The sequence below is a fragment of the Streptomyces sp. NPDC107454 genome, from assembly GCF_055582885.1.
Genome location: NZ_JBVJPA010000001.1, coordinates 614,555 through 669,735 on the forward strand (window position 1 = coordinate 614,555; position 55,181 = coordinate 669,735).

General features: G+C 70.5%; 52 protein-coding genes and 1 tRNA gene (2 of these 53 running past the window's edge). 25 read left to right on the plus strand and 28 right to left on the minus strand.

Going from position 1 to position 55,181, the window contains the following annotated elements; translation table 11 throughout:
- The 5 genes from fabF to fasR all read right to left on the minus strand — a co-directional run.
- Nucleotides 1-1,017: the 5' portion of a beta-ketoacyl-ACP synthase II gene (gene fabF / locus ACZ69M_RS02685; protein WP_054231011.1), read on the minus strand. The gene continues 255 nt to the left of window position 1, outside the view; only the first 1,017 of its 1,272 coding nucleotides appear in the window; it begins with the start codon at nt 1,015-1,017; its stop codon lies beyond the left edge, outside the window.
- Between the two features lie 106 nt (nt 1,018-1,123).
- A complete protein-coding gene (locus tag ACZ69M_RS02690) occupies nt 1,124-1,372 on the minus strand; it encodes an acyl carrier protein (RefSeq protein ID WP_028800941.1) in 249 nt (82 codons plus the stop codon).
- A gap of 77 nt (nt 1,373-1,449) precedes the next feature.
- Nucleotides 1,450-2,481, minus strand: a complete 1,032-nt coding sequence (locus ACZ69M_RS02695; RefSeq protein WP_054231010.1) for a ketoacyl-ACP synthase III — start codon at nt 2,479-2,481, stop codon at nt 1,450-1,452.
- A 14-nt stretch (nt 2,482-2,495) separates the two neighbouring features.
- Nucleotides 2,496-3,422, minus strand: coding sequence for an ACP S-malonyltransferase (locus ACZ69M_RS02700; RefSeq protein ID WP_470046092.1), 927 nt, complete (start codon nt 3,420-3,422; stop codon nt 2,496-2,498).
- A gap of 89 nt (nt 3,423-3,511) precedes the next feature.
- Nucleotides 3,512-4,717, minus strand: a complete 1,206-nt coding sequence (gene fasR, locus ACZ69M_RS02705) for a fatty acid biosynthesis transcriptional regulator FasR (RefSeq protein ID WP_168491093.1) — start codon at nt 4,715-4,717, stop codon at nt 3,512-3,514.
- A gap of 129 nt (nt 4,718-4,846) precedes the next feature.
- Here fasR and ACZ69M_RS02710 point away from each other — a divergent pair, with 129 nt between their 5' ends.
- A complete protein-coding gene (locus ACZ69M_RS02710) occupies nt 4,847-5,509 on the plus strand; it encodes a pirin family protein (protein WP_470046373.1) in 663 nt (220 codons plus the stop codon).
- A gap of 59 nt (nt 5,510-5,568) precedes the next feature.
- On the opposite strand, the gene ACZ69M_RS02715 is transcribed toward ACZ69M_RS02710, so the two are convergent.
- Both ACZ69M_RS02715 and ACZ69M_RS02720 read right to left on the minus strand, forming a co-directional pair.
- Entirely contained in the window at nt 5,569-6,393 is an 825-nt protein-coding gene (locus ACZ69M_RS02715; protein ID WP_470046093.1) for a serine hydrolase domain-containing protein, read from the minus strand.
- 19 nt (nt 6,394-6,412) lie between these two features.
- The gene (locus ACZ69M_RS02720; protein WP_470046094.1) at nt 6,413-6,898 is read right to left on the minus strand and encodes a GNAT family N-acetyltransferase; all 486 of its coding nucleotides are present in this window, start codon (nt 6,896-6,898) and stop codon (nt 6,413-6,415) included.
- A 132-nt stretch (nt 6,899-7,030) separates the two neighbouring features.
- Here ACZ69M_RS02720 and ACZ69M_RS02725 point away from each other — a divergent pair, with 132 nt between their 5' ends.
- A complete protein-coding gene (locus ACZ69M_RS02725) occupies nt 7,031-7,519 on the plus strand; it encodes a MerR family transcriptional regulator (protein ID WP_470046095.1) in 489 nt (162 codons plus the stop codon).
- Nucleotides 7,516-8,532, plus strand: coding sequence for an aldo/keto reductase (locus ACZ69M_RS02730; RefSeq protein WP_470046096.1), 1,017 nt, complete (start codon nt 7,516-7,518; stop codon nt 8,530-8,532). The genes ACZ69M_RS02725 and ACZ69M_RS02730 overlap by 4 nt, the downstream gene beginning before the upstream one ends.
- A gap of 95 nt (nt 8,533-8,627) precedes the next feature.
- On the opposite strand, the gene ACZ69M_RS02735 is transcribed toward ACZ69M_RS02730, so the two are convergent.
- The 3 genes from ACZ69M_RS02735 to ACZ69M_RS02745 all read right to left on the minus strand — a co-directional run bounded on the left by ACZ69M_RS02735 (nt 8,628) and on the right by ACZ69M_RS02745 (nt 11,608).
- The gene (locus ACZ69M_RS02735; RefSeq protein WP_470046097.1) at nt 8,628-9,476 is read right to left on the minus strand and encodes a DUF4429 domain-containing protein; all 849 of its coding nucleotides are present in this window, start codon (nt 9,474-9,476) and stop codon (nt 8,628-8,630) included.
- Nucleotides 9,477-9,542: 66 nt separating this feature from the next.
- Entirely contained in the window at nt 9,543-10,760 is a 1,218-nt protein-coding gene (locus ACZ69M_RS02740) for an alpha/beta hydrolase (protein ID WP_470046098.1), read from the minus strand.
- A gap of 191 nt (nt 10,761-10,951) precedes the next feature.
- Complete coding sequence (locus tag ACZ69M_RS02745; protein ID WP_470046099.1) at nt 10,952-11,608, minus strand: TetR family transcriptional regulator; 657 nt, start codon at nt 11,606-11,608, stop codon at nt 10,952-10,954.
- A gap of 113 nt (nt 11,609-11,721) precedes the next feature.
- Between ACZ69M_RS02745 and ACZ69M_RS02750 the strand changes: the two genes are divergently transcribed.
- Nucleotides 11,722-13,344 (plus strand): MFS transporter, encoded by a 1,623-nt coding sequence (locus ACZ69M_RS02750; protein ID WP_470046100.1) that lies wholly within the window; start codon nt 11,722-11,724, stop codon nt 13,342-13,344.
- A gap of 268 nt (nt 13,345-13,612) precedes the next feature.
- Here the strand turns inward: ACZ69M_RS02750 and ACZ69M_RS02755 are convergent, their stop codons facing one another.
- Both ACZ69M_RS02755 and aceE read right to left on the minus strand, forming a co-directional pair.
- Entirely contained in the window at nt 13,613-14,380 is a 768-nt protein-coding gene (locus ACZ69M_RS02755; RefSeq protein WP_470046101.1) for a potassium channel family protein, read from the minus strand.
- A 111-nt stretch (nt 14,381-14,491) separates the two neighbouring features.
- Nucleotides 14,492-17,239 (minus strand): pyruvate dehydrogenase (acetyl-transferring), homodimeric type, encoded by a 2,748-nt coding sequence (aceE, locus tag ACZ69M_RS02760; protein ID WP_470046102.1) that lies wholly within the window; start codon nt 17,237-17,239, stop codon nt 14,492-14,494.
- Nucleotides 17,240-17,708: 469 nt separating this feature from the next.
- Here aceE and ACZ69M_RS02765 point away from each other — a divergent pair, with 469 nt between their 5' ends.
- The 6 genes from ACZ69M_RS02765 (at nt 17,709) to ACZ69M_RS02790 (ending at nt 23,123) form a co-directional block, all read left to right on the plus strand.
- Nucleotides 17,709-18,137, plus strand: a complete 429-nt coding sequence (locus ACZ69M_RS02765; RefSeq protein WP_054231000.1) for a DUF3052 domain-containing protein — start codon at nt 17,709-17,711, stop codon at nt 18,135-18,137.
- Between the two features lie 920 nt (nt 18,138-19,057).
- Nucleotides 19,058-19,516, plus strand: a complete 459-nt coding sequence (locus tag ACZ69M_RS02770) for a peroxiredoxin (protein WP_067369436.1) — start codon at nt 19,058-19,060, stop codon at nt 19,514-19,516.
- 129 nt (nt 19,517-19,645) lie between these two features.
- Entirely contained in the window at nt 19,646-20,221 is a 576-nt protein-coding gene (locus ACZ69M_RS02775; protein WP_054230998.1) for a TerD family protein, read from the plus strand.
- A gap of 204 nt (nt 20,222-20,425) precedes the next feature.
- Entirely contained in the window at nt 20,426-21,001 is a 576-nt protein-coding gene (locus ACZ69M_RS02780; protein ID WP_054230997.1) for a TerD family protein, read from the plus strand.
- Between the two features lie 111 nt (nt 21,002-21,112).
- The gene (locus tag ACZ69M_RS02785; RefSeq protein ID WP_470046103.1) at nt 21,113-22,261 is read left to right on the plus strand and encodes a DUF475 domain-containing protein; all 1,149 of its coding nucleotides are present in this window, start codon (nt 21,113-21,115) and stop codon (nt 22,259-22,261) included.
- Between the two features lie 121 nt (nt 22,262-22,382).
- Entirely contained in the window at nt 22,383-23,123 is a 741-nt protein-coding gene (locus ACZ69M_RS02790; RefSeq protein WP_060896039.1) for a TerD family protein, read from the plus strand.
- A 39-nt stretch (nt 23,124-23,162) separates the two neighbouring features.
- Here ACZ69M_RS02790 and ACZ69M_RS02795 read toward each other — a convergent pair whose 3' ends face one another.
- Nucleotides 23,163-24,059, minus strand: coding sequence for a TerD family protein (locus tag ACZ69M_RS02795; protein ID WP_470046104.1), 897 nt, complete (start codon nt 24,057-24,059; stop codon nt 23,163-23,165).
- Nucleotides 24,060-24,248: 189 nt separating this feature from the next.
- Between ACZ69M_RS02795 and ACZ69M_RS02800 the strand changes: the two genes are divergently transcribed.
- From ACZ69M_RS02800 to ACZ69M_RS02810, 3 genes are read left to right on the plus strand one after another with little or no spacing between them, the layout of a single operon-like run.
- Nucleotides 24,249-25,418 carry an HpcH/HpaI aldolase/citrate lyase family protein gene (locus ACZ69M_RS02800; RefSeq protein WP_470046105.1) on the plus strand — a complete coding sequence of 390 codons (1,170 nt, stop codon included), beginning with the start codon at nt 24,249-24,251 and terminating at the stop codon, nt 25,416-25,418.
- A gap of 37 nt (nt 25,419-25,455) precedes the next feature.
- A complete protein-coding gene (locus tag ACZ69M_RS02805) occupies nt 25,456-27,948 on the plus strand; it encodes a phosphoribosyltransferase (protein ID WP_470046106.1) in 2,493 nt (830 codons plus the stop codon).
- On the plus strand, nt 27,948-28,775 hold the full coding sequence (locus ACZ69M_RS02810; RefSeq protein WP_470046107.1) for an HAD family hydrolase: 828 nt from the start codon (nt 27,948-27,950) through the stop codon (nt 28,773-28,775). The genes ACZ69M_RS02805 and ACZ69M_RS02810 overlap by 1 nt, the downstream gene beginning before the upstream one ends.
- 75 nt (nt 28,776-28,850) lie before the next feature.
- Here ACZ69M_RS02810 and ACZ69M_RS02815 read toward each other — a convergent pair whose 3' ends face one another.
- A complete protein-coding gene (locus ACZ69M_RS02815) occupies nt 28,851-29,075 on the minus strand; it encodes an FmdB family zinc ribbon protein (RefSeq protein ID WP_470046108.1) in 225 nt (74 codons plus the stop codon).
- Nucleotides 29,076-29,409: 334 nt separating this feature from the next.
- On the opposite strand from ACZ69M_RS02815, the gene ACZ69M_RS02820 reads away from it, so the two are divergent.
- The 3 genes from ACZ69M_RS02820 to ACZ69M_RS02830 all read left to right on the plus strand — a co-directional run bounded on the left by ACZ69M_RS02820 (nt 29,410) and on the right by ACZ69M_RS02830 (nt 34,550).
- Entirely contained in the window at nt 29,410-31,845 is a 2,436-nt protein-coding gene (locus ACZ69M_RS02820) for a transglycosylase domain-containing protein (RefSeq protein ID WP_470046109.1), read from the plus strand.
- 111 nt (nt 31,846-31,956) lie between these two features.
- Entirely contained in the window at nt 31,957-33,252 is a 1,296-nt protein-coding gene (locus ACZ69M_RS02825) for a polysaccharide deacetylase family protein (RefSeq protein ID WP_470046110.1), read from the plus strand.
- Between the two features lie 167 nt (nt 33,253-33,419).
- On the plus strand, nt 33,420-34,550 hold the full coding sequence (locus ACZ69M_RS02830; protein ID WP_470046375.1) for an amidase domain-containing protein: 1,131 nt from the start codon (nt 33,420-33,422) through the stop codon (nt 34,548-34,550).
- Nucleotides 34,551-34,572: 22 nt separating this feature from the next.
- Here the strand turns inward: ACZ69M_RS02830 and ACZ69M_RS02835 are convergent, their stop codons facing one another.
- The 3 genes from ACZ69M_RS02835 to ACZ69M_RS02845 form a co-directional block, all read right to left on the minus strand.
- Nucleotides 34,573-35,298: a DUF4383 domain-containing protein gene (locus ACZ69M_RS02835; RefSeq protein WP_470046111.1), complete on the minus strand. Its 726-nt coding sequence runs from the start codon at nt 35,296-35,298 to the stop codon at nt 34,573-34,575.
- Between the two features lie 96 nt (nt 35,299-35,394).
- Entirely contained in the window at nt 35,395-36,783 is a 1,389-nt protein-coding gene (locus tag ACZ69M_RS02840) for a hypothetical protein (protein ID WP_470046112.1), read from the minus strand.
- 73 nt (nt 36,784-36,856) lie between these two features.
- Nucleotides 36,857-37,639 carry a DUF4097 family beta strand repeat-containing protein gene (locus tag ACZ69M_RS02845; RefSeq protein ID WP_470046113.1) on the minus strand — a complete coding sequence of 261 codons (783 nt, stop codon included), beginning with the start codon at nt 37,637-37,639 and terminating at the stop codon, nt 36,857-36,859.
- Between the two features lie 178 nt (nt 37,640-37,817).
- Here ACZ69M_RS02845 and ACZ69M_RS02850 point away from each other — a divergent pair.
- Nucleotides 37,818-37,892 (plus strand) — tRNA-Val (locus ACZ69M_RS02850).
- 174 nt (nt 37,893-38,066) lie between these two features.
- On the opposite strand, the gene ACZ69M_RS02855 is transcribed toward ACZ69M_RS02850, so the two are convergent.
- Nucleotides 38,067-38,690: a DUF4360 domain-containing protein gene (locus ACZ69M_RS02855; protein WP_470046114.1), complete on the minus strand. Its 624-nt coding sequence runs from the start codon at nt 38,688-38,690 to the stop codon at nt 38,067-38,069.
- Between the two features lie 295 nt (nt 38,691-38,985).
- On the opposite strand from ACZ69M_RS02855, the gene ACZ69M_RS02860 reads away from it, so the two are divergent.
- Together ACZ69M_RS02860 and ACZ69M_RS02865 are read left to right on the plus strand one after the other, a co-directional pair.
- Nucleotides 38,986-39,210, plus strand: a complete 225-nt coding sequence (locus ACZ69M_RS02860; protein WP_470046115.1) for a hypothetical protein — start codon at nt 38,986-38,988, stop codon at nt 39,208-39,210.
- 61 nt (nt 39,211-39,271) lie between these two features.
- Complete coding sequence (locus ACZ69M_RS02865) at nt 39,272-39,799, plus strand: GNAT family N-acetyltransferase (RefSeq protein ID WP_470046116.1); 528 nt, start codon at nt 39,272-39,274, stop codon at nt 39,797-39,799.
- Nucleotides 39,800-39,835: 36 nt separating this feature from the next.
- Here ACZ69M_RS02865 and ACZ69M_RS02870 read toward each other — a convergent pair whose 3' ends face one another.
- From ACZ69M_RS02870 to ACZ69M_RS02880, 3 genes are all read right to left on the minus strand, one after another.
- The gene (locus ACZ69M_RS02870) at nt 39,836-40,723 is read right to left on the minus strand and encodes a nuclease (protein ID WP_470046117.1); all 888 of its coding nucleotides are present in this window, start codon (nt 40,721-40,723) and stop codon (nt 39,836-39,838) included.
- 74 nt (nt 40,724-40,797) lie between these two features.
- The gene (locus ACZ69M_RS02875; RefSeq protein ID WP_470046118.1) at nt 40,798-41,139 is read right to left on the minus strand and encodes a hypothetical protein; all 342 of its coding nucleotides are present in this window, start codon (nt 41,137-41,139) and stop codon (nt 40,798-40,800) included.
- Between the two features lie 110 nt (nt 41,140-41,249).
- Complete coding sequence (locus ACZ69M_RS02880) at nt 41,250-41,657, minus strand: winged helix-turn-helix transcriptional regulator (RefSeq protein ID WP_470046119.1); 408 nt, start codon at nt 41,655-41,657, stop codon at nt 41,250-41,252.
- Nucleotides 41,658-41,779: 122 nt separating this feature from the next.
- Here ACZ69M_RS02880 and ACZ69M_RS02885 point away from each other — a divergent pair, with 122 nt between their 5' ends.
- Nucleotides 41,780-42,655 carry an alpha/beta fold hydrolase gene (locus tag ACZ69M_RS02885; protein ID WP_470046120.1) on the plus strand — a complete coding sequence of 292 codons (876 nt, stop codon included), beginning with the start codon at nt 41,780-41,782 and terminating at the stop codon, nt 42,653-42,655.
- Here ACZ69M_RS02885 and ACZ69M_RS02890 read toward each other — a convergent pair.
- Nucleotides 42,617-44,158, minus strand: a complete 1,542-nt coding sequence (locus tag ACZ69M_RS02890) for a hypothetical protein (protein WP_470046121.1) — start codon at nt 44,156-44,158, stop codon at nt 42,617-42,619. The genes ACZ69M_RS02885 and ACZ69M_RS02890 overlap by 39 nt on opposite strands.
- 169 nt (nt 44,159-44,327) lie before the next feature.
- Between ACZ69M_RS02890 and ACZ69M_RS02895 the strand changes: the two genes are divergently transcribed.
- From ACZ69M_RS02895 to ACZ69M_RS02905, 3 genes are read left to right on the plus strand one after another with little or no spacing between them, the layout of a single operon-like run.
- On the plus strand, nt 44,328-44,804 hold the full coding sequence (locus tag ACZ69M_RS02895) for a MarR family winged helix-turn-helix transcriptional regulator (protein ID WP_470046122.1): 477 nt from the start codon (nt 44,328-44,330) through the stop codon (nt 44,802-44,804).
- Nucleotides 44,804-46,216, plus strand: a complete 1,413-nt coding sequence (locus ACZ69M_RS02900; protein ID WP_470046123.1) for an MFS transporter — start codon at nt 44,804-44,806, stop codon at nt 46,214-46,216. Before ACZ69M_RS02895 ends, ACZ69M_RS02900 begins: the two co-directional genes overlap by 1 nt.
- A gap of 2 nt (nt 46,217-46,218) precedes the next feature.
- Nucleotides 46,219-46,809 carry a hydrolase gene (locus tag ACZ69M_RS02905; protein WP_470046124.1) on the plus strand — a complete coding sequence of 197 codons (591 nt, stop codon included), beginning with the start codon at nt 46,219-46,221 and terminating at the stop codon, nt 46,807-46,809.
- Nucleotides 46,810-46,869: 60 nt separating this feature from the next.
- On the opposite strand, the gene ACZ69M_RS02910 is transcribed toward ACZ69M_RS02905, so the two are convergent.
- Entirely contained in the window at nt 46,870-47,829 is a 960-nt protein-coding gene (locus ACZ69M_RS02910; RefSeq protein WP_470046125.1) for a ketopantoate reductase family protein, read from the minus strand.
- Nucleotides 47,830-47,947: 118 nt separating this feature from the next.
- On the opposite strand from ACZ69M_RS02910, the gene ACZ69M_RS02915 reads away from it, so the two are divergent.
- Entirely contained in the window at nt 47,948-48,181 is a 234-nt protein-coding gene (locus ACZ69M_RS02915; RefSeq protein ID WP_470046126.1) for a DUF2277 domain-containing protein, read from the plus strand.
- Between the two features lie 25 nt (nt 48,182-48,206).
- On the opposite strand, the gene ACZ69M_RS02920 is transcribed toward ACZ69M_RS02915, so the two are convergent.
- The 5 genes from ACZ69M_RS02920 to ACZ69M_RS02940 form a co-directional block, all read right to left on the minus strand.
- Nucleotides 48,207-48,842, minus strand: a complete 636-nt coding sequence (locus tag ACZ69M_RS02920) for a DedA family protein (RefSeq protein WP_470046127.1) — start codon at nt 48,840-48,842, stop codon at nt 48,207-48,209.
- A 461-nt stretch (nt 48,843-49,303) separates the two neighbouring features.
- Nucleotides 49,304-49,759, minus strand: coding sequence for a DoxX family protein (locus ACZ69M_RS02925; RefSeq protein ID WP_470046128.1), 456 nt, complete (start codon nt 49,757-49,759; stop codon nt 49,304-49,306).
- Between the two features lie 86 nt (nt 49,760-49,845).
- On the minus strand, nt 49,846-51,810 hold the full coding sequence (locus tag ACZ69M_RS02930) for an FAD/NAD(P)-binding protein (protein WP_470046129.1): 1,965 nt from the start codon (nt 51,808-51,810) through the stop codon (nt 49,846-49,848).
- Between the two features lie 225 nt (nt 51,811-52,035).
- Complete coding sequence (locus tag ACZ69M_RS02935) at nt 52,036-53,703, minus strand: alkaline phosphatase D family protein (protein WP_470046377.1); 1,668 nt, start codon at nt 53,701-53,703, stop codon at nt 52,036-52,038.
- Nucleotides 53,704-53,833: 130 nt separating this feature from the next.
- Nucleotides 53,834-54,478, minus strand: a complete 645-nt coding sequence (locus tag ACZ69M_RS02940; RefSeq protein ID WP_470046130.1) for an HNH endonuclease family protein — start codon at nt 54,476-54,478, stop codon at nt 53,834-53,836.
- Nucleotides 54,479-54,948: 470 nt separating this feature from the next.
- Between ACZ69M_RS02940 and ACZ69M_RS02945 the strand changes: the two genes are divergently transcribed.
- Nucleotides 54,949-55,181 carry the beginning of a TMEM165/GDT1 family protein gene (locus tag ACZ69M_RS02945; protein ID WP_470046131.1) on the plus strand. It continues 349 nt past the right edge of the window, so the window shows 233 of its 582 coding nt (coding positions 1-233); the start codon lies at nt 54,949-54,951; the stop codon falls past the right edge of the window.

Sequence of the window (55,181 nt, forward strand, 5' to 3'; positions counted from 1 at the left end):
GGAGACCGCCATGTGGTCGGCGTCGTCACCGAAGACCTTGCGCAGCGCCTTCAGTTCCGCCACGTCACCGGCGGGCGTCGACGTCGCGTGCGCGTTCACGTGCACGATCTCTGCCGGGTCCAGGTCGGTGTTGTCGAGCAGGTTCTGCAGGGCGTGGGAGATGCCACGACCCTCCGGCTCCGGCTGCACGATGTCGTGGCCGTCGGCGGAGATGCCCTGGCCGACCGCTTCCGCGTACACCCGGGCCCCGCGCTTGGCGGCGTGCTCGGCGGACTCCAGGACGAGGACGCCGGCGCCCTCACCGAGGACGAAGCCGTCACGGGCGACGTCGTAGGGGCGCGAGGCGCCCTGCGGGTCGTCGTTGTTCTTGGACATCGCCATCATGTTGCCGAACGCGGCGATGGGCAGCGGGTGGATCGCCGCCTCCGTACCACCGGCGACGACGACGTCGGCGCGCCCGGTGCGGATCATCTCGATGGCGTAGCCGATGGCCTCGGCGCCCGAGGCGCAGGCGGAGACGGGGGTGTGCACGCCGGCGCGGGCGCCGACGAGCAGGCCCACGTTGGCGGACGGGCCGTTCGGCATGAGCATGGGAACGGTGTGCGGGGAGACGCGGCGGACGCCCTTCTCCTTCAGCACGTCGTACTGGTCGAGCAGCGTCGTCACGCCACCGATGCCGGAGGCGATGACGGTGCCGAGCCGGTCCGGGTCGACGGAGGCGTCGTCGCCGGCCTTGTCGGTGAAACCGGCGTCGGCCCAGGCTTCCTTGGCGGCGATCAGGGCGAACTGCGCCGAGCGGTCGAGACGGCGGGCCTGCGGGCGGGGGATGACCTCGCCCGGCTCCACGGCGATCTGCGCCGCGATACGGACCGCCTGGTCGGCGGCCCAGTCCTGCTCCAGGGCGCGGACACCGGACTTGCCGGCGACGAGGCCCTCCCAGGTAGAGGCTGCGTCGCCACCCAGCGGTGTGGTTGCGCCGATACCGGTGACGACCACGGTGCGATTGGTCGAGCTCACGGGAATTCTTTCTCCAAATACGAGGATTCAGCGGCGCCACCGCCGGGTGGCGGGGCAACGGACTGATCGGTGGACCGGGCCGGGCGAACCGGGCCCGATCGCTGGATCAGGCCTGGTGCTTGAGGATGTAGTCGGTCGCGTCGCCGACGGTCTTGAGGTTCTTGACGTCGTCGTCCGGGATCTTGACGTCGAAGCGCTCTTCGGCGGCGACGACGACCTCGACCATGGACAGCGAGTCGACGTCCAGGTCGTCGGTGAAGGACTTGTCCAGCTGGACGTCCTCGGTGGGGATCCCGGCGATCTCGTTCACGATCTCGGCGAGACCTTCGACGATCTCTTCCTGAGTGGCGGCCATGTCAGGCGCTCCTTCGGTGTGTATCCAGAGAGGGTTGGCGGTAGTCCGTACGGACCGGATGATCCGGCACGGAGTGCCTAGGGGAGGGTAACGACCGTCGCGGCGTACACGAGACCCGCCCCGAAGCCGATGACGAGCGCGGTGTCGCCGCTCTTCGCCTCGCCGGTCGCCAGAAGCCGCTCCATCGCGAGCGGGATCGAGGCGGCCGAGGTGTTGCCGGTGGTGCGTACGTCACGCGCGACCGTGACGTGCTGCGGCAGTTTCAACGTCTTCACCATCGAGTCGATGATCCGCTCGTTGGCCTGGTGGGGAATGAAGACGTCCAGGTCGTCCGCGGTGATTCCGGCCGCGTCCAGCGCCTGCTGAGCGACCTTCGCCATCTCGAACACGGCCCAGCGGAACACCGCCTGGCCCTCCTGCGTGATCGCAGGGAACTTGATCTCGCCCTTGGAGTCGAGCGGAAGCTCCGACACGTCGCCGATGCGGAAACGGTCCCACGGCACGGTCTGCTTGATGGTGCCGGCCTTGTCGCCCTCGCTGCCCCACACGGTCGGGCCGATGTGCGGCTCCTCGGAGGGGCCCACGACGACCGCGCCCGCGCCGTCACCGAACAGGAAGGCCGTCGCACGGTCCTCCAGGTCGGTCAGGTCGGACAGCCGCTCCACGCCGATGACGAGGACGTACTCCGCCGAACCCTCGACGATCATGCCCTTGGCGAGCGTGAGGCCGTAGCCGAAGCCCGCGCAGCCGGCCGAGATGTCGAAGGCGGCGGCCTTCTGCGTGCCGAGCTTGTCGGCGATCTCCGTCGCGACGGCCGGAGTCTGGCTGAAGTGCGAGACGGTCGAGACGACCACGGCGCCGATCTGGTCGGCGTTGATCCCGGCGTCGGCGATGGCCTTGCCGGACGCCTCGATCGACATCGCGGCGACGGTCTCCTCGTCGGAGGCCCAGTGCCGGGTCTCGATGCCGGAGCGCGAGCGGATCCACTCGTCGGAGGAGTCGATCGTCTCGAGGATCACCTCGTTCGGCACGACCCGGACGGGACGGTAGCCGCCCACACCCAGGATCCGCGCGTACGGGGCGCCCTTGCTGGGCCTGATCTTCGACATGCTCTGTCGGCTCCTTAGGCGGAGGCGTGCTCGGCGATGAGCTCGCGAGCCGCGTCGAGGTCGTCGGGGGTCTTCAGCGCCAGGGTCTTCACACCCGGCAGCGCGCGCTTGGCGAGCCCGGTCAGGGTGCCGCCCGGGCAGACCTCGATCAGCGCGGTCGCGCCGAGCTCCTGGAAGGTCTCCATGCACAGGTCCCAGCGGACCGGGTTCGCGACCTGGCCGACCAGTCGCTGCACGACCTCGGCGCCGGTCGTGACGGCCTTGCCGTCCTTGTTCGAGACGTACGCGATCTTCGGGTCCACGGGGCTCAGGGCCTCGGCGGCTCGTGCCAGCGTCTCGACCGCGGGTGCCATGTGGTGCGTGTGGAACGCGCCGGCGACCTTCAGGGCCACCACGCGGCGGACGCCCTCGGGCTTGTCCGCCTCCAGGGCGGCCAGCTGCTCCAGCGTGCCGGCGGCCACGATCTGGCCCCCGCCGTTCACGTTCGCCGGGGTCAGGCCGAGCTTCTCCAGGTGCGGGACCGTGGTCTCGGGGTCCCCGCCGAGCAGCGCCGACATACCGGTCTCGGTGATCGTGGCGGCCTCGGCCATCGCCAGGCCCCGGGTGCGCACGAGCTTCAGCGCGGCCGTGGCGTCGAGCACGCCCGCGAACACGGCGGCGGTGATCTCACCGACGCTGTGACCGGCGACTGCACCGGGGCCGAGTTCGGCGACGTCACCGAGCGCGGCGGCGGAGAGGAGAGCGGCGGCGACCAGGAGCGGCTGCGCGACAGCCGTGTCCCGGATCTCGTCCGCGTCTGCCTGCGTGCCGTAGCGGGCAAGGTCGAGCCCGATGGCGTCCGACCACGCGGCGAGGCGGTCGGCGGCACCGGGGAGATCGAGCCAAGGGGTCAGGAAGCCAGGCGTCTGAGCGCCCTGGCCGGGAGCGACGAGTACGAGCACTCTCACACTCTCTCTTGTGGACGGCCACGGCCGCCCGTGGGGACAGGGACGAAGAACACGAAGGGGAATTGTAGAGCCCCGACAAAAGCCTAGGCTTGAGGATCCCCATCGGCCAGACGCCCCAGGATCAGCGCGATCCGCAGTGTGAACGCGGATCGTACATCCGAAGGCGACCAACCGGTGACGTCAGTCACACGTCGGAGCCGGTAGCGCACGGTGTTGGGGTGAACGAAGAGCATCCGGGCCGCGCCTTCGAGACTGCTCGCCTGTTCCAGATAGACACTGAGCGTTTCCAGCAGCGCCGAGCCGGCTTCTTCCAGCGGTCTGTAGATCTCCTCCACCAGTTGCTCGCGGGCCGAGGGGTCCGAGGCGATCGCGCGCTCCGGCAGCAGATCGTCCGCCAGAACCGGGCGCGGGGCGTCCTGCCAGGCGAAACACGCCTTCAGTCCGGCGGCGGCGGCCTGCGCGGAGCGGGTCGCGGCGAGCAGATCGGGCACGATCGGACCCGCGACGACGGGCCCGGCGGCATACGGCCCGATCAACGACTTCGCGACCCCGAGCGGATTGTCGTTGCCCCCCGCGATGACCACGAGCCGGTCCCCGAGCACACCGGTGAGCACCTGCAGCTTGGCGTGCCGGGCGGCCCGCCGGATCGCCTCGACCGTCAGTTCGCTGTCACCGTCGGGCGCCGTACCCAGCACCACGCAGACATGTTCGGGCGAGTTCCACCCGAGGGCGGCGGCCCGGCTGACGGCACCCTCGTCGGCCTCGCCGGAGAGCACGGCGTTCACGACGAGCGATTCGAGGCGGGCGTCCCAGGCGCCCCGGGCCTCGGCGGCCTGCGCGTACACCTGGGCGGTGGCGAAGGCGATCTCCCGGGCGTACACGAGCAGCGCCTCGCGCAGTACGGACTCGTCGCCCGGGGCGGCGACCTCGTCGATCGCGCTCTCCATGACCTCGATGGTCGTCCGCACCATCTCCACGGTCTGCCGCAGGGTGATCGCCCTGGTCAGCTCGCGTGGCGCGGTCCCGAACACATCGGTGGAGATGGCCTGCGGGGCGTTCGGGTGCCGGAACCACTCGGTGAAGGCCGCGATACCGGCCTGAGCGACGAGCCCGATCCAGGAGCGGTTCTCCGGTGGCATGGCCCGGTACCACGGCAGCGTCTCGTCCATCCGCGCGATGGCCTGGGCGGCGAGACTGCCGGAGGACTTCTCCAGCCGCTTCAGGGTCGCGGAGTGCGCGTGGATGTCGTGCGCTGGGCGCTCGGTGTTGCTGGATTCGGGTTCGGGCACGGGACAAGACTGCCTTATCAGGACGGAGGCGTGCGGCGGCGGGTCGCGAGAAGGCGGGGGGAGGGCCTGGGGCGGGGCTACGGTGTCCGTTGTGACGGACGTACGGCGACGACGGCGGAACGAGCGGATCTGATGGACGTACGGCGCGCGGACGAGCGCTACCAGGGAGGTGACCCGGACGCCGGGATCACCTCCTTCCACGCCTTCTCCTTCGGACCGCACTACGACCCCGACAACCTCCGCTTCGGTGCGGTGATCGCCTGCAACGAGGAGTGGCTCGCGCCCGGCGCCGGTTTCGACGAGCACCCGCACAGCCACACCGAGATCGTCACGTGGGTGGTGGAGGGGGAGCTGACCCATCGCGACTCGGCGGGCCACGAGTCGGTGGTCCGCCCCGGAGACGTCCAGCGCCTCAGCTCCGCGGGCGGCGTCCGCCACGTGGAGCGCAACGACGGCCCGGTCCCCGTCGTCTTCGTCCAGATGTGGCTGGCCCCGCTGTCACCCGGCGGCGAACCGTCCTACGAAGTCGTCCACGGCATCGCCGACTCCACGCCGTACGCCGTCCCCGAGGCCGGGGCGATGCTTCATGTGCGGCGGCTGGCGGCGGGGGAGCGGACGGCGGTGCCGGACGCCGGGTTCGTGTACGTCCATGTCGTCCGCGGCGAAGTGCTCCTGGACGGCGAGGAGTTGGGCCCCGGCGACGCGGCCCGCATCACCGACTCCAAGGACCTGGAAGTGGTGGCGGGCGCTCCGGCGGAGCTGCTCCTGTGGGAGATGACCCCCGCCCCGTGAGGGGCACGGGGAACCGCGCGACCAGCCCATGCCCGCAGACGATGAAAAAATCGGTGGGATCAGCCTCGTAGGGCTGTCAGGACGCCGTCCGTGAACGGCGTCCACGCTTCCGCCGCCCAGGGGCCGAACGCGCGGTCCGTGAGGGCGACGCACGCCGCGCCCGCCACCGGGTCGATCCACAGGAACGTACCGGACTGCCCGAAGTGACCGAAGGTCCGCGGGGAGGAGGAAACCCCCGTCCAGTGGGGGGACTTGGAGTCGCGGATCTCGAAGCCGAGCCCCCAGTCGTTGGGGTTCTGGTGGCCGTACCCGGGCAGCACCCCCTTCGTGCCGGGGTACTGGACGGTCATGGCCTCCAGGACCGTACGCGGATCGAGCAGCCGCGGCGCCTGGACCTCGGCCGCGAAACGCACCAGGTCCGCCACCGTCGACACCCCGTCCCGCGCGGGCGAGCCGTCCAGCGACGTCCTCGTCATCCCCAGCGGCGCCAGCACCGCCTGCCGCAGATACTCCCCGAAGGGGATGTCGGTCGCCTTGGAGACATGGTCCCCGAGGACCTCGAACCCGGCGTTGGAGTACAACCGCCGCTCCCCGGGCGCGCCCGTCACCCGGTGCTCGTCGAAGGCGAGCCCGGAGGTGTGCGCCAGGAGATGACGAACCGTCGACCCGGCCGGCCCGGCAGGCTCGTCGAGTTCGATCGCCCCCTCCTCGTACGCGACGAGCGCGGCGTACGCGGCCAGCGGCTTGGTGACCGAGGCGAGGGCGAAACGCTGGTCGACGGGACCGTGCGACCCGAGCACCGCCCCGTCCGCGCGGACGACGGCCGCGGCCGCCGTGGGAACGGGCCAGTTATCGATCGACGCCAGGCTGTTCTGCAAAGACATGCCTACGAGCCTAAGCGGCTCACAGCTGCAGTCGCATCGACGGGTCGGGCTTGCGGACGAATCCGAGCGAGGCGTACAGCGGCTCGGCCGCGGCGGACGCGTTGAGGTCGACCTGGCGGACGCCGCGTTCGCGGAACCAGTCGAGGAGCGTCTCCATGCACGCCCGCGCGTACCCCCGCCGCCGCGCGTCCGGGTCGGTCGCGACGCTGAAGACGTGCCCGACCGCGCCGTGCGGATTGCCCGCGCGCCCGATCCGGTACTCGACCGTCCCCGCGACGAGCGCCGCGAGAGCGCCGGGCCGGTCGGGGCGGTCCGGGTGGTCCACGACGAAGGCCACGAAGTCCCCGTCGGGGTCGGCGAGCCTGCCGCGTACGGTCGGGAGGGACTGGGCGTGCCACTCGGTGGACGAGGGTCCGGCGGAGGCGAAGACCGAGTCGATCATCACCTGGCGCAGTCGCAGCACTTCCTCGGCGTCCTCGGGCACGGCACGGCGTACGAGACTCATGATCCGTACGGTAGTCAGGGTGCCCCGCGCACGTCTCCGTATTTCCGGCGGGCGTCCGTCGGACGGTGCCGGTCGGGTTCTCACCCGAATCCGCTTGCTTCGAGTGCACTCGAAGGTTTTAGCGTGGAGGTCATGACGGTGATGGAGACCACGGCCGAGGCCGCCGAGACCGGCACCAGTACGCGTACCGGGGACTGCGCCGCCCCGCCCCACCGGCACCGGCGCCCGGACGGCCGGGACAACTACACGATCAGCGAGGTCGTCGCCTTCACCGGCCTCACCGCGCACACCCTGCGCTGGTACGAGCGGATCGGGCTGATGCCGCACATCGACCGCTCGCACACCGGCCAGCGCCGCTACAGCAACCGCGACCTGGACTGGCTCGACCTCGTCGGCAAGCTCCGGCTGACCGGTATGCCGGTCGCCGACATGGTCCGGTACGCGGAGCTGGTGCGCGAGGGGGACGACACCTACATCGCGCGCTTCGAGCTCCTGGAGGCGACCCGCCGCGACGTCAAGGCGCGGATCGCCGAGCTCCAGGACACCCTGGCGGTTCTCGACCACAAGATCAGTTTCTACGCGGACGCCGGGCGTGCCCTGGCGTCGGAGAGGTCCCGATGACGGACGGCAAGATCGCAAAGGTGGAACTGGGCACCGGCGGCCCCGAGGTCGGCGTACAGGGCCTCGGCTGCATGGCCATGACCGCCGCGTACGGGCCCACGGACGCCGACGAGGCGCGGGCCACCCTGGAACGGGCGCTGGAACTCGGCGTCACGCTCTTCGACACGGCCGACGTGTACGGCCTGGGGGAGAACGAGAGGTTCATCTCGTCCTTCGTCAAGGCGCACCGCGACGAAGTCGTCCTCGCCACGAAGTTCGGCATCTTCCGTGATCCCGCCGAGCCGGCGAAGCGGGCCATCCGCAACGACGCGGCATACATACGCCGGGCCGTCGAGGGGAGCCTGCGGCGGCTGGACGTCGAGGTGATCGACCTCTACTACATGCACCGCCGTGACGTGAACATCCCCATCGAGGAGACCGTCGGCACGATGGCCGAGCTGGTGCGCGAGGGCAAGGTCAAGCACCTCGGGCTGAGCGAGGTCACCGGCGGGGAGCTGCGCGCCGCGCACGCCGTGCACCCGATCGCGGCGGTGCAGTCGGAGTGGTCGCTGTTCAGCCGGGACATCGAGGCGGGCGTGGTGCCGGCGGTCCGTGAGCTGGGCGTCGCTCTGGTGCCGTACTCGCCGCTCGGGCGCGGTTTCCTCACCGGTTCGTTCGTCAACGCCGACCAGGAACTGACCTCGGACGACTTCCGCCGTACGATGCCGCGTTTCACCGGCGACAACGCGGCCGCCAACGCCGCGCTGCTGGAGCCGGTGCGTGCGGTCGCCGAGGCGCGCGGGGCGTCGCCGGGGCAGATCGCGCTGGCCTGGGTGCAGCAGCAGGCGTCGTTGCTCGGGTTGCCGGTGGTGCCGATTCCGGGCACGCGCAGGCGCTCGCGGGTCGAGGAGAACACGGCGGCGACGCGGATCGTCCTGACGCAGGACGAGTGGGCGGTGCTGGAGCCGATCGCCTCGAAGGTGGCCGGCGAGCGGTACGCGGACATGTCCTTCTCGTCGGCGGGGCGGGAGTAGGAGCAGGTCGTTCGTCGACCGCGGGTCGTGGGGGCTGGTCGCGCGGTTCCCCGCGCCCCTGAAAGAGGGCCTGCGGCCCCTTTCACGGGCGCGCCCTACAGCTCGGCCAGCAGTTCCGCCTTCTTCGTCGTGAACTCCTCGTCCGTGACCAGACCCGCCTGGTGGAGTTCGCCGAGGTGGCGGATGCGGTCGGCGATGTCGGCCGGGTCGCGGCGGGGAGCCGCGGTCACCGCGGTGGGACCCGAGGCCCGTACGGCCGCGAGGACCGAGGCGGCGAAGGGGAGGGACTCGTGGACGGGGCCGTAACCGAGGCCGAAGACGACAGCCGCCGGGTCCTGGTCCGCCTGGGCGGGCTGCGCGGTGGCGGGCTCGCGCCGCAGGAGCCGCAGATGGCCCTCGAAGACCTCGGGGGAGCGCCACTCGACCCCGCTGAGGCCGGTGACCGGGAAGCTCTGGTCGCCGGCCTTCCACTTGGCGGAGGACGCGCCCGTCCAGAACCAGCGGAAGGACACCGCCCTGCCGTCGAAGGAGGCCTTCCCGTCGTACGCCTTGAAGTGGAGCGGCGCCTCGGGCGGCGCGACGAGGTAGCGCTCGGGCGGTTCGGCGTCCTCGGTGAGCGCGGCGCGCAGTTCGTCCGCGTAGTACTCGGCGAGGGTCTCCCGGTCGGCCGGCAGCACCAGCCGATAGGGGTCGCCCCCTTCCTTCAGCTGTCCCGCGGCCGCCTCCATCAGCGGATCCGCGCCCGCTCGCGGCACGGCGTGCAGGACGACCGTTCCGCGCTTGCCCGGCGTCAGTGTGACCCCCGCTATCGCCTCCAGGGGGATACGCCGTTCGCCGAGCGTCTGGAACAGCTTCGGCGTACGGATCCCCCGTTCGAAGCGGATGAGCACGGAGTCGGACTCGAACTCCCAGGCGGCATGAAATCCGGCCAGTACATCACCCATGCGGGCCATCGTAAGCGGCTCGCACGTCTGCGTCGCCTCCCTGGGCGAACCGCAGTTTTTCGTCCTCTACGCGCGTCCCGCCGCCGGGGCGCCGGACAAACCCTCTCGGCACGCGTCATCCTCGTGTGCGCACTGCACCGCCTGGTACGCGCCAATGCCGATCTCGGCGAAGTTGCGCAGGCTCTCGGTGCCCGGCGTGAAATAGCCTGCGTGGCCGTTCGCGCCCCGCGCGGACAGCACCCGGGCTCCGAACGCCTTCGACACCGGGTCGGCGCCGTGTCCGAGCCCGCCGAATTCGAGGTAGGGCACGTCCTGGATCCAGTCGCCGGAGTCCCGCATCGCCCAGACCCGGGCGGTGGTGTGCAGCGAGGACGCCTTCTGGGCCCGCATGCCGGGGCTGCCGGCGACCGCTATGTCGGAGACCCGGGAGGGCATGGTGCGGGCGGCGAGGCCGCACAGCACGGAGCCGTAGCTGTGGCAGTAGAGCGCGACGGGCGCACCGCCGGGCAGGGCGCGCAGCAGCGCGTTCAGCCGGATCGCGCCCTCCTCGGCGCGGCTGCCGGTGGCGGCGTCCATGCCGAGTCCGCTGGGCGTGGTGTAGTCGGCCCAGGCGATCACGGCCGTACGGGCCTGGGGGGCGGCGGCGTGCTCGGCCCCGTAGAGGGCCTGCGCCATGCCGACCGGCGCCGAGTACTTCTTGTTGGTGCGCTGGAACGTGAGCAGATCGGTGTCGACGCCCGGCACCACGATGGAGATCCGCTCGGCCCGGTCGAGGTTTCCGAAGACCTCGGCGACCCGGCCCGAACCCATGGGGTCGAAGGCGAGGAAGTCGCGCCCCTTCTGCAGCATCGCCTCGTAGCGGTGCATACGGCGCCCGGCCTGCTGCTGTCCCAGGGACGAGAGCCGGTTGTCGTGCATGCGCTTCTTCTCGACCTCGCGCTGCTGGTCGAGGGCGACGCGGTTGGCCTCGTAGCGCAGGGTCACGGGCGCGCCGTTCATGTTGCCCACCGCGAGCGGATAGCGGTGGGCGAGACGGCTGCGCTCGTGGACGTCGAGGGACGCGAAGAAGCGGGCGAGGCGGCTCGGCGTGGTGTCCGGGTCAGGCAGTCGCTGTCCGGCGACGCTGCCGTGCTCCCACGCGGAGCGGGACGCCTGGAGAGGGGTTGCCCCTCGATGGCCCTGGAGTGCGGTCCAGCCACTGGTGGCCAGCATCACGAACACCACGGCCAGCGCGAGCAGTGCGCGCCAGACGTTCAGTTGGGGGGATGAGTCGAAGGAAGTCACTGAGAGGACACCCTAGGAGAAGGTTGGCGCCTCCCGTTAAACGAGTGACTGGTATCACGTTTCTCGCAGGGTAATTGGGGCAAACCGGGTTCAGTTTCAGATAAATAGTGACGCTGGGTGCCCGGAGTTGATCGTTCCGTGCGTCGATCCAGACCTCATTCCGCACGCCGTTGCGTGCGTCACTCCGTACGTCACTCCGTGCGCCACTTCTCCGCCAACGCGGGCCCCACCTGGTCGAGGTAAGCGGTGGTCAGCTCGCGGATCGCCGGGACGCTGTGGTCGGCCCCCTCGCTCCACAGACGGCCCGTGATCCGTATCACTCCGCCGAACACGGCCACCGCGACGCGCGGTCTCGGGTCCGCGTCCACGTCGAGTCCCTCGCGCTCGGCGATGACCCGCGCGATCTCCTCCTCCAGCTCCGCCGAGCGGCGCAGATACGCGGCGAGGAGGGCGGGAGTCGACTCGATCAACTGGTAGGCGCGCATGTGCAGTTCGAGCGGCACGACGGACTCGATCGACTCGCCGATGGTGTCCCAGCCCTCCAGGACGGCGCGGCGCAGCGCCTCCAACGGGGCTTCCTGGGGCGGGCGTTCGCGCACGGCGGCGAGGAAGCGCGCCTCCGCGACCCCCTGGGTGAACAGGGCGACCTCCTCCTTGCCCGCGAAGTACCGGAAGAAGGTGCGCTGCGAGACGTCGACGGCCTCGGCGATCTCGTCGACGGTCGTCCGCTCGTAACCCTGAGTGGTGAACAGTTCGAGGGCGGCCCGCAGGAGCGCCTCGCGGGTGCGCTGCTTCTTGCGCTCGCGCAGACCCGCCCGAGGTGACGTCTGAGCGGCTGTCGTCTCCATGAGGTCCTCTTCTGTTCTTTCAGCCCAGCTCAGCGTACGGGTGGGTGACGTGACAGTTACCGACTTGTGAATTGGTTTGTCAACTGTCAGTGGCTGTCACTAGCCTCGAAGGTATGACTAGTCAGACCACCATCGACACGACGGGTTCGGGGGACAAGGCTCCGGTCACTCCGTCGGACAAGGCGCCGTCCGACGGACTGCGCGGCCATCCGTGGTTCACCCTGTTCACCGTTGCCGTCGGCGTCATGATGGTCGCCCTGGACGGCACCATCGTGGCCATCGCCAACCCGGCCATCCAGAAGGACCTGGACGCGAGCTTCGCCGACGTCCAGTGGATCACCAACGGCTACTTCCTCGCGCTCGCGGTCACCCTGATCACCGCGGGCAAGCTCGGTGACCGCTTCGGCCACCGGCAGACCTTCCTCATAGGCGTGGTCGGTTTCGCCGCGGCCTCCGGCGCGATCGGCTTCTCCAGCAGCATCGCCCTGGTCGTCACCTTCCGCGTCTTCCAGGGCCTGTTCGGCGCGCTGCTGATGCCGGCCGCGCTCGGCCTGCTGCGGGCCACCTTCCCCGCCGAGAAGCTGAACATGGCGATCGGCATCTGGGGCATGGTCATCGGCGCCTCCACCGCGGGTGGCCCGATCCTCGGCGGTCTGCTGGTCCAGCACGTCAGCTGGCAGTCGGTGTTCTTCATCAACGTGCCGGTGGGCGTCATCGCGCTGGTCCTCGGCCTGGTGATCCTCCTCGACCACCGCGCCGAGAACGCCCCCCGCTCCTTCGACGTCCTGGGCATCGCGCTGCTCTCCGGCGCCATGTTCTGCCTGGTCTGGGCGCTCATCAAGGCCCCGGCCTGGGGCTGGGGCGACGGTCTGACCTGGGCGTTCCTGGGTGCCTCGGTGCTCGGCTTCGTGCTCTTCGCCCTGTGGGAGAAGCGGGTCGAGGAGCCGCTGATCCCGCTGGGGCTGTTCCGCTCCGTACCGCTGTCGGCCGGTGTGGTCCTCATGGTGCTGATGGCCATCGCCTTCCTGGGTGGCCTTTTCTTCGTCACGTTCTACTTGCAGAACGTGCACGGCATGAGCCCGGTCGACGCCGGTCTGCACCTCCTCCCGCTCACCGGAATGATGATCGTGGGCTCACCGCTGGCCGGCGCCCTGATCACCAAGACGGGCCCGCGCATCCCGCTGGCGGGCGGCATGGCCCTCACCGCGATCTCCATGTACGGCATGTCCACGCTGGACACGGGCACCAGCGGCGCCGTCATGTCGCTCTGGTTCGCCGGTCTCGGTCTCGGCCTCGCGCCGGTCATGGTCGGTGCCACCGAGGTCATCGTGGGCAACGCGCCGATGGAGCTCTCCGGTGTGGCCGGCGGCCTCCAGCAGGCCGCGATGCAGATCGGCGGCAGCCTCGGTACGGCCGTGCTGGGCGCCGTGATGGCCTCCAAGGTCGACGGCGACCTCGCGGGCAACTGGGCCGACGCCAAGCTGCCGCCGCTCACCCCGGCCCAGCTCGACCAGGCCTCCGAGGCCGTCCAGGTCGGCGCGGCACCGGTCGCCCCGGGCACTCCGGCCGCACTCGCCGAGAAGATCACGACCGTCGCCCACGACACGTTCATCTCCGGCATGAGCCTGGCCTGCCTGGTCGCCGCCGGGGTCGCCGTCGTGGCGGTCTTCGTCGCGCTCCTCACCAAGCGGGGCGACAACGCCGAGGCGGCGGGGGCGGGCGCAGGCCATATCTGAGTCCGCGCGTCTGACCAGCCCTGTTTTGCGCAGGTTTCACCTATCCGGGTGACAGCGCTGAAGATCCCTCCCACCCGGCAGCCGTCGCACGTCACAGTGGGTCAACTCCTCCGCACGACATGGGAGGACCACCGGAACTGCGGCGCGCTGCCGGAGGGGGGCAGCGCGCCCGCAGTCCGAAGGGGGCGGGAGCGCCCCAAAGGGGCGCGGGGAACTGCGCGCCCAGCCCCCGCTCACCCGCACCCGCACCCGAAGAACAGCCCCCCCGCTAGCGCGAACGCTCCTCCGCACCCCCCGGCACCGGGTGCCGAACCCCACCAGCCAGCGCAGCCACCTCCGCACGGAGTGCCCGCACTTCCTCCGTGAGCGACTCGATCGCCGCCGTCTGCCGTCGCTCCTCCACGTCGTCCTTCTCGAACCGCGAGATGAACCACGCGGCGATGTTCGCGGTCACGACACCGAGCAGCGCGATCCCGGAGAGCATCAGCCCGACCGCGATCATCCGCCCGAGACCGGTGGTCGGCGCGTGATCCCCGTACCCCACCGTCGTCATCGTGGTGAACGACCACCACACGGCGTCACCCAGCGTCTTGATGTTCCCGTTCGGCGACTCCCGCTCCACCGACAGCACCGCGAGCGAGCCGAACATCAGCAGTCCGACGACCGCGCCCCCGACGTAGGTCGTCAGCCGGATCTGCTGGTCCATCCGGGCCCGCCGCCCGACCAGCGTGAGCGTCGCGACGAGCCGCAGCAGCCGCAGCGGCTGGAGAATCGGCAGGATCACCGCGCACAGGTCCATCCAGTGCGTACGGACGAAGTCCCTGCGGTCCCGGACGAGTATGAGGCGCACGAGATAGTCGGCGGCGAACGCGCCCCACACCGTCCACTCCACGGCCGTGCACGCGCCCGTCAGGCCACGGCTCGCGTCGCTGTCCACGATCGGCACGGCGTAGGCGACGGCGAAGGCCACCGCGAGTCCCAGCAGGGGCCGCTGCGTGCGCTGCTCCCAACGGACCTGCACCGATTGCTCGTTCATGTCCGCATCGTAGGTGCACACAGCACACGCAAGAGGCGCGGGAAACCGGCTGGCCGGCTCCCCGCGCCTCTATGGCCCGTCGTCTGTCTCTCCGGCGCTCGCGCGGAGCGCCTACGCGTCGCCGCCCGCGGCTCCCGGGTCGGCCGATGCCACGTCGAGCAGCTGATAGCGGTCGATCGCCTGCTTCAGCACCGACCGGTCGACCTTGCCCTCACGGGCCAGTTCGGTCAGCACCGCGACCACGATCGACTGCGCGTCGATGTGGAAGAAGCGCCGGGCCGCGCCGCGCGTGTCCGCGAAGCCGAAGCCGTCCGCGCCCAGCGACTGGTACGTGCCCGGCACCCACCGCGAGATCTGGTCCGGAACCGATCGCATCCAGTCGGAGACGGCCACGAACGGACCCTCGGCACCGCTCAGCTTCTGCGTCACGTACGGGACGCGCTGCTCCTCCTCGGGGTGCAGCAGATTGTGCCGCTCCACCTCGACGGCCTCGCGCCGCAGCTCGTTCCAGGAGGTCGCCGACCAGACGTCGGCGCGCACGTTCCACTCCTCGGCGAGGATCCGCTGCGCCTCGACCGCCCACGGCACGGCGACACCGGACGCCAGGATCTGCGCCGGGACGGAACCCGAAGTTCCCTCCGCGTAGCGGTGGATGCCCTTGAGGATGCCGTCCACGTCGACGTCCGCGGGCTCTGCCGGGTGCTGGATCGGCTCGTTGTAGACGGTGAGGTAGTAGAAGACGTCCTCGCCGTGCGGGTGTTCGTCGGACGAGCCGTACATCCGGCGCAGACCGTCCTTGACGATGTGCGCGATCTCGAACCCGAACGCCGGGTCGTACGCGACACAGCCCGGGTTGGTCGAGGCGAGCAGCTGCGAGTGGCCGTCCGCGTGCTGAAGGCCCTCACCGGTCAGAGTCGTACGCCCGGCGGTCGCACCCAGAACGAAACCGCGCGCCAACTGGTCGGCCATCTGCCAGAACTGGTCACCGGTGCGCTGGAAACCGAACATCGAGTAGAAGACGTAGACCGGGATCAGCGGCTCGCCGTGCGTGGCGTACGCCGAACCCGCGGCGATCAGCGAGGCCGTGCAGCCCGCCTCGGAGATGCCGTCGTGCAGCATCTGACCGGTCGGCGACTCCTTGTAGGCCAGGAGCAGATCGCGGTCCACGGATTCGTACTGCTGACCGAGCGGGTTGTAGATCTTCGCGCTCGGGAAGAACGAGTCCATGCCGAACGTGCGGTACTCGTCCGGCGCGATCAGCACGAACCGCTTGCCGATCTCCTTGTCCCGCATGAGGTCCTTCAGCAGTCGCACGAACGCCATGGTCGTGGCGATCGACTGCTGACCGGAGCCCTTCTTCACACTCGCGTACGCCTTGTCGTCCGGCAGGGCCAGCGGCTTCGACCGGACGACGCGCGTGGGGACGTATCCGCCGAGTCCCTTGCGGCGGTCGTGCATGTACTGGATCTCTTCCGAGTTCCGGCCCGGGTGGTAGTACGGCGGCGCGCCGGACTCCAGCTCCTTGTCGGAGATCGGCAGGTGCAGACGGTCCCGGAAGCCCTTGAGGTCGGCGACCGTCAGCTTCTTCATCTGGTGCGTGGCGTTGCGGCCCTCGAAGTTCGGGCCGAGCGTCCAGCCCTTGACCGTCTGCGCCAGGATCACCGTCGGCTGGCCCTTGTGCGCCTTAGCCGCCGAGAACGCCGCGAAGATCTTCTTGTGGTCGTGACCGCCGCGCCCCAGGTGCAGGATCTGGTCGTCGGTCATGTTCTCGACCATCGCCCGCAGCCGGTGGTCGTCACCGAAGAAGTGCCGGCGGATGTAGTCGCCCGTCTCGGTGGCGTACGTCTGGAACTGGCCGTCCGGGGTGGTGTTCAGCTTGTTGACCAGCACGCCGTCGCGGTCCTGCGCGAGCAGCGGGTCCCAGGTGCGGTCCCAGACCAGCTTGATGACGTTCCAGCCGGCGCCCCGGAACTGGGACTCCAGCTCCTGGATGATCTTTCCGTTGCCGCGTACCGGGCCGTCGAGGCGCTGGAGGTTGCAGTTGACGACGAAGGTCAGGTTGTCCAGGCCCTCTCGAGCGGCGATGGACAGCTGTCCGAGCGATTCCGGCTCGTCCATCTCGCCGTCCCCGAGGAACGCCCAGACGTGTGACTTGGAGGTGTCCGCGATGCCGCGCGCCTCCATGTAGCGGTTCATCCGCGCCTGGAAGATCGCGCCGAGCGGACCAAGGCCCATGGAGACGGTCGGGAACTCCCAGAAGCCCGGCATGAGGCGGGGGTGCGGGTACGACGACAGACCGTACGGAGCCTTCGACTTCTCCTGCCGGAACGCGTCGAGCTGCTGCTCGGAGAGCCGGTCGAGGAGGAACGCGCGGGCGTAGATACCGGGGGAGGCGTGCCCCTGGAAGAAGACCTGGTCGCCGCCGTCGCCCTCGTCCTTGCCACGGAAGAAGTGGTTGAAGCCGACGTCGTAGAGCGAGGCGGAGGAGGCGAAGGTGGCGATGTGACCGCCGACGCCGATGCCGGGACGCTGGGCGCGCGAGACCATCACGGCGGCGTTCCAGCGGGTGGCGTTGAGGACCTTGCGCTCGATCTCCTCGTTGCCGGGGAAGAAGGGCTCGTTCTTGGTGGCGATCGTGTTGACGTAGTCCGTGCTGCGCATCTCGGGCACGGCCACGCGCTTCTCGCGGGCCCTTTCGATCAGCCGCAGCATCAGATAGCGGGCGCGCTCACGGCCGCGCTCGTCGACGGCGGCGTCGAGGGAGTCGAGCCACTCCTGGGTCTCTTCGGGGTCGAAGTCCGGGACCTGACTGGGAAGGCCGCCAATGATGATCGGATTGCGATCGGATCCGGAAGCCACGCTGTTCCTTCACTGTCAGAGGGGCGTGTGAGGGCTGCCCGAGGGGTTGTCTGGGGGGCTGTCTGGGGCGATTTTTCGGTCTGTCTGCACCGTTCCCCATCGTGTACCTCGGGAACGGAATCGTCATCTCTACCGAGAGGTAACCAGCACATTCCTGCAGTTCGTTGGGACGTGCCCGACCAAAACGCAACGATACGCTCACTCCGTGACGCGTTCCGCAAAGTCGTTCGGGTCTCGTACGCTCCAAGGGTTCCGAAATTCGCAAATGGGGCAGAAGGGTGTGGTGTGCGTCACTTGTGGCCTTGAATCCGCGCCTGAGGTTGCGCCGACACCGCCGGGATCGTCACCGTTTCGGCGGTCTCGACGGCCGGGTACTTGCGCGATCCGCCCCGCCCGTGTGGACTACGGCCAATGCTTCGCGTACGCGCGTGGCTGAGACATCTACCGAAACATGATCAGGAGGCAAGCCGTGAGCGCGACCGCGGACCACGCGGAGGAGCGGACCAACCCGGCCGGCAGGCTGGGGTTCGAGCCCGGACAGGTGGTCCAGGAGATCGGCTTCGACGACGACGTTGACCACGAGCTCCGTGAAGGTATCGAATCGTTGATCGGCCAGGACCTGGTCGACGAGGACTACGACGACGTCGCTGACGTCGTGTTGCTGTGGTTCCGCGACGAGGACGGCGACCTTACGGACGCTCTGGTGGACGCCATCGGTCTCCTTGAGGACGGCGGCATGATCTGGCTGCTGACCCCGAAGACCGGCCGGGACGGCTACGTCGAGCCCAGCGACATCAGTGACGCCGCCCAGACTGCCGGCCTCTCCCAGACGAAGAGCATCTCGGTCGGGAAGGAGTGGTCGGGCACGCGTCTGGCCACGCCCAAGTCGAAGCGCTGAGCTCTCGCTCCGTCTGCCGCACCAAACCACCCAAGAGGCCCCCGTCGGCGTCCCGCCGTCGGGGGCCTCCCCCATGCCCCGGCCGCCCCACGCGGCCCCCGAGGACTCCACGACCGGTCCTGCGCCGCACCCCCGGTCCCGGCCCCCGACCCAGCCCGCCACCCACCCGAACGGCGGCAGCCCCCACGATCCGTTGCGCCCCGGGCGAGCGCCGCGTCGGGATGGCGAGGGGCGCGGTGGGCCCCGTGCCGGGGCAACGGGGGGCCAGATCGAGCAGTGCCTGCGTGGCGCTCGCCCCTCCGTGGGGCGGCGCGCCCGCATGGCGGAGTGGTCCGGTTCGGGCCGCGCCCGCTGGGCGCGGTTGACCGGGTGGGACTGTCCGCGTGGCGGCGCCGTCCCATCCAGATGGCGGCAGTCCTCACCGGTCGATGCGCCCGGGGTGAGCGCCGCGTCGGGATGGCGAGGGGCGCGGTGGGCCCCGTGCCGGGGCAACGGGGGGCCAGGTCGAGCAGTGCCTGCGTGGCGCCGCCCCTCCGTGGGGCGGCGCGCCCGCATGGCGGAGTGGTCCGGTTCGGGCCGCGCCCGCTGGGCGCGCTTGACCGGGTGGGACTGTCCGCGTGGCGGCGCCGTCCCATCCAGATGGCGGCAGTCCTCACCGGTCGATGCGCCCGGGGCGAGCGCCGCGTCGGGATGGCGAGGGGCGCGGTGGGCCCCGTGCCTGCGTGGTGGGGTTGGCCGGGGCGGGGCGCTCGCGGGTGGGGGTGTCGGTGTGAGGGCCGTCGGTGTTGTTGGTGCGGCGTGCGGAACGGGCTCGGGCGCGTCGGTGCGAGGTGCGTGGGCGGGGTGTGGCCGGTGGGGTGGGGGGTGCTGCGTAGGGTGGGGTTCACCCGAACAGGCCCTTGGAAGGGGAGCGTGTGACTATGGCGATCGAGGTCGGCACCGAGGCACCGGACTTCGAGCTCAAGGACAACCACGGCGCCACCGTGAAGCTGTCCGACTTCCGCGGTGAGAAGAACGTGGTGCTGCTCTTCTACCCGTTCGCCTTCACCGGCGTGTGCACCGGCGAGCTGTGTGCCCTGCGCGACGAACTGCCGAAGTTCGTCAACGACGACGTCCAGCTGCTGGCCGTCTCCAACGACTCCATCCACACCCTGCGCGTCTTCGGCGAGCAGGAGGGCCTGGAATACCCGCTGCTCTCCGATTTCTGGCCGCATGGCAACACTTCGCGCGCGTACGGCGTCTTCGACGAGGACAAGGGTTGTGCCGTGCGCGGCACCTTCATCATCGACAAGGCGGGCGTCGTCCGCTGGACCGTCGTCAACGGTCTGCCGGACGCGCGTGACCTGAACGAGTACGTGAAGGCGCTCGACACTCTGTGACCCCGACACCCTGTGATTGTTCGGTCGCAGGGCCTGCAGGGTCCGGGAACCCGTCACTAGGATCGACACGTTGATCCGATACCAACGCACGACGGGGCTCCCCGCCCCTGGACACCATTGGGAGGACTCGTGGGAGTCAGCCTCAGCAAGGGCGGCAACGTATCGCTGACCAAGGAGGCCCCGGGACTGACCGCGGTCATCGTCGGTCTGGGATGGGACGCCCGAACCACCACCGGCGTCGACTTCGACCTCGACGCCAGCGCCATCCTCACGAACGCGGACGGCAAGGTGAGCACCGACCAGAACTTCGTGTTCTTCAACAACCTGAAGAGCCCGGACGGTTCGGTCGAGCACACCGGGGACAACATCACCGGTGAGGGTGAGGGCGACGACGAGCAGATCAAGGTCAACCTCGCCGCCGTGCCCGCCGACGTCCAGAAGATCGTGTTCCCGGTCTCCATCTACGACGCCGAGAACCGCCAGCAGTCCTTCGGCCAGGTCCGCAACGCGTTCATCCGCGTGGTGAACCAGGCCGGCGAGGCGGAGATCGCGCGCTACGACCTCTCCGAGGACGCCTCGACGGAGACCGCCATGGTCTTCGGCGAGCTGTACCGCAACGGCCCGGAGTGGAAGTTCCGCGCCATCGGCCAGGGCTACGCCTCGGGCCTGCGCGGCATCGCGCAGGACTTCGGCGTCAACGTCTGACACGACCGTCGGACGGACCCGCGTCGGACGCGAACATCTGATCTGAACGTTTGACGCGACCGTCCGACGTGAACGTCTGAGCCGTACGGCCTTCGGCTCCAAGCCCGGCGCCGCACGCTTCCTGTGCGGCGCCGGACCCGCTGTACCACCGCGCGCAGGCCGCGCGGTACAACTCAGAGTTTGACCTCGGGGAGGACCAGCATCATGGGCGTCACGCTCGCCAAGGGAGGCAATGTCTCCCTCTCCAAGGCCGCACCCAACCTCACGCACGTGATGATCGGGCTCGGCTGGGACGCGCGCTCCACCACCGGAGCCGACTTCGACCTCGACGCCAGCGCCCTGCTGTGCAATTCCGGCCGGGTGCTCGGCGACGAGTGGTTCATCTTCTACAACCAGCTCAAGAGCCCGGACGGCTCCGTGGAGCACACCGGTGACAACCTCACGGGTGAGGGCGAGGGCGACGACGAGTCGATCCTGATCGACCTCTCCAAGGTGCCGGCCAACGTCGACAAGATCGTGTTCCCGGTCTCCATCCACGACGCCGACAACCGCGGTCAGACCTTCGGCCAGGTCAGCAACGCGTTCATCCGCGTGGTCAACCAGGCCGACGGTCAGGAGCTCGCGCGCTACGACCTCTCCGAGGACGCCTCGACGGAAACGGCGATGATCTTCGGCGAGGTCTACCGCTACAACCAGGAGTGGAAGTTCCGGGCGGTCGGACAGGGGTACGCGTCCGGTCTGCGCGGCATCGCGCTCGACTTCGGAGTCAATGTTTCCTAGGGCCCGCCCGAGTCAGCCGAAGGGGCGGCCCTCTAGACTTCGTGGTCAATAGTAGGTAAAGCCGAGTACGGCGCGGGGGAGACCCGTACATACACGATGATTGGGTAGCCAGTGCTTCTGAAAACCTTCGGCTGGTCGTTTGCGGTCACCGCGCTCGGCTTGGTCGCAGCGGTGATCTACGGGGGGTGGACCGCCTTTGGCATCGTGGCGATCCTGGCCATCCTGGAGATCTCGCTGTCCTTCGACAACGCGGTGGTCAACGCCGGGATCCTGAAGAAGATGAATGCCTTCTGGCAGAAGATCTTCCTCACGGTGGGTGTGCTGATCGCCGTCTTCGGTATGCGACTGGTCTTCCCTGTCGTGATCGTGGCGGTCACGGCCAAGAAGGGTCCGATCGAGGCGGTCAACCTCGCGCTGACCGACAAGGACCAGTACCAGCAGCTGGTCACGGACGCTCACCCGGCGATCGCCGCCTTCGGTGGCATGTTCCTTCTGATGATCTTCCTCGACTTCATCTTCGAGGACCGTGACATCCAGTGGCTGCGCTGGATCGAGCGCCCGCTCGCCAAGCTCGGCAAGGTCGACATGCTGTCGGTCTGCATCGCCCTGGTCGTGCTGCTGGTCTCCTCCATGACCTTCGCGGCCCACGCCCACCAGCACGGCGGCGCGCACATCGACAAGGCGCAGACGGTGCTGATCGCAGGCATCGCGGGCCTGATCACGTACATGGTCGTCGGCGGACTCTCCGGCTACTTCGAGGACAAGCTCGAGGAAGAGGAGGAGCGGGAGCACGAGGAAGAGGAGGAGGCCGCGCGGACCGGCAAGAAGAAGCCGGCCGTCGTCCTCGCAGGTCAGGCCGCGTTCTTCATGTTCCTCTACCTCGAGGTCCTCGACGCGTCGTTCTCCTTCGACGGTGTCATCGGCGCCTTCGCCATCACCAACGACATCGTGCTGATGGCGCTCGGCCTCGGCATCGGCGCCATGTACGTCCGCTCGCTCACGGTCTACCTGGTCCGCCAGGGCACCCTCGACGACTACGTCTACCTGGAGCACGGCGCGCACTACGCCATCGGCGCCCTCGCCGTGATCCTCCTGGTCACCATCCAGTACCAGATCCACGAGGTCATCACCGGTCTCGTCGGCGTCGTCCTGATCGGCTGGTCCTTCTGGTCCTCGGTGCGTCGCAACAGGGCGCTCGCGGCGGCCGAGGGAAAAGCGACGGCCTCGGACGACAAGGCTGAGGTCTCGTCCGGGGTGTGAGCCCAGGAGCGTGAGTCCGGGAGGGTGATTCCGGGAACGCTCTGAGCGGGGCGGCCGTCGAGGACGAGTCCTCGTGGCCGCCCCGTCGCATATCCAGGCAACGTGGGGGCGGGACAAGGCAATGGGCTTCTGGGACGACCTGTGGCGCGGACGCTCGACGGACTTCGACTCCGGCAGTGCCGCCACCAATTCCATAGAACTGACCAAGCGGAACCACACGGTCTCGCTCACCAAGCAGGGCGCGGCCACCGGCAACCTGCGCATCAACCTGTCCTGGCGCATGCGCACGTCGGACATCGGCGGCGGCCAGCAGCGGGGCAGCCTGCTGCGCCACCCCTTCAAGACCTTCAAGCCGGACGTGGTCCAGGCGCACACCCAGAGCATGGTGAACGTCGACCTCGACCTGGGCGTCATGTACGAGCTCGCGGACGGCTCCAAGGGCGTGGTGCAGCCCCTGGGCAACTTCCTCGGCGACATCAACGACCCGCCGTACGTGAAGCTCAGCGGTGACGACCGGTTCGGTTCGGCGTCCGGCGAGACGGCCTACGTCAACCTCGACCACCGCGACGACATCAAACGGCTCCTGGTCTTCGTGTACATCTACGACCAGACGCCCGCCTTCGACCGTACGCACGCCATCATCACGCTCTACCCGAGCAACGGGCCCCGGATCGAGATCGGCCTCGACGAGCGGCATCCGCAGGCCCGCTCCTGCGCGGTGGTGATGATCGAGAACAACAAGGGCGAGATCACCGTGCGGCGTGAGGTGAAGTTCGTGTACGGGTTCCAGGCGGAGCTGGACCGGTTGTACGGGTGGGGGTTGCAGTGGGGGCGGGGGTACAAGTCCAAGGCCGACCGTTGAGGCTGCCTCGACGGTTCGCCCAGGGCCCGGGGCGCCTTCCTAGCGTCCGATGAACTGCGGCCCCTGTGGCGGCAGCCTGAAATCCGGGTCGGGCAGGGAGCCGACCGCCTGCGGGAACCCGTAGGCCGGCTGGACGGCCGGGGCCGTCTGAGGCCCCGGATAGCCGTAGGCGGGCTGGCTGGTCGGCTGGGGGTAGCCGTAGGCGGGCTGGGCGGGGGCCGTCTGCGCGGGCCCCGGATAGCCGTACGCGGGCTGCTGGGGCAGCGGGGCGGCCTGCTCGGGCGGGAGGGGCACCGAGGTCTCCGGGGAGGCCGCGGGGTCAGCCCAGGCGGTGGCGTCGGGCAGGGGCGCGACGGCCTCCGGCTCGGACTCGTCCACCGTGATCCCGAAGTCGGAGGCGAGCCCCTCCAGGCCGTTCGGATAGCCCTCGCCGAGCGCCCGGAACTTCCAGCCCTGACCGCGCCGGTACAGTTCGCCGCAGATCAGCGCCGTCTCCGTACCGGTCTCCGGCTTGATGTCGAAGTGGGCCAGCGGCTCACCGTCCGAGCCCGGCGTGCCGGTCGTGGCGGAGGTGGCGGACGCGTCGTACAGCAGAATGCGTAGGGCGCGTACCTGGTCGAAGGTGACGCCGTCCGCCGATGCGACCAGGAGAATCTGTCCGACACCGGACTCGACACCCGCCAGATCCGTCTGGATGGTGTCGGTGAGGCCCTCGGCGACGCGTTTCTTGCCAAGTCGCCACACCTTGCCCGAGGGATGGCGTGGCTGGTTGTAGAAGACGAAGTCCTCGTCGGATCGCACACGACCGTCGGGACCGAGGAGCAGCGCCGAGACATCCACATCGGGGACACCCTGCCCGGGCGTCCAGCGCAGCACGGCACGTACCGCTGTGGCGTCCAGCGGGACGTTAGACCCCTTCAGCATCGCGTGCGTCATGCGGTCATCCTGCCCTCTCGGTCCTGGTCACGACAACGCGGGGGTAAGGATTCCCGGTCGGGATGTGCGGGCAACCGACATGGCCGAGTTACCTGAACTTCACGCCTGGTGGGAACGACTGACATGGATTTGTACGTACTATTACCGGCCACATCACGTAGGTCCGCCTAGCCGCAACGGGGGAGTTTCATGCGTCATTTCGGGCATATCGCCCCTGAAGAGCGGCAGCGTCTCTTCTACCGGGAGCCGTGCGTCTTCACCGCCGACTCGCCCGCCCGCGTGCTCGCGGCGGCCCTCGGCGCCACCCTGTACAGCCCCGCGACCAGACCCCACCTCGCCGACGACGTCGTCAAGCAGGCCGGACGCGGCGTGGTCTCCATGGTGCTGTGCCTGGAGGACTCGATCGACGACGCCGAGGTCGTGGGCGCCGAGGAGAACCTGGTCCGGCAGTTCGCCGACCTCGCCGGACGGCCGGAGACCGACGGGCTCCCGCTGCTGTTCGTACGGGTCCGTGAGCCCGGGCAGATCCCGGACCTCGTCCGGCGGCTCGGCGCGTCCGTGCGGCTGCTGTCCGGTTTCGTCCTGCCGAAGTTCACCGAGGAGCGGGGCGTCCCGTTCATGGAGGCGCTCGCCGCGGCCGAGTCCGCGAGCGGTCGGCGGCTGTTCGCGATGCCTGTCCTGGAATCGCCCGGGCTGCTGTACCTGGAGAGCCGCCGGGAGACCCTGGAGGGCATCTCCCGGGTCGTCGACAAGTACCGCGACCGCGTCCTCGCGCTGCGCCTGGGCGTCACCGACTTCTGCTCGGCGTACGGGCTGCGCAGGGCGCCCGACATGACCGCCTACGACGTCCAGATCGTCGCCTCCGTGATCGCGGACGTGGTGAACATGCTGGGGCGCTCGGACGGCACCGGGTTCACGGTCACCGGGCCCGTGTGGGAGTACTTCCGGGTCCAGGAGCGCATGTTCAAGCCGCAGCTGCGCCGCAGCCCCTTCCAGGAGGGTGAGGTCGAGGACCTGCGCCAGGCGCTGATCGAGCACGACCTGGACGGGCTGCTGCGCGAGATCGCCCTCGACCGGGCCAACGGTCTGCTCGGCAAGACCTGCATCCACCCCTCGCACGTCCCGGCGGTGCACGCGCTGTCCGTGGTCAGCCACGAGGAGTACAGCGACGCGCAGGACATCCTCAGGCCCGAGCGGGGCGGCGGGGGCGTGCTGCGGTCGGCGTACACGAACAAAATGAATGAAGTGAAGCCGCACCGCGCCTGGGCCGAGCGCACCCTCCAGCGCGCCGAGGTGTTCGGTGTGGCGAACGAGGACATCGGCTTCGTGGAACTGCTCGCGGCCGCCCTGCCTGCGTGAACCGCGCCGGCCCGACCGACCGACCAACAAGGAATCGATGAAGAACGTGGTGTGGACGGGGACCTGGGTCGCCGAGCGACTGGGTGTCGAGCTCGTCGGTGACGAGAAGCTGAGCGACCTGCTGGGGCTCGCGCTGCGGCGCAACCCCCGCCGGGCGCATCTGCTCGTGTCGAACGTGCTCGGCAAGCACGTCCCGCAGTCGCCGTCCGTGGTGTACGGACACGGGTTCGCGCTCGGCCGGCGGGTACGGGAGCTGCTCGGCGCCGAGGGCGCACGCGCGGCCGTCGTCCTCGGGTACGCGGAGACGGCCACCGGCCTCGGCCACTGCGTCGCCGACGGCGTGGGCCTCGCGCCCTACCTCCACTCGACCCGCCGCCCCGTCCCCGGCGTCGACACGGCGGGCGGCTTCGAGGAGTCCCACTCCCACGCCACCTCCCACCTCCTGCTGCCGGAGAACCCCGCTCTGCTGGCGGGCGCGGGCCCCCTGGTCCTCGTCGACGACGAGTTCTCCACCGGCAACACGGTCCTCAACACCATCCGCGACCTCCACGCCCGCTATCCGCGCGACCGCTATGTGGTCGTGGCCCTGGTCGACATGCGTTCGGCCGCGGACCTGGGCCGTCTGGCGGAGTTCGCGACGGAGATCGGCGCACGGGTGGACCTGGTCGCCGCGGCGAAGGGCACCGTGAACCTCCCGGAGGGCGTCCTGGAGAGGGGCCAGGCATTGGTGGCGGAACACGAGAGCACCGACACCACCAGGACCACCGAGCCCGCCGACAGCCGTCCCTGGCACCCCGGTGCCGCCCGTGTCGAGCTCGGCTGGCCCCGGGGACTGCCCGACGGGGGACGGCACGGCTTCACACCCGGGCAGCGAATACGGCTGGACGCGGCGCTGCCCGCGATGGCCGCGCGGGTCGCCGAAGCGCTGCCGGACGGGGCGCGGCGCGTCCTCGTACTCGGCTTCGAGGAGCTGATGTACGCGCCGCTCAGGTTGGCCAGAGAGCTGGAGCAGGTGGTGTCCGCCGAGGTGCGGTACTCCACGACCACCCGCTCCCCGGTGCTCGCCCTCGACGACCCCGGTTACGCCATACGGACGCGCCTCGCCTTCCCGGCCCACGACGACCCCGACGACGGACCCGGTGAGCGGTACGCGTACAACGTCGCGGGTGCCGGTTTCGACGCGGTCGTGGCCGTGGTCGACTCCGCCGCCGACACGCCCGCCCTGCACGCCCCCGACGGCCTGCTGGCCCAGCTCGCGGAGCACACGCCGAGTGTCCTGCTCGCCGTCGTCCCCTCGTACGTCCCCGCACGGCCGTCCACCGAAAGGCCCTCCATGCTCCCCGAGCCCCTCCGCGGCCCCGCCTTCTCCTCGTACGCGCCCGACGAGGTCGGCTGGCTGCTGCAGGACCTCTCGGACGTGACGCTGGAGGCGCCGACCGAGGAGCGCGAGGAGGCGATCCAGAGCGGCGGCGCCCACTACGCGGAGTCGCTGCCGGTCGAGTACCAGCCGAGCCCCCAGTACCAGGAGCTGTTCCAGACGGCCCTCGGCACCTCGGCCGCCCGGATCGCCCAGGCCGTCGGCGCCGTCACCGAACTGGTGCTCGCCGAACGCTCTCCGCACCCCGTACTCGTCTCGCTGGCCCGCGCGGGCACCCCCGTCGGCGTTCTGATGCGCCGCTGGGCCAAGCACCGGCACGGCCTCGACCTGCCGCACTATGCCGTCTCCATCGTCCGTGGCCGCGGTATCGACGCCAACGCGCTGCGCTGGCTGGCCGCCCACCACGACCCGGCCGACGTCGTGTTCGTCGACGGCTGGACCGGCAAGGGCGCCATCACCCGCGAACTCGCCGAGGCCATCAGGGAGTTCGAGTCCGCCGAGGGCATCACCGGCTTCGACCCGGAGATCGCGGTCCTCGCCGACCCGGGCTCGTGCGTACGGACGTACGGCACCCGTGAGGACTTCCTCATCCCCTCCGCCTGCCTCAACTCGACGGTCTCAGGCCTGATTTCGCGCACGGTCCTGCGCTCGGACCTGGTCGGCGAATACGACTTCCACGGCGCGAAGTTCTACCGAGAGCTCGCCGGCTCCGACGTCTCCGTCGACTTCCTGGACGCCGTCGCCGCCCACTTCCCCGACGTCGCCGACGCGGCCTGCGCCCAGGCCAAGGAGCTCCTCACCACCGACCGCACCCCCACCTGGGAGGGCTGGGCGGCCGTCGAGCGGATCAGCGAGGAGTACGAGATACACGACGTGAACCTCGTCAAGCCGGGCGTCGGCGAGACCACCCGCGTGCTGCTGCGCCGCGTCCCCTGGAAGATCCTGGTGCGTGCCGATGGGGGTACCCCCTGCTCGAGCGGAGCCGAGAGCTTGGGGGAGGGCACCGACCTCGACCATGTACGCCTGCTCGCCCAGCAGCGCGGGGTACCCGTCGAGGAGGTCGACGAACTCCCGTACACCTGCGTGGGGTTGATCCACCCGAAGTACACGCGCGGCGCGACCGGCGCCGACGGCAAGGCGGTGACGGTCTGATGTCCGCGCCCAAGGTGCTCGTCGCCAGCGATCTCGACCGTACGCTGATCTACTCCTCCGCCGCCCTCGCCCTGACCATGCCCGACGCGCGGGCGCCGCGGCTGCTCTGCGTCGAGGTGCACGAGGCCAAGCCGCTGTCGTACATGACCGAGACGGCCGCCGCGCTGCTCACCGAGCTCGGCGACACGGCCCACTTCGTGCCCACCACGACCCGCACCCGCAAGCAGTACCAGCGCATCAACCTGCCGGGGCCCGCCCCCGAGTACGCGATCTGCGCCAACGGCGGGCATCTACTCGTCGACGGTGTCTCCGACCCCGACTGGCACGCGGCAGTGACCGCGCGGCTCGCCGACGAGTGCGCTCCGCTGGCCGAGGTGCGGGACCACCTCGCGGCCACCGCCGATCCGGCGTGGGTCCGCAAGCACCGGGTCGCCGAGGACCTGTTCGTCTATCTGGTGGTGGAGCGCGAGCTGCTGCCCGAGGAGTGGGTGAAGGAGCTGGCCGTCTGGGCGGAGAGCCGCGGCTGGACGGTGTCGCTGCAGGGCCGCAAGATCTACGCCGTGCCGAAGCCGCTCACCAAGAGCGCGGCCGTGCGCGAGGTGGCCCGCCGCACCGGCGCCCTCCTCACGCTCGCCGCCGGTGACTCCCTGCTCGACGCCGATCTGCTGCTCGCCGCCGACCGCGGCTGGCGGCCCGGCCACGGGGAACTCGCCGAGGCCGACTGGACGGCGCCGGCGATCACCGCCCTCCCGGAGCGGGGGGTCGCGGCGGGGGAGCGGATCCTGCGGGAGTTCACGCAGGCCTGTGGCCGGCCGGGCGCGGTCTGAGAGTGCGACACGCCCGGGCGGCACGGAGGATTCGGGCGAAGAAAAGCTGAAGACTTCCTGAAAAATCCTGGTCGATCAGCCGCAGCAACCGCCGCCGCAGCACCCGCCTCCGCCCCCTCCGGACGGGCCCAGGGCGGACGGGGAAGCCGATCCGCCGGTGGCGACCGCGACGGTCGACAGGAGTTTCACCGTGTCGTCGTGCCCGGCGGGACAGTCCGCCGGAGCGGCGGATTCCGCCATCGGGCGGCTCAGTTCGAAGGTGTCGCCGCAGGTCCGGCAGCGGTACTCGTAGCGAGGCATACGCACAGGTTAGCGGCCGGGAGCCGACGATCGAAGACTTCCGCGGCGCGGTCGCGCACCGGGTGGCGCGGTGCTCCGGAACCTGGACCTCCTCGATTCCTCCCCGATTCCCGCCCGGTGCCTCCAGAGGGCCGACTTGACCTGCTGAACATTTCTGTCTGGTTCCTGGGCGAGGAGATCGTATTAGTCGCTGATAATTTAAGAGGGCCGCGACGAGCCGCAAGGTCGGGGAGGGGGGCTCGCAGCCGCATGTGCGGCAGCTGCATCTACCCGCGCGCGCAATTCCGAAGTGCGGAGGGAGACGCAGTCGTGACCGAGGCATGGCATCGAACGGATGCCCCGCATCCTCTGGGCCGTCCACGCGCCGGAGCCCGCCGTGGCTAGCGGGGACGGTGACGACCGCCGGAATCGCCGCGGGCTCGGTCCGCAACGGCCCGCGAGCGGTCGCGCGGAAGGCCCCGCGAGCCGTCGTGCGGAAGATCCCGCGAGCCGTCGCAGGGAAGAGTCCGCGAGTCGTCGCGCGGAAGACACGGAGAGCGAGACTCCCGCCGAGCGGACCACTCAGCTCCGCCTCCCGCCCCGGGCCGAGGAGACCACGCAACTCCGCCTCCCGCCCCGTGCCGAGGAGACCACGCAACTCCGCCTCCCGCCCCGCGCCGAGAGTCCCGCCGAGGAGACCACGCAGCTTCGCGTCCCCTCTCCTGCCGAGATCGAGGCGCGCTCAGGTGCGGAGGACCCCGCACAACGCGCCGATCGAGGGACGGCTTCCGGCCACCGCGGCACCCGCCGCAAGCCGGCCGTGCCCTCCGCGCTCGCCGGACGCTGGGCGCGCATCGGCCGCCGTCTGAAACCGGCGTACCCGCGCCCCGGCCGCTCCGGCTGGCGGCGCTGGGTGCCCTCCTGGCGTCAGTGGCTGGGCGCCTGGGGCCTGGCCATCGGGCTGAGCGGAACGTTTCTGGTGATCGCCTACGCCGCGACAGACATACCCCAGAACCTCAACACGTACGCCACCCAGCAGGACAACGTCTACTTCTGGTCCGACGGGACGCCCATGGCCCGTACCGGATGGGTGCGGCGGCAGGCGATGCCGCTCAAGGACATACCCCAGGACGTGCGCTGGGCGGTGCTGGCCGCGGAGAACCAGAGCTTCTACTCCGACCCGGGCATCTCCTTCAAGGGCATCACCCGCGCCCTGGTGCGCACGGTCGGCGAGGGCAACACCGAGGGTGGCTCGACGATCACCCAGCAGTACGTCAAGAACGTCTATCTGAACCAGAACCGCTCGGTGAGCCGCAAGTTCACCGAGGCGATGATCTCCCTCAAGCTCGACCAGAAGATGAGCAAGGACAAGATCCTCGAGGGCTATCTCAACACCAGCTGGTTCGGCCGCGGCACGTACGGCATCCAGCGCGCCGCCCAGGCGTACTACGGCAAGGACGTCGGCGAACTCAACGCCAGCGAGGCCGCGATGCTCGCGTCCCTGCTGAAGGGCGCGGGCCTGTACGACCCCACCCTGAGCCAGGCGAACCACAAGCGCGCCGTGGAGCGCTGGTCCTGGATCCTCGACCGCATGGTCAAGATCGGGAAGCTGTCGCCGGCCGAGCGGGCCAAGTACACGAAGTTCCCCGAGCCGATCACGCAGTCCCAGACCTTCGACACCGGCAAGCAGAGCGACTACCTGGTGGAGCTCGCGACCCAGTACGCCAAGAAGGCCGCGCACATCTCGGACCAGCAGTTCGACCTGGGCGGCTACCAGATCTACACGACCTTCGACCGGAAGCGGGAGACGGCGCTCGCCGACGCCGTGACCAAGGCTCGCAACAAGGCCCTGAAGGACGACCCCAAGACGGCGAAGACCGCCCACTACGGGGCCTCCTCGGTGGCCGCCGACGGCAAGATCCTCGCCGTCTACGGCGGCCCCGACCACCGTACGCAGGGCTACAACGAGTCCAACGCGACCACGGTCCCGGCCGGTTCGGCGTTCCTGCCGTTCGTCTACGCGGCCGGGCTGGAACACGGCGTCCACAAGACCCGCGACAGTACGGCGACACCGGTCACGCCGGAGACGCTCTACAACGGTGACGACAACATCCCCGTCACCACACCCGAAGGGCCCTACTGGGACCGCGCCAACAAGAAGGTCGCCGCCCACAACGACGGCAACAAGTCCTGGGGGCAGATCAGCCTGCGCAAGGCGCTCGCCGAGTCCGTGAACGTGCCGTTCATGCAGCTCGGCATGGACACGGGCCTGGACAAGGTGCGGCAGACCGCCGAAGCGGCCGGGCTGCTCTCGTCGACCATGGGTCCCCAGGTGCCCGCGCTGTCCCTGGGCAACTCCACGCCCAGCGCGATCCGGATGGCCAACGCCTACGCCACCTTCGCCGCGGGCGGGTCGCACACCGAGCCGTACTCCGTGCGACGCATCACCCGCAACGGCTCCCAGGTCGCCCTGGACACCCCCCGGCCCAAGCGCGCGGTGAGCCCGGAGGTGGCCCGCGAGGTCACCGAGGGGCTCACGGACGCCTTCGGCACAGCGCACCCCACCGCGGCCCAGAGCGCACCGGAGACGGCCGGGAAGGCCGGCACCACGGCGGACGACACCGCCGCCTGGTACGTCGGCACGAACCGTTCCGTGTCGACCGCGATCGTCCTCTACCGCATCGACCTCACCAAGAGCCTCGAACCACTGCCGCTCAAGGGCCTCGCCGGCACGTCCGCCGACGACGTCCCGTACGGCATCTGGGCCGGCGCCATGAGTCCGCTCGGCTGACCGCGACGGCCACGAGGCCGCCCACCCCGACGGCCGAGAGGCCACCGCGCATCCCGATGGCCGAAAGGCCCCCGCCCGCTCCTTCCACCCCCCTCGCAGAATGTGCCCCGTATGAACTCGAAGCACAGCGGTCACCGCCGCCGCGAACCCGCGCCCGGTTCCGCCCGCCAGGGTTTCGTGGCCATGGCGGCCTTCCTCGTCGTGACGTCGACGACCGCCACCTACCTGGCCCTGAACCATTCGGACCCCACCACACCGGCCGCCTCGGCCGGCGGTCCCCGCTCCGGGGCCAGCGCCACCAAGACGACCAAAGAACCACCGTGGGACGGCAGGACGAAGGTGCTCGGGGACGGCTCCACGTCCTACACCGGGCCGCAGAAGGGCCAGTTGAAGCCCGTCCCGCTCAAGCCGGGTGAGAAGCCGCCTCAGTTCGTCGTCTTCTCCTGGGACGGCGCCCTCCAGGGCGACGACAAACTCTTCACGCACTACCAGGAGTTGGCGAAGCAGTACAACGCCCACATGACGTTCTTCCTGACCGGCATCTATCTGCTGCCCAAGGACAAGAAGACGCTCTACAAGCCGCCGATGCACGCGCCGGGCGCCGCGGCGATCAGCTACGCCACCGACCAGCACATCCGCGACACGCTGGAGGAGCTCGGCAAGGCGTACAAGGAGGGCAACGAGATCGGCACCCACTTCAACGGTCACTTCTGCGAGGACAAGGGCGGCGGGGACTGGAGCGTGGCGGAGTGGGAGAGCGAGATCAACCAGTTCTTCTCGTTCGTCGAGAAGTGGAAGACCAACACCGGCTACACCGACCTGCCGGCCCTGCCCTTCGACCCCACGAAGGAGGTCAGCGGCGGGCGCGCACCCTGCCTGGAGGGCCAGAAGAACCTGCTCAAGGCCATGAAGGCGACCGCCAAGGACTACGACTGGCGCTACGACGCGAGCTCCTCGGGCAACCTTCAGATATGGCCCAACAAGAAGGAGGGCGTCTGGGACTTCCCGCTGCAGCTGCTCCCCTACGAGGGCGGCAAGTTCCAAGGCCTGTCCATGGACTTCAACTTCCTCGCCAACCAGTCCGGCGACTCGACCGAGGGCGACCCGGCCAAGTACCCCGAGTGGGAGCAGCAGACCGTCGCGTCGTACATGGACGGTTTCAACCGCGTGTACTACGGCAGTCGTGCACCGCTGTTCATCGGCAACCACTTCGAGAACTGGAACGGTGGCATCTACATGAAGTCCATCGACCAGGTCGTCAAGAACGTGTGCACGAAGAAGGGCGTTCGCTGTGTGTCCTTCCGAGAGCTGGCCGACTGGCTCGACGTGCAGAAGCCCGAGACCCTGGAGCGCCTGCGCAGTCTGGATCCCGCGCAGTCCCCGGACTGGTCGACGGTGGTGAAGTAGCCGTGAACGGCGCCCCGACTTTCGGTGCGCCAACTTACCCTTTTCCCAAGGGAGTTGACCTGGGCGGGCACGAAACCCCCCCGGGTTCACCACAGTTGAGGAGGACGTGTAAAGATTCCTTCCCCGGCATCTGATCGGGTGTAAGGAGATCATCAGTGAGAACGAAGATGTTGAGCCGATGCTCGACCCTGACGGCGATCGCCGTCTCCGCGGTCCTGCTGCCCCTTTCCTCCGCCCACGCGGCGACCGCGTCCGTCACCGTGAACCGGGCGACGGCCGACGCGTTCGGCCGGATGGCGGACGCCGTGCTCACCGACCGCACGGCGGCCCTCCTCGACAAGAGCCCGGCGGTACCCCGCACGGCCCTCGCGTCGAAGTCGACGGGAGGCGTCAAGCTGACCGCCGCGCTGGCGAAGACGGAGGACACCGCGCTGACCTCCCTGCGCGGCACCCGCTCCCGCCTCGCGGCGCTGGGTGAGGCCTACACCGCCGCCGACACCAAGGTCACCGTCGACAGGACGCGCAGGTGGGGCAAGGTGGCCACCGCCTGGGTCACCGAGACCACCGTCCTCACGTACAAGAAGATCCACGGCGACGAACCCGACACCACGGGCTTCGACGCACACCACGTCCTGACCTTCGCCGCCCAGCCGGACGGCACCTGGAAGCTCTCGGGCCTGCGGACGACCGACAAGGGCGCCCACCAGGTCAACGAACCCGTCACCGCCGCCCCCGCGCGCAGGACCCCGATGGCCGTTGTCGACGCCCCCCCGGCAGCGACCACGTATCCCGCGCCCGCCAACCCCAAGAAGCTCACCGGAGGCGCGTACAACTACGCGGCGATGGCGACCTACGCCGAGAAGTACTGGAAGAACTACAACACGGCCTACCGGAAGTTCAACGGGGTCGGCGGCGACTGCACCAACTTCGTGAGCCAGAGTCTGCTGGCGGGCGGCTGGCAGCCGATCAGCACCGTGACTCCGGAGGAGTACGACACCTGGTACTACGTCGCCAACGGCCAGTCCGACTCCTGGGCGGGCGTGAACGAGTGGTCCTGGTTCACCCAGACCGCCAAGCGCACCACGCCGCTGGCGAACGTCTATCAGATGGACGTCGGTGACGTCCTGCAGATGGACTTCGACCGGGACGGGGCCAAGGACCACACCATGATCACGTCCTACCGCAGCTCCAGCGGCATGCCGTACCTGACCTACCACGATGCCGACACCTACCGCCGGTCGCTGTCGAGCATCATCGCGTCGTACCCGACCTCGGCGTACTACGCGTACCGCACCTGATCACCTGGTCACCTGAGGTGACCTAGGGGTCCGTGGTCCTGGGCGGCTCGGCGGGCTTGGTCTTCGACGGCTCGGTCTCTGCCGCCTTGGATTCCGGTGCCTCGGATTCCGCCCCCTTGGTGGTTTCCGCTGCCCTGGTCTCCGTGCCGCCCACGGCCTCGGGCGTCGGCGCGGCCCTGTGCGACTGCTGCAGGGCCGTTGCCGAGGCCGACTCCTGCAACGCCCGGATCCGCTCCGCCCGCTCGGCCTCCTCGGGGTGGCGGGCTTTGTAGTACGGGTTGTCGTGAGGCAGGGCCGAGCCGACCCTCCCGTACATCCCGAAGAACATCAGCAGGACGCCGACCACAAAGCTGAACAGCACGTTCTGGATGTGGAAGGCGAGGAAGTTGTAGCGGCCGTCCAGCAGCGCCAGGTTCAGGAAGCCGTTGAGGATGAACAGGAGGCCGAAGACCATGTTGAGCGTCGAGGCGAAGTTCCCGCCGATCACCATGCCCACGAACAGCAGCAGCCCCACGCAGATGGACAGCACGCTGAGTGAGCCGTTGGTGTTCAGCCCCATCACCGTGTCCCCGTGGGTGGTGAAGAAGCCGACCCTGTTGGTCAGGCCCAGGATCCCGAAGGCGAGCAGGAAGAGGCCCATAAGGCCCGCGCCGATCCGGTAGAACTTGTTCAGCCGGTGATCGACCGGCAGATGGTCGTCGAAGGCGATGCGTCGTCGGGTTCCGGGACGAAGTACGTGCGTGGCCATGTCCGCCTCCCTCTTCAGCTAGCGGAGGCCGTACGTACAACCCAGCATCCGCCCGGAAGCGGGGGACCGCCAACACCGGGGACCGGGATCGCCGGCTCAGACCGGGCCGCCGCGCTCCTCGCGGATCTGGGAGACCACCCGGGCGGCCGTCGCCCGTACCGCCTCCGTCTCGGTCAGGAAGTGCCAGTAGTCGGGGTGGCGCCCCTCCAGCGCGGCGACGGCACGCTCCAGCCGGGCGACCGAGTCGTCGAGCGGGCGGGCGTGCCGCGGATCCGGGGTGTTGCGGCCCGCCATGGCCAGGCGCTGGGCGTCCCGGATGGCGAAGCGGGTGCGGTCGATCTCCTGCTGGGGGTCCTTGGACACGGCGTTCAGCCGTCGCAGCCGGTCGCCGGCCGCCGACACGGCCTCGTCGGTCCCGTTCAGCAGCACGCGCACCGTGGACAGCAGCGAGGTGGCGTCGGGCCAGCGCTGCGCGTCGCGCGCCGCCTGTGCCTCCTTCAGCTTCTGCTCGGCCTGCCGTACGTTCTCGGCGGCCTGCTCCGGCACGTGCTGCAGGTCCTGCCAGCACGCGGCCGCGAACCGGCGCCGCAGCTCGCTCAGCACCGGCTCCACCTGCCCGGCGCGGGTGGTCAGCGCCTGGGCGCGGGTGCGCAGCGACACCAGCCGGTGGTCGATCTCCGCGGCCCGCTCCGGCAGCCGCTCCGCCTCCGCGCGCACCGCCCCGGCCTCCCGCGAGACCCGCTCGGCACGCTCCAGCGTCTCCGGTACGCCGTGCTGCCCGGCCCCCTGGTTGAGCTTGGTCAGCTCGGGCCCGAGCGCGGCGAGCCGGCCGGCCAGATCATCGGCTCTGAGCCCTGTCCCGCGTACGGCGTCGAGGGCGTTCGAGGCGGCGAGCAGGGCTTGGCGGGCGCGCTCGACGGCGGGCGCGAGCCGGGCGAGCTGCGTCTCGGCCTTCCCGAGCAGCGGCGCGAGTCCCTGGGCGAACCGGTCCAGGTCCTGCTTGACCCGCCCCAGCTGGTCCTTGGCGGCGGTGAGTTCGGCGCGGGCGCGGACGGCGACCGACGCCTCCAGCTCGTCCCGGTCGAGGTCGTGGGCGTCGACGGCCTCGATGTACTTCCCACTGGCCTCGTCGATGCGCCGGCCCAGCGCCTCGAAGTCGGAGACGGCGCGGCGGGCCGCGGGGGAGTCGTCGACGGCGGTGATGGTCTCGATCGAGATCCGCAGATCGCGCTGGGCGGTGTCCAGCTCGTAGAACGCCGCCGCGGCGGCGTCCTTCGCGGCCTGCGCCTCGGCCCGCTGGCTCTCCGCGCGCCCGCCGAACCAGCGCCGGGTGCCGCCACCGGCGAAGGCCGCGGGCAGGACGAGGGCGGCGAGGAGCGGGAGGGTGAGAAGGGTCAGCACGTCACGGTATCGATGGGGCTGACGGCGTACCGACTGCGCGCGTGGCGCAAACGGCGTGTACGGCTCTGAAGGTGTCGCCGTCACATCCCTCTCCCGTGCTGTCATCCGCCTTGCCCGGTTCATTCTCCCACCGGTTAAGGACGAACACACGGGCCGGTTAGTTCGCGGTTCGTACTGTGATGCTTCCGTCGTTCGCGTGGGCGGACACCACGTGCGAACTGGCCGGGTCCCGGGGCACGGACACCCGCACGGATCCGTCCCCGCTCTCGGCCGTCACCCGGTATGTGTCGTGAGGCAGCCCGATGGTGAGCGAACCGTCCCGGCTGCGGGTCTCGACCAGGTCGGGCACGACGCCGAGTTCGAGCCGTACGGACCCGTCCGAGCTCTGGGCGCGCACACGGCGCGCGTCGATGCCGAGCGCCTGGATCGAGCCGTCGGCGGTGCGCAGGTCCAGCGCGCCGGAGGAGTTCGTCACGCGGACACTCCCGTCCGACGTACGGATCCCGAGCGCCTCCTTGAACCCCTCCGCCCGTACGCTCCCGTCCCCGTCCACGACCTTCACCGCGACACCGCGCGGCACGACGATCCGGTGCTTGGCGCTGCAGTCGGCGACCACGCCGGAGCACTTCATCCGCAGCGTCAGCCGGTTGTCCTTCATCGCCCAGGTCACGCGCGGATCCCCACCGACGACGATGTGCCCCTGGAACCACCGGGTGACCTCGACCTTGTCCGCCTGGGCCGACCCGGCGACCACGAGTTCCAGAGCGGAGTCGTCCGAGTCCACGGTGAGCGTACGACCGTGCAGCGCGAACGCCCGATGCTCCGGATGCCTGTCGTCCCCGGCATTCGCCCCGCAGCCTGCGACGGTCACGACGAGAGCGACGACGGCACCGGCGACGGCCGCGGTCCGCGCGGCTGTCCGTGTCCGAGTCCGAGCCATGAAGATCTCCCCCTGGAATGAAACGCCGACGCGCTCCGATGCCCTTCGACGCCTTCGACCGTACGGTTCCGGGGTCCGCCGGGGGATCCGGGCTGCTCCCGGACCGGAGGTGGGGTTAACCCCCGGATACGGGTTTGCGGGGCATCCCCCCGGGCAATGTAGGCTGTCGACTCGTCCTGGGCGCGTAGCTCAGTGGTAGAGCGCCGCCCTTACAAGGCGGATGTCGGCGGTTCGAAACCGTCCGCGCCCACCAGGACAAAGACCCCCGGCCGATCATGGCTGGGGGTCTTTGGCATCCAGGTCGCAGGTCCGCGTTCTTGGCCGCGCGCGTGAAGGACCGACAGACGTCGCGCGGCTCGATCGGCCGTCCCGTTCGCGTGGTGAACACGTAGTCGCCGCGGCATCAGCCGATGGCAGCGTCAGGAGATCACCGGCACTGCTTCCAGGCCAGGTGGTACACGGTTTTGATCCTGCCGTCCGTCGAGTCCATCTCGATGAAGCTGGTGGCGCTCGGGCTCGAGGTGCCGCGATCGACCAGCAGTTCAGTGTTGATGTCGAGGTTGCGCTTCCCTCCGCAGGGGGCGAAGTCCCGGGCGGCGACGTCCACGGTGTCGGTCGTCTGCCAGTTGTTGTTGAACCCGCCCTTGAAGTGATGGGTCGAGTTGGTGGTGTGGGCGTTGCCCTGGAAGTGGTAGCTGGCCCGCTGGGTCCCGGACGCACCCGGCGCCAGTGAGGCGAAGCCGCTGTAGCCGGCGGACACGATCGCGTAGGTGTAGCGACGGGGGACGTGCAGGAGGAGGTTGAGCCGGCAGTTCTTCTTCCGGTCGGTCGGCGCCGAGCCGGGCCCCACCTGGGCGAGATAGTTACTGTAAGTGATGGTGAAGGCGGTGTTGTCAGGGGACAAGGCCACGGCGGCCGTCCCTGTCGGACAGCCGGAACCGTTGACAGTCACGCTGTCGATGACGATCCGATCCGGCGGCGGCGTGCCGCCGAAGGCCGACGAGCCGAGCAATGTGGCGACACCAGTCGCGGCCAGCGCGCGGAGCACCATGGGCTTCCCTTCAGTCGTCCACGGATCCAGGGCGGGCGTCGCTTTCCGAGCCCGACCCCGGATTTCCCGTGGGCATCGCACCACACGCTGCGTGTCCGTGCACGGAAGGTGACGTTCTGGTCACTCAAATGGCCTTCAGGGCCGGTCCGCGGAGCCCGGACCGAACTTACGAGGCGGATGTCGGCGGTTCGAAACCGTCCACGCCCACCAGCCTCAGGACACGAGCAAGGCCCAGGTCGGCCGGGGGAACCCGGGGGGCCTGGGCATTGATCCTCTTTGGCTATCCTCATCGGCCATGCGAGTTGCAGTCATCGTGTCCAAGGCCGTACTTGTCGTTCTCGGTACGTGGGCGGTTCTCGTCGTGGGCTTGGGGCTGGTCGCGTTCCTGCCTGAGCGTGTGCAGTACTACGCGATCTCCCCCTTCACCATGGTCCTCTGGGTGTGCTCCCTTGTGGTGGGCCCCGTGATCTCCTGCCTGGTGTTCCGCCGCTGGATCAGGACCGTGCCGGGCATGCCGTAGCGGGCCCGTGGGCGCCGGAAATTCGGTGGTTGCGCCGGTGGGTGCTGGCCATACTGCGGCCATGGATCCCGTGACTCTGGAGACCGCGCGACTTCTGCTCAGGCCCTTCGGCCCCTTTGACGCGGACGCGGTGCACGCTGCCTGTCAGGACGAGGACATCCAGTTCTACACGCCGGCGCCGTCACCGTATCGGCGTGAGGATGCCGAGAAGTACGTCGGGGAGACCGCGCCCCAGGGCTGGGCCGGGGATCGCGACCACATTCTGGGTGCCTTCCGGTCGGACAACGGTGCGCTGGTCGGGTCGTTCTGTCTGACGAGGCTCTCCGAGGGGGTCTACGAACTCGGCTACTGGGCGGCCAAGGAGCAGCGCGGCCAGGGGTACTCCGCGGAGGCGGCCCGGGTCCTGTGCGACTGGGGTTTCGCCGTGCTCGGGGCGCACCGGATCGAGTGGTGGGCGATGGTCGGGAACGTGCCCTCCCGCGCACTCGCCGAGAAGCTCGGCTTCACCGTCGAGGGAACCCTGCGCCATCGCACCGTGGTCAGAGGGGAACCGCGTGACTGGTGGGTGGGCGGACTTGTGAAGTCCTGACGGCCGAGAGTTCCGGCAGTCGAACATCCGATCTGGTCATTCCTCCGCGAAGACCAGGTCCTCGATCGGGTGGGTCATGCGTACCGTCCCGCCGTCGACCTCGACCACGTGGTGCAGGCCGGTGAGGGTCTTGGCGGTGGGGCCCTGGGAGAGGATGCGGAACCGGTCGGCGCCGCCGAAGAGGTAGCTGGGGAAGCAGTCCAGCGAGGAGTCGGGCGCGAAGCGCAAGTGGTCCGCGAGGCGGCGGAAGAGCTTCGGGAGCAGCACCAGGTCGTCCGTGAGGGAGGACAGGCCGGTGATCGCCGCCCCGGTGGTCGTCGTGTCCTTGGCCCATACGCCCAGGCCCGCCGACCTCGCCTGCTGGGACACGGCGGTCAGCTCGGTGCGCAGGTCGGGAAAGAGGTCAGAGTAGAAGGTCGGGAAGACCAGGCCGAGCGTGAGCAGGTGGTGGTTGGCGGTGGTGCGGAGCAGCGGTACGTCCACGGTGATCCAGTCGCCGCTCTTCTTGCCCGCGGGTGGCGCCCCGCGACCGGCCAGCGCGACGCAGCGGCTGTGTACGTCGATCGCGCTCGCCAGGATGAAACCGGGCACGCTCTCCGGGGTGCCGGCGGTGACCTTCTCGCCCGCGTGCTCGACGGTGGTGAATCCGAGCCAGTTCAGCAGCTCGTCGCGGGCGGCGTGGGCGAGGTCGAGCGGCTGGTGCACCTCGTGCGGGCCCGTGCCCAGATAGTGGGTCTCCAGCGCGTCGATCGCGTCGAGCCGCAGGTTGGCGCCGCCACGGCTGTTCCGGTGGGTCTTGTCGATCTTGTGCGTGCCGGGGATCTCGTACCAGAAGGCCGCGTCGTGCGGGTCGAAGCGGACGGTGTCGCCGTCCGGTTTCGCGTTCAGGATCCGGTAGTCGCCTTCGATGAGGAGCATGGGCATGAGTACCTCCGCGTCAACGCCGGTGACTCATTGTTGCCGCGCGGGGGCTCCCTCGTACCCGGAGTGACACGGAATTACGACGTTTGCGGCGGGCCTTCGTGGGCGTGCTTCAGCTTCGCGCGGGCGTCCAGCGTGTCCGGTGGGGCGACCTCCGACCAGAAGCGGTGGCAGGTGACGAAGACGGCGAGTTCTCGTTCACGTTGGCGGAGCTTTTCGACCTCGGCCTGTTCGTCGGGTGTCCAGCCGGGGGAGGCGGGGCGTTCCACCTTGCGCCAGCCCTTGTCGTCGCTGAAGCCGTCCAGGGGCTCCACCGACCAGGGGAGCTTCTTGAGCAGGGCCAGGAGCTCCGCCCGGACCTGATGCAGCTCCTCCTGGCCTGCCAGGAGGTCACTCGGGAAGTCATAGGTCGCAGCCACGCGGCAATGGTACGCCTGTTCGAATTTGAGGTGCGAGTTCCTTCGGGGACTTCACGCGAACGGGTGGGGCGTCCACGGCGGACGGCGTCCTGTCGTGGCGGCCCGAACGGTCAGTCGTCGTCGGCGAGTTCGCGGCTGCGCGCGTTGGCCCGGTCCACCTCGGCCATGTGCTCCTCGGCCCAGGCCCTGACCATGGCCAGCGGGCCCTCCAGCGACAGGCCGAGCGGAGTGAGCCGGTAGTGCACGCGCGGCGGCACCGTCGGTTCCACCCTGCGGCCGACCAGGCCGTCGCGGGTCATGCCCTGGAGGGTGACCGACAGCATCTTCTGCGAGACCCCGGGCATCCTGCGTCGCAGTTCCGCGAAGCGCACCTCCTCCGGGGACGCCTCCGCCAGCACTTTGACGGCCATCGACATCCACTTCGTACCGATCCGGTCGAGCAGGCGACGGGTCGGGCACTGCGGATCGAACAGATCTCCGCGAGTCCCGTCGCGGGGCTGTGGCGGAGGAGAGGTCATGAGGGGGTCACCTGGGGCTCACTACCTGTCGTGGAAGTGCGGTCTTGGCGTCTCCAGGTTAGTTACCTAGCGTTCGGTTGTCACCAATGGTGACCACCTTCCCCCCGGCACCTGGAGGTCTCATGTCCGTCGCGCTCCGGCAGGTCGAAGCCAACGGCGTCGAACTCAACGTGGCCCTGGCCGGTGAGGGCCCGGCCGTTCTGCTGCTCCACGGCTTCCCGCACACCTGGCAGCTGTGGACCCACGTCATGGACGGGCTCGCCGGGCGGTACCGGGTCATCGCACCGGACCTGCGCGGATGCGGCGCCAGCGCGCGCACGGCGGGCGGCTACGACGCCGGTACGCTCGCGGCCGACGCCGAAGCCCTCCTCGACGCCCTCGGAGAGACCTCGGCCGCCGTGATCGGCATCGACGCGGGCACCCCGCCGGCCTTCCTGCTCGCCATGCGCCGCCCCGGCCTCGTCCGGCGACTCGTCGTCATGGAGTCGCTGGTGGGCAGGCTGCAGGGCGCGGAGGAGTTCCTCACCCACGGCGCACCGTGGTGGTTCGGCTTCCACACGGAACCCGGCCTCGCGGAATCCGTCCTGACCGGGCACGAGGACCGGTACATCGACTGGTTCCTCGACGCGGGCACCCTCGGGCAGGGCGTGGATCCCGCCGTCCGCGACGCCTTCGTCCACGCGTACACCGGGACCGGGGCTCTGCGCTGCGCCTTCTCGTACTACCGGGCCCTGCCCGAAAGCGCCCGGCAGATCCAGGAAGCCGTCCGTACGGTCCGGCTGACCGTGCCCACCATGGCCATCGGCGCCCACCCCGTGGGCGGCGCGCTCGCACAGCAACTGCGGCCGGTGGCCGACGACTTGACCGGCCACGTCATCGAGAACTGCGGGCACATCATCCCGCTGCACCGCCCGGACCGGCTCCTCGGCCTGCTGGAGCCGTTCCTTGCCCCGGCGGGGTCAGGGGATCAGCTTCAGCATCATGGCCGGCGGCAGTGACGGGTTGGCCGCGGCCGCCTCCGCCACGCGCCCCTCGGCGTCGCCGAGCAGTTCGACGATGACCGGTACGGGCAGGGACGGGTGGGCGGCGGCCAACGGTCGTGCCTGTGGGTCGGTCAGGCAGGCGAGCAGGGACGGCGCCGTCGCGTTGGGGTGGCGGGCCACCTCGCGGAACGCCTTCCGGACCGGTGGGTCGTGTCTCGTCACGTGCTCCAGCAGGGACGGCGACGCGTCCGGGTTCGTCGCCACCTTGGCCAGCACCCGGACTCCGTGACGGCCGATCATGTCACGCAGCCGGGCCTCGGAGAGGCCGGGGTGAGGGGCGATGGACTTGAGCACCTTCGCGTCGGTGTCGGCGGCCAGCGCGTCGCGTGTTCCGGGCGGCAGATCACGTCGTGCGGCCAGGAGCATCCGTACGGCCGGGACGGGAGACTTGGCCAGGCTCTCGACCTCGGCGGGGGTGGCGGCGGCGATCCGCGGCAGCAGGGTCGCGCCGATCTTGGTGTTGCCCGCCAAGGAGGTGAGCAGGTCCAGTGGCACACGGGGATGGTGGGCCAGTCTGCGCCGTACGTCGGGGTCCACGTCGGTGGCCAGGGCGCGCAGATGGGTGGCGTCGAGTGCGGGGTTCTCGGCGAGGTCGCCCCGTATGCCGGGCAGCGGGTCGTCGACCAGCCGCCCCCATACCTCCGGAGGCAGATCGGGGCGGGCGGCGAGCGACCAGCGCAGCAGCGCCGAGGAATGGCCGGCGAAGCCGGCGGCGACCCGGGCGGGCGTGGCCGGGTTGCTCAGCGCCTGCCGCACCATCTCGTGCACCGTGGACTCGTGGGAACCGGTGCAGAACGCGCCCGGCGGCAGGTCGTCGGCCGGGTGCGGGTGCGGGTGCGGGTGCGGGTGCGGGTGCGGGTGCGGGTGAGCGTGGGCGGCCGGAGTCCGCTCTCGGTCGCAGACCAGGCAGTGCCGCGCCGCAGGCAGCCCGTCCCCGGTCAGCAGCATCTCCAGTACGGCCGGTGGTGTCGCCTCGTTGGCCGCCACCGCGCGGCGGACCTCCGCATGCGGGTGTCGCGCGAGCCGGGCGGCCATGTCCGGGGTGGTCCACAGCGCGAGCTCGGCCACCACCGCGATCTCGGAGTCGGCGGCGAGCGTGTCCGTCGCATCGGGGGGAAGGTCCGGGCAGGCGGCCAGCTTCTCGCGGCGCCAGGTGACCGGATCCGTCGCGAAGCGGCGTGCCCACTCCGGGAGGCCGGCCCCCGTGTCGAGCAGGGCGAGCGCGGCCTGCGGCTGGGCCACGGGATCGATGTCGGCGGACGTCAGGCGTCCCTCGTACGCGAGGTGTACGGCGGTTTCCTCGTCGCGGGCGGCCAGGGCGAGTGCCTGGGCGCGGCCGAGGTCCGGGCGGGCGGCGAGCTCCATGGCGATCTCGTCGTCCGCGACCGTGATCAGCCGGTCGACCAGCTCGGCGGGGAGGGCCGGGTTGGCGGCGAGCCCGCACAGGATGTGGTTCACGAGGGCACATCCTGCCCGGGGCGGGCGGGAAGCGCCCGTGGATTTCCCTCCGGCTCCGTCGGCTCCCCGTATCAACCCCCGTATCGGCTCCCCGTGTCAACGAAATTGCTCAGCCCAGACTGCACAGCTCGAACTGGACAGTCTGGACTGAAGGTTTTAGCGTGGGGGCATGGATGAGAGCAGGGACGGCCACGGTGTCGACGGGATCTCCGGGTCCGCCGCCCGTGCCGCGCGGGATCTGCGGGTCGCCTTCAACCGGCTGCGGCGGCGGATCCGGGAGGTCGCCGAGACGGAGGGGGAGGCGCAGGACCTCACGCCCTCCCAGGTGTCCGCGCTCACACTGGTGAGCAAGAGCGGCGCCGCGACGGCCAGTGGGCTGGCGGCCGCCGAGGGGGTGCGCCCGCAGTCGATGGCCGCCACGCTCGCCGCGCTCGACCAGTACGGGCTGATCGCGCGCAACCCCGACCCCGGGGACGGCCGGCGGCAGCTCGTCACGCTCACCGACGCGGGGCGCGAGCGCATCGAGGGCACCCGGCAGGCCCGTGCGGAGTGGCTGGCCCGGGCCTTCGAGGACCGCTGCACGGAGGCCGAGCGGCAGACCGTCATCGAGGCCATGGCCGTACTGGACCGGCTCACCCGGCCGTGATGCCGAAGATATCCGGACTGGCTCGCTCCGACCGGCCCTCGCGCCACCGCCCCGCGGACTCCTTCGACCGGCGGCTGATCGCCCCGATGGTCCTCGGATCCGTACTGAACCCCATCAACTCCGCCATGATCGCGGTGGCGTTGGTGCCGATCGGGGCCGCGCTCGGGGCATCGCCCGCGCAGACGGCCTGGCTGGTCACGGGGCTCTACCTGGCCACCGCCGTGGGGCAGCCCGTCATCGGACGGCTCGTGGACACCTACGGACCCCGTCGCCTCTATCTCATCGGGACGGCGCTCGTGGGGATCGCCGGGCTGCTCGGCGCCCTCGCTCCGAGCCTCGGCGCGCTGGTCGCCGCCCGGGTGCTGCTCGGAGTCGGCACCTCCGCCGCGTACCCCGCCTCGATGAGCCTCACCCGCAGTGAGGCCGAGCGCACCGGGCGGGACAGCCCGGCCGGAGTACTGACCGCGCTCGCCGTCTCCGCCCAGACCGTCTCCGTCGTCGGCCCCACCCTGGGCGGACTGCTGATCGGCGTGGGCGGCTGGCGCACCATCTTCCTCGTCAACGTGCCGCTGTCGGTGGCCTGTCTGGTCCTCGGCGTGCTGCGGCTGCCGAAGAGCCCGGGCGGGCAGCGGGAGAGGCGCAGCGTCGATCCGCTCGGCATGGCGCTGTTCGCCGGCCTGCTCGCCGCCCTCATGTTCTTCCTGATGAAGCCGCGGGCCGACCACTGGTGGCTGCTCGTCCTCGCCGTGGGCGCGGCAACGGCCTTCGCCCTGCGGGAGGTTCGTGTCGCGGAGCCGTTCATCGACCTGCGGGTGCTCGGCGGCAACGTCCCCATGCTGGCGACCTTCCTGCGTCAATTCCTCAGCTTCACGACGGCGTACGCGTTCCTGTACGGCTTCACGCAGTGGCTGGAGGAGGGGCGGGACCTGTCCGCCGCCACCGCCGGACTCGTCCTGCTGCCCCTGTCGCTCAGCGCGCTGGCCGTCTCCGCCGTCACCGGGCGCCGCGAGGCGATCCGGGGCAAGCTCGTCGTGGGCAGTCTGGTTCAGATCGCCGGGTGTGCCGCGCTGTTGGGCGCGAACTCCGGCAGTGCGATCTGGCTCCTCGGCGCCGTCGGGATCGTCATGGGCATCCCGCAGGGCCTCAACGGCCTCGCCAACCAGAACGCCCTCTACCGGCAGGCCGACCCCGCCCGTATGGGCTCCGCGGCCGGACTCCTGCGCACCTTCATGTACCTCGGCGCGATGGTCGCCTCAGCCGCCGACGCGGCCGTCTTCCCCCATGGCGCCGACACCGGGGGCCTGCACGACCTGGCCCTCTTCATGCTCGCCGGAGCCACGCTGCTCCTGGCGGTGACCCTGCTCGACCGATCCCTGCGCACCCTCGCGCCCTCCACCCCCCGAAAGGCCTGACCATGGCTGTCACCACGCTCGACCCGAAGACCGCGCTCGTCGTCATCGACCTGCAGAACGGCATCGCCGGAAACCCGGGCCTCGCCCCGCACCCGGCCGCCGAGGTCGTGGAGCGGGCGGCCCGGCTCGCGGACGCGTTCCGCGAACAGAGCCTCCCCGTCGTCCTCGTCCGGGTCACCGCCGCCGCCGACGGCGCGGACGGCGTCCCCGGGCGCATCGACGGCCCCGCCCGCGCCCCCCGTGTCTGGCCGGAGGGCTGGGACGTCCTCGTCGACGAGCTCGCCGGTCACCCGGAGGACATCGTCGTCACCAAGCGGAACTGGGGCGCGTTCTACGGCACCGACCTCGACCTGCAGCTGCGTCGCCGCGGGATCACCCAGATCGTGCTGCTCGGCATCGCCACCAGCATCGGCGTCGAGTCCAGCGCCCGCGCCGCCCACGAGCACGGCTACCACGTCACCCTGGCCACCGACGCGATGACCGACCTCGACGCCGAGACCCACCGCAACAGCGTCGAGCGGATCTTCCCGCGTCTCGGTGAGACGGGCACGACGGACGAGATCCTGGAAGTGCTGGCCAAGACCCACGCCTGAGCCGCGCGCCGGGTGAACCGTGGTCGGGTGAACCGTAGTCGGGGTGAGCCGTAGCCGGGCTCAGTGACGGCGGTTGCCCTCCGGCTCCTCCAGGTCCTCCAACTCCCGCACCAGCCCCCGCGCCACCGGCACGGCCACCCCGTGCCGGTCCGCGGCCCGCAGCAACGCGCCGCCGATCGCGTCCAGTTCGAGCGCACGGCCCGCCTCGGCGTCGCGCTGCATGGAGGACTTGGTGTCCGGCGGGAAGGCGTCGTAGCGGGCGAGGGCCACGGCCGGGTCCGCCGGGCCGCCGCACGCCCCGCTGACGGCGGCCGTCTCCGCCACCAGGGCCGTCAACTCCTCGCGGTGGCGCGTACGGACCTCGCCCAGCGGCACCCCGTAACGGGTCGTCAGCAGCGCGAAGGGCGCGAGGAACGACATCTTCGCCCACAGCGTCGCCGCCTCGTCGTCCCGTACGCGGATGGTCGGGCCGGCCGCCGCCAACACCCCGGCGAGCGCGTCCAGTCGGCCGCGCGAAACGCTCTCGCCGGTCAGGTCGATCTCGGCGAAGGGGCTGCCGTGTTCGATCACCCCGGGTGCCGTCCGGGTCGACTCGACGCGGATGACGGCGGGGGCGACACGGGCGGCGCCGTAGCGGGCGCGCAGCGTCGCGGGGTGTTCGACACCGTTCAGGAACGGGACCAGCAGGCCGTCACCGAGCACCTCCGGCCGTACCCGCTCCAGGGCCGCGTCCAGCGTCGTGTGCTTGACGGTGATCAGGCAGGCGTCGACCGGTTCGCGCAGTTCGGTGTCGGCCTCCACGGCCGTCGTGAAGTCCCCGAACCGGCCGCTGCGGACGTGGATGCCGTCCGTGCGCAGCGCCCGCGCCGTTTCGTCCCCGGCCAGACAGATCACCCGGTGTCCGGCCCGCGCCACCAGTGCCGCCAGCAGTCCGCCGACGCCGCCCGGGCCCAGTACCGCCACGGTCGAAGGTTCCTCGGCCCGTTCCTTCGACTGGTCCTTCGACTGGTCCTTCGTCATGGCTGTTCGATCCTCTCGTCGGTCGGCCCCGGAAGGTGGCCGCCTCGACGTAGATCATCCCGCTACGGCAACAGAATCGGCGCCCCGGGTTCCCCCAGGTATGCGCGAGACTGGTCGCATGTGCCGCAGCATCAAGACACTCCGCCCGCCCGTGCTCCCCGAAGAGGCCACCGAGGAGGAGATCCGGGCCGCCGCCCTCCAGTACGTCCGCAAGGTGTCCGGCTTCCGCGCCCCGGCCGCCCACAACCGTGAGGTGTTCGACCGCGCGGTCGAGGCGATCGCCGCCGCCACCGCCGAACTGCTGGACGGCCTGGAGGTACGCGGGGCCGCTCAGCCCCAGGGCGCCGGATAGCCCCCGCGCCCCTCAGGGCCGCGGGTCAGGCGCTGGTGCCCGACTCCTGGGGTTCGGGACGGCGCATCAGGTACGCCGCGCCCGCCCCCGCGCCGAACAGCGCCAGGAACGACACCCCGGTCGCGAACCAGCTCGCGCCCAGCCACTGGCCGCCGAAGTAGCCGAGGGCGACGCTGTAGGCGGCCCAGGCCAGGCCCGCCACGATCGACCACGGCAGGAACTCGCGGACCCGGCGGTGGGCCGCGCCCGCGCCGAGTGAGACGACCGAGCGTCCGGCGGGCGCGAAGCGGGCGAGGACGACCAGCGCGCCCCGGGCGCCGCCGCCGCGCGCGAGGACCGCGCCGAGACGTTCCTGCGCGCGGGACAGCCGACGCGAGCGGGCTATGGCCCGGTCCAGGCGTGCGCCGCCGCGCCAGGCCAGCCGGTAGGCCACCAGGTCGCCGAGGACCGATGCGGTGGCCGCGGAGAGGGTGAGCGCCGCGATGTTGGGCACCGCCTGCCCGACGGCGGCCCCCGCGGAGCCCGCCGCCGCTGCCGTGGCCGCCGTGATGACGAGGACGCCGCTCGGCAGGACCGGCAGGAAGACGTCCAGCAGGACCGAGACGGCCACCGCCGCGTAGATCCATGGGCTGCCCGTCAGCGGCCCCACACTCTCCAACACCGAAACTCCCCTGTACTCCCCCGTTGGCACGACCTCGCCGCTACGTCGCGGGGGAGCGGCAGGCGGCCTGTGACAGCCATACAGCGTACGCGGCGGGTGTGACAGGAGGGTCACTGGGGGTTCATGTGCTTCTCACGGCGGGAGCGAGCAGGGGAGGGGAGAAGTCAGGGCGGGGACGAGTGCCGGAGGAGCGGGGCGCGGGTGCACCAGAAGTCCCGCGCCGCCGATCCGGCCGCGGCGGGCGGGGTCCACCGGCACCGCGAGGACCCGGCACGACTGGGGCTTCCGGCAGGGCGGGGCCGGTTCGGTCGTGCTCTACGACGGGGCGGGCGCGGGAGGTGCGCGGCCGCGTGCTTCACCGTCCCGTTCGGCTGGGTCGCCGGGACGGGTGGGTCAGGGCGGTACGGGACGGCGCCCACCTACGGTGAGGGAGGTGGGCGCCGTCACGGGTGGCGGCCGGGTCAGGCCGCGACGGGCTCCGAGGCCCGCTCGTCCGCACGGGACGCGGCCGTGCGCCCGGCGAAGAGCCGGTCGAGGCCGAGCGCGCCGGAGCCGGTGAAGACCAGCAGCAGCATGGTCCAGCAGAACAGCACGGAGAGCTCACCGCCGTTCTGGATCGGCCACAGGGCCGACGACTGGTGCACGTCGAAGTACGCGTACGCCATCGAGCCCGACGCGATGAACGCCGCGCCGCGGGTGCCGAGGCCCAGCAGCACCAGGGCGCCGCCGACGAGCTGGATCACGGCCGCGTACCAGCCCGGCCAGGTGCCGGACGGGATGGAGCCGCCGTCGGTGCCGGCCGCGCCGCCGAGGACACCGAAGAGCGAGGCGGCGCCGTGCACGGCGAAGAGCAGGCCTATGACGATGCGGAACAGGCCGATGGCGTACGGCTGAGCGTTGTTGAGGCGGTCGGTCATGTGGGGGACTCCTTCGGTCTGGTCCGGTCCGTGGGGGAACCGGATCCTGGGGGCGGAACCGAGTGAGTCACCAAGGTTAGGTGAACCTAATCAATGCTTGCAAGTTCAACATTTAGCCATGCGTCGGGTTCCGTTTGGGCCCCCGTCTCCGCTGTCGCCGCACGTAGCGCGGCCCGCGCCACCGCGTCGGCGTCCGAAAGCGTGACCGAATCCACACCCGGCCGGGCCCCGGCCGCGGTCACCCAGTGCACGCCCTCCGTGGGCACCCCGAAGGCGAACCGCCGTGCGTGCGCGTGACCTTGACGGTCCATCAGACGGTAGGGGCGCGGTGTCACGTCCAGTCCTCCGGTTTCGAAACCGTCGCTCGTGTGCGGACGGCACCCGCCCGTCCTCAGCAGCCGGGTGAGCAGCTCGTCGCCCGTCCGCCTGAGGTCCGGTTCCGGCAGCCGCGCCTCTATCAGCGTCGTCGCGCGCACGGTCGAGCCCGGCACGTCGGGGGAGTGCGCGACCCACGCCCCGTCCTCGGCCCGCACCTCCAGCCGGGGGCCCAGAACGTCCAGGACGCCCGCCTCGATCAGCGCGGCCATCTCCTCGACGCGGCGGCGGGGCGGCCCGATGGAGAGGAAGGCGTTGAGCGGTGTGTACCAGCGGTCCAGGTGGTCACGCCGCGAGCCGCCCGGCAGGCCCCCGTGGTCCACGATCCGCCGCACCTCGTTGCGCAGGTCGCGCAGCACGTCCAGGGCGGCCTTCAGGGGACCGTCGACGTTCCCGAGCGCGGCCTGCTCGGCGTCCTCGCGCAGATGCGCCAGCAGCCAGGAGCGCCAGGCGCCGTGCGTGGCGAAGTCGCGGCCCGCGTACGGGCGCGAGACGCGGTCCCAGCACCAGCGCTCGCCCTCCGGGACGCCGAACTCGTCGAGGACGCGGGCCTCTTGAGGGCTCCGGTGCGGGGCGGTGAGGAAACGGTCCCTGAACTCCAGCAGCCTCGGACGCTCCCACCGCCCGGCGCACACCCCCTCGTAGTAGACCGTCTCCACCTCCTTCGCGATCAGCGGCCATATCTCGCCCAGGAAGTCCGGCGCCTCACCGGAGTCGGCGCGCTTGCGGAAGCCGGCGATGACCTCGTCGGTGAGGACGAGGGGGAGGTGGCGGCCGTAGGGACCCTTCGCGTTGTCGCCGCGGGCCTGGTACGGGACACCGCGGCGCGAGCCCGCGTACAGCCGGGGCTCGCGGCCGGAGGGGAGGTAGCACAGGCCCTCGGCGGTGCGGGTGAAGCGGCCGCCGCGGCCCGTCGTGAGCAGGGCCATGTGGTCGAAGAAGTTGAGACCGAGGCCGCGCAGCAGGACCGGTTCGCCGGGAGCGGGTGCGGCGGCGGAGAGGTCGACGTCCGCCGGGTTGGCGGGCGGGATGTGGCGCAGGCCGTGCCGTTCGGCGTACGCCGTGAGGTCGCGTTGGGTGCGGTCCGGGGTCGTCGGCAGATGGCCCTGGGCGAGGACGACCGCGGACAGTTCCGGCAGTGCGCGCCCGTTGTCGAGGGTGAGGGTCTGGCGGCCGTCGGGGTCGTCCTCGAGCCGTACCGCGCGTGCCGGGTGCACCTCGACGCGCACTCCGGGCGGCGCCGCGCGCACCACCTCGCCGAACACCCACTCCAGGTAGCGGCCGTAGTGCGCGCGGGTCGGGTAGTCGTCCGGGCCCAGCTCGCCGCCCGCCCAGGTGTGCAGGCTCGGCCCGGGGCGGACCGGGCCGGAGCAGTCCACGCTGTCGTCGGTGAAGAGGGTCACCTGCGAGGCCACGGTGTTCATCAGCAGATGGGGCGACTGCGCGGTGCGCCAGACGCGGCCGGGGCCGGGCGGCGACGGGTCGACCATGTGGACCGTCAGCCGTGCTCCGGGCGGGAGCAGCTCCGGCGCGGAGGCGCACAGGCGTTCAAGGACGCTGGTGCCCCGTGGTCCCGCGCCGACGACGGCGAGGGAGACATCGACGGCAGGGGTGGTCCCGGAGGGCGCGGCGCTCACTGCAGACAAAGGTGTGACTCCCGGGCATGGAGGGCGCATGACGGCGAACCGCCTGCTGGGAGCTCCACGGGAAGGCCCCCTGGAAGCGGACGGTCCGCCTCATCATGCCGTCGGCGAGAACCCGAACCGAGCCCCGGGCGGGAGGATCGCCGCCCGCTGTGGGATGCGTCACGGGTACCTCACGCGCCCCTCACGCACCTCTCGCACGGCTATCACGCTTGCTTCACAAGCGTGTTGTGAACGGCAGAGGTCGACCGTGGGCGTTCACGAACCGATCTCGGACTCCATGACCGTCCGCAGCCGGGCGGCGCTCCCGCCCTTCCCCGCCCGCGCCTGCTCCAGCCGCAGCCGGCCCGAACGTCCTTGCAGGGTCAGGGTCATGAGCTGGTTGCCGAACCAAGGGCCGCCGGTCTTGCGCCAGTCGACGGGCGGCCGGTCGCACTTGCCGTGCCGGGCGAACCGGCGCCCGATCGCCCGGCCGACCGCGCTCCACCCGAAGCGGAAGCCGAGCCGTATGGACAGGGGGATGGAGTTGTGGACGGGTGAGCAGGTCAGCTGGAGCACGCGGGCGTCGGGGGAGCGGGGGGAGTCGGGCGTCCCGGGGGTCCCGGAAGGCCACTGGGGCTCGGCGATGTAGGCGTGGTGGACGTCTCCGGACAGCACGGACACCGTCGCGGGGGCGTCCGGTCCGGAACCGGCCTCGGCGATCAGCTCCGTGAGCGCGGCGAAGGACGCGGGGAAGGCCGCCCAGTGTTCGAGGTCGGCCCGGCGGCGCAGCTTCTCCCCGAACCGGGCCCAGCGCGCGCCCCGTTCGCCCCGGCACAGGGCGGCGTCCCAGGTCTCGGCGTCGTGCACGAGGTGGGGGAGCAGCCAGGGCAGTGAGGTGCCGATCAGGAGGTGGTCGCAGGTGCCCGGCGCGTCCAGCGCCTGCTCGCGCAGCCACCGCTCCTCGCCCGCGTCCAGCATCGCCCGCCGGTCCTCGGCCAGCACACGGGCCGCCCGGGTGTCCACCATCAGCAGCCGTACGCGGCCGAAGTCGCGGCGGTAGCTCCAGCGGACGGAGGCCGGGTCGGCGTCGGACTGGGCGGCGAAGGCGCTCAGCACGTCGGTGCCGTCGGGGGTCTCGCGGACGGCGGCGTACAGGGCGTCCTCGGCGAGTTCGCGCGGTGAGAGGTTGCCGAGGTGCTGGTGGACCCAGTACGACATCAGGCCGCTCAGCAGCCGCTCGCGCCACCACGCCGTGGCCCGCATGTCGGCGAGCCAGGAGGCGCTGGTGTTCCAGTCGTCGATGACGTCGTGGTCGTCGAAGATCATGCAGCTCGGCACGGTCGACAGCAGCCAGCGCACTTCGGGGTCGAGCCAGGATTCGTAGTAGAGGCGGGTGTACTCCTCGTAGTCCGCGACCTGGTCGCCCGGGGGGTCCGCGAGGTTGCGGCGGGCGGCGAGCCAGCGCTGGGTGGCCTTCGAGGTCTCGTCGGCGTACACCTGGTCGCCCAACAGGAGCAGGACGTCCGGCCGTTCGCTCCCGGGCTCGCCCGCGATACGGGCCGCCAGCGTGTCCAGCGCGTCGGGTCCGGCCGGGTCCTTCTCGTCGGCGGGCGGCGCGGCCCAGCGGCAGGAGCCGAAGGTGACGCGGACGGCGTCCTCCTCGCCCCGGGTGCGGACGACGGAGGGCGGGAAGGGGGAGCCGGGCGGCGGCCAGACGCCGACGCCGTCCAGCAGCACCTCGTAGGTGGTGTCCGTGCCCGGGGTCAGACCGGTCACCGGCACCAACGCGTAGTGGTGCCCGGCGACTTGGAAGGTGCGGGCCGAGCCGCGGGCGCCGTCGGCGCAGCGCACCTCGGCGGTGCACGGACGGCTCGCCTCGACCCAGAAGGTCGCGGACGAGCCGTCGACGTACCTCAGCAGCGGTCCCAGGCGCAGCTCCGCCAAGGTGATCACCCCTCTCCGTCGCCCCGTACGGTACGGAACGACGGAGATGAGCGGGGAGGTTCCGCGAACTGCGCCGGTTTCCGTGGGGGGAGGGGACCGGCGGTGAGCCGTGGGGGGACCGGTGCGGGGATCAGCAGCCGCTGAGGACCGAGCTGAGCTTGCTCTTCTCCGCCGAGTCGACCTTGAGGTTGTAGTAGTACTTCACCTGGACCCAGGCGCGGACGTAGGTGCAGGCGTAGGAGCTGAGCGGGGGCATCCACTCGGCCGGGTCCTGGTCGCTCTTCTGCTGGTTCACGTTGTCCGTGACGGCGATGAGCTGCGGACGGGTCACGTCGTTGGCGAAGGCCTGGCGCTGGGCGGTGGTCCAGGCGCTGGCGCCGGAGTCCCAGGCCTCGGCGAGCGGGACGAGGTGGTCGATGTCCACGTCGGAGGCGGCGGTCCAGGTGGCGCCGTCGTAGACCGAGTACCAGGTGCCGCTGGTGGCGGTGCAGGCGGAGTTGGTGACGACGTTCGAACCGTCGCGCTTGAGGATGTACTCACGGGTGTTGCAGGTGCCGCTGATGGTGATCCAGGTCGGGAACAGGTCCCGGCTGTAGCCGGTGCGGTTCTCCGTCGCCACGGTGAGCGAGGCGAGGTAGGTGCGCGCGGTGGCGGCGCTGACCGGGGTGGGGAGTGCGGCGGAGGCGGTCGGGCCGTTGAAAATCCCGACCATGGCTATCAGGCCGGTGAAGGCGGCGAGTATGCTCAGCCGTCGACGCGCGTAGACCTTTGGCATGCGAACTCCCTTGGGGTGGGGGGACGTTGGGGCGAGCGGGCCCATGCTCGCGGTGGCGCGTTTCCGGAAGGTGTGAGTCAGGTAAGAAGCTAGTGACGTGCGCATGACATGCCAAGGGGTTCGGGGTAATCGGTTTCTGCGGATCGGGGAAGGCGGGCTCCGGGGGTGCGGCGGTGTGGCCGGTCCGAGGGGCCCGGGACCTTCGGCCCTGTCCGGCCCGTTTCGTCATCCCGTACGATGGGTGGCGCAGAAGGGGAGTAGCTCTTCGCCGGACCGTCGACATACTGCTCAGCTCGTCTGAGCCGGCGCCCGGAGGCAGACCGTCACGGTCGGCCAGCGAGACCTTCGGCAGAGCAGTGCACTGTCCGCGCGTACGTCCTCGTGCGGGCGCCGATGTGTGCTGCCGTGCCGAGGTGTCGCGTAGCAGTCACAGCACTCTCGGTGGGGCAGCCCCGACCGATTGAGGGATTTTGATCAGCATCACCGTGATGGCGCTCGTCTTCGGCGTCGTCTTCCTCGCCGAGCTGCCGGACAAGACCGCGCTCGCCGGGCTCGTCCTCGGCGCCCGCTATCGCGCCTCGTACGTCTTCGTGGGCGTCGCCGCCGCCTTCGCCGTGCACGTCGTGCTCGCCGTCGCCGCGGGCAGTGTGCTGACCCTGCTGCCGCAGCAGATCGTGCACGCGATCACGGGTGTGCTGTTCCT

Excerpts from the sequence above, each read along its gene's own strand:
- ACZ69M_RS02690 (WP_028800941.1), bottom strand. The coding sequence starts at position 1,372 with ATGGCCGCCACTCAGGAAGAGATCGTCGAAGGTCTCGCCGAGATCGTG.
- ACZ69M_RS02695 (WP_054231010.1), bottom strand. The coding sequence starts at position 2,481 with ATGTCGAAGATCAGGCCCAGCAAGGGCGCCCCGTACGCGCGGATCCTG.
- ACZ69M_RS02715 (WP_470046093.1), bottom strand. The coding sequence starts at position 6,393 with ATGTCTTTGCAGAACAGCCTGGCGTCGATCGATAACTGGCCCGTTCCC.
- ACZ69M_RS02720 (WP_470046094.1), bottom strand. The coding sequence starts at position 6,898 with ATGAGTCTCGTACGCCGTGCCGTGCCCGAGGACGCCGAGGAAGTGCTG.
- ACZ69M_RS02725 (WP_470046095.1), top strand. The coding sequence starts at position 7,031 with ATGACGGTGATGGAGACCACGGCCGAGGCCGCCGAGACCGGCACCAGT.
- ACZ69M_RS02730 (WP_470046096.1), top strand. The coding sequence starts at position 7,516 with ATGACGGACGGCAAGATCGCAAAGGTGGAACTGGGCACCGGCGGCCCC.
- ACZ69M_RS02735 (WP_470046097.1), bottom strand. The coding sequence starts at position 9,476 with ATGGGTGATGTACTGGCCGGATTTCATGCCGCCTGGGAGTTCGAGTCC.
- ACZ69M_RS02745 (WP_470046099.1), bottom strand. The coding sequence starts at position 11,608 with ATGGAGACGACAGCCGCTCAGACGTCACCTCGGGCGGGTCTGCGCGAG.
- ACZ69M_RS02750 (WP_470046100.1), top strand. The coding sequence starts at position 11,722 with ATGACTAGTCAGACCACCATCGACACGACGGGTTCGGGGGACAAGGCT.
- ACZ69M_RS02755 (WP_470046101.1), bottom strand. The coding sequence starts at position 14,380 with ATGAACGAGCAATCGGTGCAGGTCCGTTGGGAGCAGCGCACGCAGCGG.
- ACZ69M_RS02770 (WP_067369436.1), top strand. The coding sequence starts at position 19,058 with ATGGCGATCGAGGTCGGCACCGAGGCACCGGACTTCGAGCTCAAGGAC.
- ACZ69M_RS02780 (WP_054230997.1), top strand. The coding sequence starts at position 20,426 with ATGGGCGTCACGCTCGCCAAGGGAGGCAATGTCTCCCTCTCCAAGGCC.
- ACZ69M_RS02790 (WP_060896039.1), top strand. The coding sequence starts at position 22,383 with ATGGGCTTCTGGGACGACCTGTGGCGCGGACGCTCGACGGACTTCGAC.
- ACZ69M_RS02795 (WP_470046104.1), bottom strand. The coding sequence starts at position 24,059 with ATGACGCACGCGATGCTGAAGGGGTCTAACGTCCCGCTGGACGCCACA.
- ACZ69M_RS02800 (WP_470046105.1), top strand. The coding sequence starts at position 24,249 with ATGCGTCATTTCGGGCATATCGCCCCTGAAGAGCGGCAGCGTCTCTTC.
- ACZ69M_RS02805 (WP_470046106.1), top strand. The coding sequence starts at position 25,456 with ATGAAGAACGTGGTGTGGACGGGGACCTGGGTCGCCGAGCGACTGGGT.
- ACZ69M_RS02810 (WP_470046107.1), top strand. The coding sequence starts at position 27,948 with ATGTCCGCGCCCAAGGTGCTCGTCGCCAGCGATCTCGACCGTACGCTG.
- ACZ69M_RS02815 (WP_470046108.1), bottom strand. The coding sequence starts at position 29,075 with ATGCCTCGCTACGAGTACCGCTGCCGGACCTGCGGCGACACCTTCGAA.
- ACZ69M_RS02820 (WP_470046109.1), top strand. The coding sequence starts at position 29,410 with ATGCCCCGCATCCTCTGGGCCGTCCACGCGCCGGAGCCCGCCGTGGCT.
- ACZ69M_RS02825 (WP_470046110.1), top strand. The coding sequence starts at position 31,957 with ATGAACTCGAAGCACAGCGGTCACCGCCGCCGCGAACCCGCGCCCGGT.
- ACZ69M_RS02830 (WP_470046375.1), top strand. The coding sequence starts at position 33,420 with ATGTTGAGCCGATGCTCGACCCTGACGGCGATCGCCGTCTCCGCGGTC.
- ACZ69M_RS02835 (WP_470046111.1), bottom strand. The coding sequence starts at position 35,298 with ATGGCCACGCACGTACTTCGTCCCGGAACCCGACGACGCATCGCCTTC.
- ACZ69M_RS02845 (WP_470046113.1), bottom strand. The coding sequence starts at position 37,639 with ATGGCTCGGACTCGGACACGGACAGCCGCGCGGACCGCGGCCGTCGCC.
- ACZ69M_RS02855 (WP_470046114.1), bottom strand. The coding sequence starts at position 38,690 with ATGGTGCTCCGCGCGCTGGCCGCGACTGGTGTCGCCACATTGCTCGGC.
- ACZ69M_RS02860 (WP_470046115.1), top strand. The coding sequence starts at position 38,986 with ATGCGAGTTGCAGTCATCGTGTCCAAGGCCGTACTTGTCGTTCTCGGT.
- ACZ69M_RS02865 (WP_470046116.1), top strand. The coding sequence starts at position 39,272 with ATGGATCCCGTGACTCTGGAGACCGCGCGACTTCTGCTCAGGCCCTTC.
- ACZ69M_RS02870 (WP_470046117.1), bottom strand. The coding sequence starts at position 40,723 with ATGCCCATGCTCCTCATCGAAGGCGACTACCGGATCCTGAACGCGAAA.
- ACZ69M_RS02880 (WP_470046119.1), bottom strand. The coding sequence starts at position 41,657 with ATGACCTCTCCTCCGCCACAGCCCCGCGACGGGACTCGCGGAGATCTG.
- ACZ69M_RS02885 (WP_470046120.1), top strand. The coding sequence starts at position 41,780 with ATGTCCGTCGCGCTCCGGCAGGTCGAAGCCAACGGCGTCGAACTCAAC.
- ACZ69M_RS02895 (WP_470046122.1), top strand. The coding sequence starts at position 44,328 with ATGGATGAGAGCAGGGACGGCCACGGTGTCGACGGGATCTCCGGGTCC.
- ACZ69M_RS02900 (WP_470046123.1), top strand. The coding sequence starts at position 44,804 with ATGCCGAAGATATCCGGACTGGCTCGCTCCGACCGGCCCTCGCGCCAC.
- ACZ69M_RS02905 (WP_470046124.1), top strand. The coding sequence starts at position 46,219 with ATGGCTGTCACCACGCTCGACCCGAAGACCGCGCTCGTCGTCATCGAC.
- ACZ69M_RS02910 (WP_470046125.1), bottom strand. The coding sequence starts at position 47,829 with ATGACGAAGGACCAGTCGAAGGACCAGTCGAAGGAACGGGCCGAGGAA.
- ACZ69M_RS02915 (WP_470046126.1), top strand. The coding sequence starts at position 47,948 with ATGTGCCGCAGCATCAAGACACTCCGCCCGCCCGTGCTCCCCGAAGAG.
- ACZ69M_RS02925 (WP_470046128.1), bottom strand. The coding sequence starts at position 49,759 with ATGACCGACCGCCTCAACAACGCTCAGCCGTACGCCATCGGCCTGTTC.
- ACZ69M_RS02930 (WP_470046129.1), bottom strand. The coding sequence starts at position 51,810 with ATGCGCCCTCCATGCCCGGGAGTCACACCTTTGTCTGCAGTGAGCGCC.
- ACZ69M_RS02940 (WP_470046130.1), bottom strand. The coding sequence starts at position 54,478 with ATGCCAAAGGTCTACGCGCGTCGACGGCTGAGCATACTCGCCGCCTTC.